Consider the following 57,010-nt stretch of genomic DNA (forward strand, 5'->3'; position numbering starts at 1 on the left):
TTCAGGCCTCCTCCCCAGCTTCCATCTCCATTCCTCCCCCGTCTTACGGGGGAGGTGCCCCCGGAGGGGGCGGAGGGGGAAGGCCTCAAACGAGATCCATGAGCTTTCGACGTCGGAAGTCAGAATCATCTCGAGTGGGGCTTTCCCCCTCCGCCCCGTATGACGGGGCACCTCCCCCGATTGCGGGGGAAGGATTCGAGATGTGTCCGTTTTGACCTGCCGTCTCGCATCCGCCAAAGTCGGGCCATGCTCGATTCATCGCTCACGACCAAGATCATGACCGAGGTCGATCGTCGCTTCGACGATCAGACCAAGGTGCTCGCCGACCTCGTCAAGATTCCGTCGACGCGTTTTCGCGAAGCGCCGGCGCAGGACATGATGGCGCGCCTGTTCAAGGAGGACGGGCTGGGAGTTGACCGCTGGCAGATCAAGATCGACGATCTCAAGCATTTGCCGGGCTACTCGCCGCATTCACAGGACTACGACGATGCGTGGAACGTGGTCGGTGCCTGGCGGCCGTCAAGCCCCAAGGGACGGTCGCTGATCCTGAATGGCCACATCGACGTCGTGCCCGAAGGTCCGCACGAGATGTGGACGCGCCCGCCCTTCGATCCGGTCGTGCGCGACGGCTGGCTGTACGGCCGTGGCTCGGGCGACATGAAGGCCGGCCTCATCCTCAACGTCTTTGCCCTGCGGGCCTTGCGTGCGCTCGGCTACCAGCCGGCCGCCGATGTCTATCAGCAGTCGGTGGTCGAGGAGGAATGCACCGGCAACGGCGCGCTGGCCTGCCTGCAGCGCGGCTACCGCGCCGACGCCGCGCTGATCCCCGAGCCGTCCTCCACGGTGCTGACGATCGCCCAGGTCGGTGTGATGTGGTTCCAGGTCAAGGTCACCGGCCATCCGGTGCACGTCTACAAGGCCGACGCCGGGTCGAACGCCATCGAATCGGCGTTCCGCCTGATCCAGGCGCTGCGCGAGCTGGAGAAGAAGTGGAACGAGAAGAAGGCGCACGACCCGCACTTCCACAGCCATCATCACCCGGTGAACTTCAATGTCGGCAAGATCGCCGGCGGCGACTGGGCGAGCTCGGTGCCGGCCTGGTGCACCTTCGACATGCGCGTCGGCGTGCTGCCGACGCAGACCCTCAAGGAAGCGCGCCAGGAGATCGAGGATCTGATCCGCAAGGCGGCCGCCAACGACCCCTTCCTCGGCAACAACCCGCCGACCGTGACCTGGGAAGGTTTCCAGGCGGAGCCGTTCGTGCTGAAGAACCACGAGCAGGTGCGCGGCGTGCTTGCCGAGGCGCACAAGACGGTGTTCGGCTATGATCTCCTGGACAAGACCTCGACCGGCACGGCCGACAACCGCTTCTTCGGCCTCTATGCCGGCATCCCGGCCCTGGTCTATGGCCCGCAATCCGACGACATCCACGGCTTCGACGAGAAGGTGAACCTCGAATCGGTCCGCAAGATCACCCAGGCGACGGCGCTATTCATCGCCGAGTGGTGCGGACTTCAGCAGGTGTAGCGTATTCGCCAAGGCTACAGCGAGATTGCCTTAAATGTACTCCTCAGGGTGAGGTCACTCTTTGGTGCTTCAGCCAGAGACGATCACGCTCTAGTGCTTTGGCGGCGCACGGGCTGCGGCGCCGAGTGACTGGACCCCTTCGGCCTGTCCAGCGTTCGGATGCGATCGAGCGCTTTTCCGAGATCACGCTTCGCGATCCGGATGTCGTAGTCGTTCTGCAGATTGAGCCAAAGCTGCGTCGTGGTGCCGAGTGCCTTGGCGAGGCGAAGCGCAGTGTCTGCGGTGACGCCAGTCTGTTCGCTGGCGATCCGCTCGAGTCGGGTGCGAGGCAAGCCGCAGATCTTGGCAAGGGCGCCAGCCGACATTTTCAGTGGGAGCAGGAACTCCTCCCGAAGAACCTCACCGGGATTCATGGGATCGAATTTCTTCACCATTGCTGTGCCTCATCTAAGGGTAGTCCACGATCTGCCGATCAACGCCTGGGTTGCATTTCAGGCCTGGGAGCTACCGCATCCGCCGCACCGAGGCGAAAAGGCCAAGAGCCACGCCGCCTAGCACGACCACGATGCCGGCCAGACGCAGCCCCTCGACCGGCTCGCCGACCAGCCAGGCAGCGAAGCCGAGCGCCACGCAGGGCACCAGCAGGGAGATCGGGCCGACCTTGGCGGCGGGATAGGTCCTGAGCAGCGTGCCCCAGATCAGGTAGCCCAGCCACATCACCGGCGCGACGGTGTAGAAGAGCACGAACCAGCCCTTCCAGGTCGGCGCCAGGATCGGGGTGAGCAACGTCGTTGGGCCGTCGATGATCAAGGCGACGGCGGCGAGCGGCAGGGTCGGCAGCAGGCTCGCCCAGGCGGTGACGGCGAACATCGACACGCCGCGGGCGGCGCGGAAGAACAGGTTGCCGGTCGCCCAGGTGAGCGCCGACATCAGCGCCAGCAGGATGGCGAGCAGGCTGGCGTCTCCTTCGACCGACCGGCCAATCAGCACGACGCCGACGGTGGCGATGGCCAAGCCCAGCCATTGGCCGGAGGTCGCATGCTCGCGCAGGAAGAGGGCGGCCAGCACGACGGTGAGCGGGCCCTGCAGCTGGACCAGCACCGACGTAAGACCCGGCGGCAGGCCGACCTGCATGGCGAAGAACAGGAAGACGAACTGACCGCCGAACAGGAAGGTGCCGATACCGGCCAGCATCGGCCACGACACCGCGGGCCTGGGGATGACCAGCACCGGCAGCGCCGCCAACACGAAGCGCCAGGTGGCGAAGGTGAAGGGCGTGAACTCGTCGAGGCCGAAGCGGATGACCGTGAAGTTGAGCCCCCACATCGCCACGATGAGGGCGGCGGCGAGCGCGTGGGCCGGTTTCAAGCGATCATAGCCATACCCAGGGCCGCGCCGTCTTGTCGGCGCCCTGCCAGGTTGCGATCGCGTCCTTGTGGGTCATCGTCTGGGCGATGTCGTCCAGCCCGTTCAGCAGCGCATGCTGGCGCCGTCCATCGACCTCGAAGGGAATCGTGCGGCCGGTCGGCGAGATGACCTGGCAGTTCTCGAGATCGACGGTGACCCGAGCATTGCCCGGCGAGGCGCGCGTCTCGTCGGCCAGGCGCTCGACTTCCTCGATCGGCAGCTTCACCGGCAGGATGCCGTTCTGGAAGCAGTTGTTGAAGAAGATGTCGCCGTAGGAGGGCGCGATCACGGCCTTCACGCCCATGCCGGCGAGCGCCCACACCGCCCCTTCGCGACTCGATCCGCAGCCGAAATTGTCGGCCGACAGGATGATCGGTGCGCCGCGATAGGGTGCCTGGTTGAAGACGCAGTCGGGATCCTCGCTGCCGTCGGCCTTGAAGCGGATCTGCTCGAAGCAGTAGGGACCCAGCCCTTCGCGGCCGGTGTTGCTGACGAGGCGTTCGATGCGGATGACCAGATCGGTATCGACGTTCTGGCGCATCAGCGGGGCGGCAACGCCGGTGACCTTGGTGAATTTGTCCATCTACTTACCTCCCGACCTCACCCCGAGGGTTGTGAATTGCCGCGATCGTCATTCTCCTCCCCAGCTTCGCTGGGGAGGTGTCGCCGTCTTACGGCGACGGAGGGGTCATGAATCACGTGAGAGGGGCCTATGACCCCTCCGTCCGCGATGACTCGGACACCTCCCCAGCGAAGCTGGGGAGGAGATGAGAAGACGCTCGCTTCGCTCGCTCCGCAGCATGAGGTTTCCGTCAAAGCTTGCGGACGTCGGTGATGGCGCCCTTGATCGCCGCGGCGGCGGCCATCGCCGGGCTGGCGAGATGGGTGCGCGCGCCGGGGCCCTGGCGGCCGACGAAGTTGCGGTTCGAGGTCGAGACGCTGCGCTGGCCCGGCGGCACGCGCTCGCCGTTCGAGGCGATGCACATCGAGCAGCCGGGCTCGCGCCATTCGAAGCCGGCCTCGGTGAAGATGCGGTCGAGGCCTTCGGCTTCGGCCTCGCGCTTGACCCGCTCCGAGCCGGGCACGATCCAGGCGTGGACGTGCGCCGCCGTGCGCCGGCCCTTGGCGATCGCTGCGGCGGCGCGCAGGTCCGAAATGCGGCTGTTGGTGCACGAGCCGATGAACACCCAGTCGACCTTGGTGCCCTCGATCGGCTTGCCGGGCTCGAGGCCCTGGTAGTGCAGTGCCGCCGTCCAGGCGGCGCGCTTGTCTTCCGGGCCGGAGGCGGGATCGGGGATCGGCCGGTCGACGGCGATCACGTGCTCGGGGCTGGTGCCCCAGGTGATCTGCGGCGCCACCCGGCTCATGTCGATCGTGTGGTCGCGGTCGAACTCGGCATCGGCGTCGGAGGGCAGGGTGCGCCAATGCGCCAGGGCGCGGTCCCACAGCGCGTCCTTGGGCGCGTAGTCGCGGCCGTGCAGGTAGGCGAAGGTGGTGTCGTCGGGCGCCACCATGCCGGTGCGCGCGCCCATCTCGATCGAGAGATTGCAGATCGTCAGTCGTCCCTCGACCGGCAGGCCGCGGATCGCCGAGCCGGCGTACTCGACCGCGTGACCGGTGCCGGCGGCGGTGCCGACCTCGCCGATCAGGTGCAGGATCATGTCCTTGGCCGTGACGCCCTCCGGGATCACGCCCTCGAAGCTCACGCGGAAACGCCTGGGCTTGCGCTGCACCATGGTCTGCGTGGCGAGCGCATGGACCAGCTCGGACGAGCCGACGCCGAAGGCCAGCGCGCCCATGCCGCCGTGGGTGCAGGTGTGGCTGTCGCCGCAGATCAGCGTCGTGCCGGGCAGCGTGAGCCCGAGCTCCGGCCCGATGACATGGACGATGCCGTTGCCGTCCTGGCCGATGTCGAACAGCCGGATGCCGTGTTGCTTGGTGCTGGTGCGCATGCCGCGGATCAGCGGCTCGCCGGGCGGAAAGGTCTTCTCGGTGCGGCCCGGCGCCGTCGAGATGGCATGGTCGGGCGTGCCGTAGATCAGCCACGGCTGGGCGGGCGCATAGCCCTTCTCGGTCGCCTCCTGCAGCGCGCGGGCGCCCGACAGGTCGTGCAGCAGCAGCCGGTCGATGTGCAGCAGGACAAAGCCGTTGCCGAGATCGGCGATGACGTGGCTGTCCCAGATCTTGTCGAACAGGGTCTTGGCCATGATGCTCCTCCGCGTGCGGCGGATATCAGCATCTCGCCAGCCGCGCCGCCAGCGCTTCGCTGTCCTTCTCGTCGATCACTTCCAGGGTGCGATACCAGGGCGAGGCGCCGTCGTGCGGGCCCAAAAGCCAGTCGGGCTGCTTGCCGCGCAGGAGCACCGTGGGAATGCCGAGACGGGCGGCGAGGTGGATCGGCGGCGAATCCTCGCCGACGACCAGGCGGCAGCGCGCGATCGCTGCCGCGTCGCGCTCGATCTCGAGCCCTTCGGGAGGGTCGCTGCGCGTGAACCAGCCAATGCGTGACGACGGCTCGGCGCTCACCTCGAGGGGGCCGGGCGAGGGCAGGTCTTCGAGCGTCCAGCCGAGCAGGTAGGGCAGGCTGCGCAGCGGCGCGGCTGCGACGAAGCCATCAAGCGACTCGCCACGCCGCGCCGTCGGTGCGGCGAGCCACGGCTCGAGGCTCGCCGGACACTGAACGACTGCATCGACGCCGCGCGCCAGCATCAGGACGTCGCGCCGCGCGGTGTCGCTGTCGATGTCGGCCTGTTCGGGATAGAGCAGAAGGCGGCCGGCGAGCGGCTCGCCCTGCCAGCGCGGCAGGGCGGGCGCGTAGCGGTCACCGGCGATCTCGAGGCGCGCCTCGTGGTCGCCGAGTCCGCGCAGCCAGTCGCCCTGGCGCAGCAGCAGCTCGCCGCGTCGCAGCCGCAACTGCGGGTCGTTGGGTCGGCTCACCAAGGCAGTCTCGAGGTCCGACAGGGCGCCGATCCAGTCGCCGCGCGCGGCCAGCAGCCGGGCACGGGCCGACAGCGAGGGCAGCAGGCGGTGATCAACCGCCAGGGCGTCGCTGTAGGCCTGTTCGGCTTCCGCCGCGCGCCCGAGCGCTTCGAGTGCGCGCCCCTTGTTGTAGGCGACGGCGGCATCGTCGGGCTTGAGCCGGCTGGCGCGGTCGAGCGCGGTCAGGGCTTGCGCGTGCTCGCCCAGGACCATGAGGCAGCCGGCGAGATTGACGTGGGCGGCGGCTTCCCGGGGCAGGAACTTGGCTGCCCGTTCGAGCGGCTCGCGCGCCTCGGCGAAGCGGCCAAGCTTGAGGCGCGCCTGTCCGAGGATGTGCAAGGCCTGCCCCGAGTTGGGTCGCGCCTCGGCAACCTGCGCCAGGAGCGGCTCCGCGCCGGCGAAGTCGCCGGCGGCAGCGCGCTGCACGGCATCGCGCGTCAGCGTCTGGATCTGGAGGTCGGTGAGCGCCACGAGCGGCCTCTAGCAGAGGCGGCGGCAAAGCAAAAGCGACGGGTCATGCTTGGATGCGGGAGAGCCAGCGACCTCTTCGACGCCTGTGCCGTCGACTACGGGGTGAAAAGAGGAAAGGTCCCTCGCGGCGCTCGGGATGACAGTATTGTTATCCGCGACAACAACAGTGTCATCCTGAGCGCGGCGAGGGACCTTTCTTTCACGGACGCCGCAGGGTCGCCGTGCCTGCCGATGAAGCCGCACTTTCCGAGCATGAAGGTCTTCGCCCCCGACACCAGCGGTCCATTCATTTGCGCCAGAACGGCTTTTCCGCCTCGAAGCGCAATTGGCTGCGGGCGAGCCCGAGATCACGGATCGTGCAACCCTGCAGGGCCGCGATCTCGGCGCGACTGCGGGCGCGGCAGCGCCATTCGGCGAGTAGAGCGCGCAGGACGGACGCGGAAAGACAGAAGCGCCGGACCATGGCGCCATCTCAGTCAAGTGACGCCGACTGCTCTATCCGCGGGCCGACACCAGTTGGCCCATTGGGCTTGGTTGACGGCAGGCAGAGAAAAAGGCCGGCGGTCGACAGGGAGGCTGAGGGTCGACCGCCGGCCAGGATCCGGAGGGGGATAGGCCCGGCAGGGTAGGAAACGGGCCTGCTCCGGAAGCGGGAACTAGCTGCGCCAGAATGGCTTGCTGGCCTCGAACTGGATTTCTCCGGTGCTCAACCCCAGATCGCGGATCGTGCGGGCATCGAGGTAGGCCAACTCGCGGCGCTCGTGGGCGCGCCGGCGCCAGGTGGCCAGGATCCGGCCGAGGACCTCGAAAGTGCCGGCCAGGGGCGCCTGAGAGCGATAGTGGAGTGACACGTCGGCCATGGAACTCTCCTTGAAAACGGTACGTGTTCGCTGGCCTGTAAGTGTGCGCCGGCAGGGTTCTTTACAAATGACCCTTTGTCCTGTTTTGATAAATTTCCCTCATGCGTCTGGAGAGCCATGAAGCGTACCCTGCCACCGCTCAACGGCCTGCGTGCCTTCGAGGCGGCCGCCCGTCATATGAGCTTCACAGATGCTGCCGACGAGCTCAGCGTCACGCAGGCAGCGATCAGCCACCAGGTGCGCGGGCTCGAGCAACGGCTCGGATTAAAATTGTTCGTGCGGCGCAATCGCTCCCTGCTGCTCTCCGAGGCGGGCCAAGCCTACCTGCCTTCGGTGCGCGCCGCCTTCGACCAGCTCAACGAGGCGACCGAGAAGCTGCTGCAGAAGGATCGCGGCGGCCACCTCACGGTGACCACCACGGCGTCGTTCGCCATGAAATGGCTGGTGCCGCGTCTCGGCGGATTTCAACGCTCCAACCCGGAGATCGACGTCCGGGTCAGCACCTCGACCGATCTGGTCGATTTCGCGCGCGAGGATGTCGATATCGGCATCCGCTACGGCAGGGGCCACTGGCCGTCGCTCGGCGCCGAGCGGCTGCTCACCGAGGATGTCATGCCGGTCTGTGCGCCGTCGCTGCTCAAGGGAGCGAACGGCCTGAAGAAGCCGGCCGACCTCAAGAACTTCACGCTGCTGCACATCGGCAACTTCCCGGACGACTGGCAGATCTGGCTGACCGCGGCCGGCGTCAAGGGCATCGACGCCTCGCGCGGCGTGTCGTTCGATTTCTCCCTGGCCGCCTACCAGGCGGCGATGGACGGGCTCGGCGTGGCGCTGGGCCGGCACAAGCTGGTCGCGCCCGACCTCGAGGCGGGCCGCCTGGTCGTGCCGTTCGACTTCAAGATGTCGACCGAGCTTGCCTACTATGTCGTCTACCCGCCCGAGGCGATCCGCCGGCGCAAGATCAAGGCGTTCCGCGACTGGGTCATGTCGCTCGCCGAAGTCGCGCCCCGGCAGGCGTAGGGCGGCAACTCATGGCTGGGAGCGCGCCACTTAAGGCGGAGTAATCTCCGCCGACGTGGCGCTCTTTTCATTCTCCTCCCCAGCTTCGCTGGGGGAGGTGCCCCCGTAATCGGGGGGCGGAGGGGTCATGGGCCCCAGTCCCGCTGCTCATGACCCCTCCGTCGCCGAGACGGCGACACCTCCCCAGCGAAGCTGGGGAGGAGAATGAGAGAGGCGACGACGGCCGTTCATTTACCTGTATTTGCAAATAACTCATTTGCGTTTGCAAATAATGGGAGCATGATGAGCGTCAACCGGAGGAGGCGCTCATGAAATTCGGTTACTTCACGCTGAGCGACAATCGCTATCCGAACAATCCGCGTACCGCCGAGGCGTTCCTGCAGGACATCTATGCCGAGGCGTTGTGGGCCGAGAAGGTCGGCCTGAACTCGGCCTGGATCGGCGAGCATCATTTCAATCTTCTGGGCGTGAACGCCTCGCCGCTTGCCATGCTGGCGCAGCTCGCCGGTGCCACAACGACGCTGCGCCTGGCGCCGGCGGTGACGCTCCTGCCGGTCCATCATCCGCTGCACGTCGCCGAGGAATGGGCGACGCTCGATTTGCTGTCCGGCGGGCGGGTCGATTTCGCCGCCGGGCGCGGCTACGACCGCAAGGAGTACGAGCCGTTCGGCGCGCCGTTCGCGGAGTCGGCCGAGCTGTTCGCCGAGGGGCTGGAAATCCTGTGGCGCGCCTGGACCGAGACCGGCAAGTGGTCGCACAAGGGCCGCTTCTACCAGTTCGAGGACGTGGAGATCCGGCCCAAGCCGGCGCAGAAGCCGTTGCGGCCCTACGTCGCCTGCTTCTCGCGGCCGTCGATGGAGCTTGCGGCGAAGAACGACTGGAACGTGATCTACGCGCCGTTCGCCGCCGCCATGGTCTACGGCTCGCTGGCCGACGCGGTGCGCGTCTATCGCGAGACCTGCGAGACGGGCTTCAAGCGGCCGATGCGGCGCGCCATGTGCTCGTACTTCGTGCACATCGCCGCGACGCCGGCCGAGGAGCAGTACGGCAAGGAAGCGCTGGTGCGCTACTTCCAGGATGCGCTGATCGCGGCCTTTCCCTCGTCGTCGGGCGAGAAGGTGCCGCCGACCTACAAGTACTTCGTCGACATCGTGAACATCCTGCGCGACATGCGGCCGGAGAAGCTCACCGACAAGTCGATCCTGTGCGGCAGCGTCCAGCACATCGTCGACACGCTGAAGCAGGTCGAGAAAGCCGGCATCGCCGAGGTCATCCTCTATTTCAACTACGGCCAGATCCCGCATGCCATGGTGAAGGAGCAGATGGAGCTCTTCATGCGCGAGGTCGCGCCGCACTTCGCCTCCTGACGATCGGGCGATCCGACGATGGGGCGGCTCGACTCCTATCTGCCCTACCTGCTGAACCGCGCCGGCAACCGCATCGCCACGGCGTTCGGCGAGGAGGTCCGGCCGCTCGGCGCCACCCTGCAGATGTGGCGCGTGCTCGCCGCGCTGCGCGAGCGCGACGGGCGGCGCATGGGCGACCTCTCGGCGACGACCTCGATCGAGGTCTCCACCCTGACGCGGCTGGTCGACACGATGGAGACCAAGGGCCTGGTTGCCCGGCGGCGCGCCGCGGACGACGCGCGGGCGATCGTGCTGCAGGTCACGCCGGCCGGGCGGCGGCTGACCCAGCGGATCGTGCCGATCGCCGAGCGCTACGAGCAGGTAGCTTTGGCGGGCTTCAGTCCCGCCGAAGCCGAGCGGCTGAAGGCGGCGCTGCGCCGGCTCTACAGCAACATGGATAAGTTGCAGGGAGATTGAATCGGCCGGCGCGGCGGGCGATGGTGGGGACCGAACCCGTTGCCAACGAAGGAACCACGCCCATGGCCCGCCTCGCCTCGCTGGACGACCTGCGCCGCGTCCTGCCCGAGCCGCGTCCGACGACCCGCGCCAAGATCCTCGATGCGCTCGACGAGCAGTCGATCGAGTTCCTCGGGCGCTGCCCGTTCGCGCTGGTCGGCACGACGGCGCCCGACGGCACCATCGAGGTCTCGCCCAAGGGCGACGATCCCGGCTTCATCCGCGTCGAGGATCCGCGCACGCTCCTGATCCCCGAGCGCGCCGGCAACAACCTGGCGTTCGGCCTCAGCAACATCCTGGCGACCGGCAAGATTGGCATCATCGCCCTGGTGCCGGCCACCGGCGAGACCCTGCGCGTGTCGGGCACCGCCGAGATCTTCGACGATCCCGACTTGGTGAAGTCGCTGAGCGCCCTCGGCAAGCCGGCGCTGCTGGCGACGCGGGTCCACATCAAGCACTGCTACTTCCACTGCGCCCGCTCGATCGTGCGCGCCAAGCTGTGGGATCCCAAGGCGTGGCCGGCGCCCGGCCGAGTCTCGTTCGGCAAGATCATCGCGCCCCGCATCGGCGCTGGCGACGAGCTGGCCGCCCAGATCGATGCCGGCGTGCAGGGCGCTTACACGACCCGCCTGTGGTCCAACAGCTAGGCGTGCCCATGGCCAGCCCCGAGGCCAAACCGCCGTTTCGCGCCGAGATCGTCGGCAGCCTGCTGCGCCCGCGCATCCTGAAGGAGACAGCGGCCGAGATCGCGCTGGGCAAGATCGATGCCTCTGCTCATCAGAAGGTGTTGGAGCAGGAGATCGCCCGCGTCGTCAGTCAACAGGAAGCGCTGGGCTTCAAGGTGGCGAGCGACGGCGAGTTCGCCCGCACGTCGTGGTTCGGCTTCTTCTTCGAAGGCCTCGACGGCTTCCGGCTTGGACCATCGCTGTTCCGCTTCCGCAACCCGGCGGGAGCAGACTTCGAATGGCCGACCTGTGTGGCGTCGGGCACCATTCGCCGCCGCAGCCCGATCGCGCTGGCCGAGTATGTCCGGCTTGCCAAGGCGACCCGTACGGCGCTGCCCAAGGCCACCTTGCCGACCCCGAGCGCCTTCCACTTCTTCCGCTTCACGCAGGCCTTCGAGCCCTCGGTCTACACGCAGGAGCGCTACTTCGACGATCTCGTCGCCGTGTACAAGAGCGAGATCGCCGAGCTGGCGGAAGCGGGTTGCCGCTACCTGCAGCTCGACGAGGTGCCGCTCGCCATGCTGTGCGATCCGCTGGTGCGCGAGCAGGCTGAGGCCCATGGCGGTGATCCCGACGCGCTGCTCGACCTCTATATCGCGGTGATGCGCCGTATCCTCGAGAATCGGCCGGCCGGGCTTACCGTCGGCCTGCATCTCTGCCGCGGCAATTTCCGTGGCCGCTGGATGGCGGCGGGCGGCTACGAGCCGGTGGCGGCGCGCTTGTTCAACGATATTCCGGTCGACGCGTTCTTCCTCGAGTACGACAGCGAGCGGGCCGGCGATTTCGCGCCGCTGCGCCACGTGCCGAAGGAGCGGCGCGTCGTGCTCGGACTGGTGTCGACCAAGACGCCCGCCCTGGAAAGCCGGGATACGCTCAGCCGGCGTATCGACGAGGCGGCTCGTTTCGTCGATCCAGACCGTCTGGCGCTGTCGACCCAATGCGGCTTCGCCAGCGTCGCCGGCGGCAACCTGATCGACGAGAAGGCGCAATGGGCGAAGCTCGAGCGCGTCGCCGAGACGGCCCGCGCGGTATGGGGCACGACGTAGCTTCGCGATGAAGCGCAAGGTCGGGCTGTTCCTGCTGGCGGTGATGGTGGCTGTCAGCCTGGGCGCCACGATCGTGGCCTCGCTCGCCATGTACCGGCTGATGTCGCAGGACCAGGCGGCCGATTTTCACAGCATCGAGGCCAGTCTAAGCGAGCGCTTTGCCCTGTTCGAGACCATGCTGCGCACCGAGCACCAGCGGATCGTGGCGCACATGGACAAGGTGTTGCCCGAGATTGCCGCGGAGCTCGATGCGAGCGGTCGCACGCCGGCCGAACTGTCGACCGCCGAGCTCGACGCGCTGGCGCGGAAGTACGGTGTCCAGCACCTCTACTTCATCGGGCGCGATTACAAGGTGTTCCAGACCAATCTCGCGCACGACAAGGGCCTCGAGTTTCCCCGCGGCAGCTTCAGGGGATTCCTCGATTCGGTATTCGGCGCCGGCAAGGTGATGAACGACGACATCGACCTGTCGCAGGTCAGCGGAACGCTCAGGACCTACAGCTATTTCGGCCCCGAGGGCCGGGACTACATCGTCGAAGCCTCGACCGACATCCGCACCAACCTGGCGCAAGGCCCCTATGGCTGGCTCAGCAAGTACTTCTTCGAGGATCTGTTCGACGACGCCGTGGATTCCAATCCCTACGTCAAGTCCGTCGACATCTACCTGCAGAACGACACCGCGACCTGGTCGCTGATCAATCCCGGCAAGCAGCTCGATCCGGCGCTGGCCGAGCGCGTGATCCGCGACGGTCGGGAGACCATTCCAGCCAACAATGCCCGCCTCGTGACGATCTACAGCAGCGAGAAGAGACAGGCTTCGACCAGCCACCTGATGTCGTCGAAATACGTCATTCGCCAGATCACCTACGACACCGGGCTGGCGCGCCAGGCCGTCACCCACGTCTTCCTGAGCTCGATGCTGGTGCTCGCCCTGATGCTGCCGGTCGTCTACTGGATCGCCTCGCGCCTGCTGCAGCGGCAGCTCCTCGATCCGCTGTTCACGCTGCGCGGCGAGGCCGGCGCCATCGCCCGGGGCAATCTCGATCAGGCGATCGCCAACACCGGCCGGCGCGACGAGATCGGCCAGCTGGCGACCAGCTTCGCCTCGATGCGCGACTCCGTGCGGCGCACCATCGTCGATCTGCGCCGGACGAATCTCGCGATCGAACGGTTCGTGCCGCAGGCGTTCCTGTCGATCCTCGGCAAGCCGTCGATCGTCGAGGTCGCGTTGGGCGACAACAAGCACCAGAACATGACGGTCCTGTTCTCGGACATGCGCGACTTCACGACCCTGTCGGAAGCCATGACGCCGGGCCAGAACTTCACCTTCATCAATGCCTATCTCGAGCGGATGGGCCCGGTCATCCGCAAGCACCGGGGCTTCATCGACAAGTATATCGGCGATGCGATCATGGGCCTGTTCTTCACCGCCGATGACGCGCTCAGCGCCGGCCTCGACATGCTCGCGGTGCTCGAGACATTCAACGGCGAGCGGCGGGCTGCCGGCCTCGAGCCGATCGCCATCGGCATCGGCCTCAACAGCGGCTCGCTGATGATCGGCACGATCGGCGAGAAGAACCGCATGGACGGCACCGTGATCTCTGATACGGTCAATCTGGCCTCCCGCGTCGAAAGCCTGACCAAGGACTACGGCGTCGGCCTGCTGATCTCGCAATTCACCCGCGACGAGCTCGCCGATCCCACGGCCTACGACATCCGCCCGATCGGCAGCGTGCCGGTCAAGGGCCGGATCCAGCCGGTGACGCTCTTCGAGGTGGTGCGGGGAACCAAAGAGATGAGTCGATCGCTTCGCTCGAACGACACGACCACACCCTGACAAGAGCCGCACGGCGCTTTTTCTGTCATCCTGAGCGTAGCGAAGGATCTCATCGCCGTTTGCCATAGGTGTGCTCGGCACTTCTGGCGATGAGATCCTTCGCTGCGCTCAGGATGACAAGATGTCTACACCGCTGCCGATGTCCGGTAGATCGCGTTGACGTGGATGTCGGCGCAATCGACCAGCGGGAAGCCGGGGTCGATTCCCTCGAACGCCAGGAACAGGTCGGTGCCGCCCAGCATGATGGCCTCGGCGCCGCGCTCGCGGCAGAGCCTGCGGCCCTGCTCGAGGAAGATCTGGCGCTGCCCGTCATTGACCCGGCCGGCGGTCGCCATGGTGACGTAGGCGGTGTGGACCTGATCGAGCGCGTCGCCTTCGGGCAGCACGACCTCGATCGACGCGAGGCTGCCGTAGAGCCCGCTCTCCATCACGGTGCGCGTGCCCATGATGCCGATCCGCTTTAGCCCGCGTCGCTTGATCTCGGCGCCGACCTCGGGAATGGCGTTCAAAACGGGAAGCGGCGAGATCGGAATCAGCTCGTTGACGCAGAAATGGCCGCCCATCGAGGTGATGGCCGCGGCGCCGGCGCCGGCCGCCTTCATGCGCCCGACCAGGCGGGCGAAGATCTCGGCCTGCCTGGCTGGCGTGCGGTCGTTGAGGTTGCGCGACATCTCGCGCACGTCGGCATGGCAGATGGTGACCTCGAGCGGAATGCCGGAGGCGACGTGGCGGTCGATCAGGCCGCGATAGTAGAAGTCGGTGGCGGCGGGTCCGATGCCACCGATCAGTCCTATGTGCATGACGCCGACTGTGGCGCGTCAGCGCCACGAGTGCAATCTGCGGCGCGTCAGCGCCACGACGGCAATCGTCGTCGGCTTGTCCGTCAGCCTGCCGCCCGGGCCTCGCGGAACGAGATGAGGCGGCCTTGCCTTTCGTCCCACAGTGCGAGGCGCACGCAGCGAAAGCTCTCGAGCAGGGTCAATCGGCCGACATTGCGCAGCTCAGGATGCTCGCGCAGCACACGCGACAGCCGGTAGAACGGGATACGGCTGCACAGATGGTGGACATGGTGCACGCCGATATCGGCGGTGAACCAGCGCAGGAAGGCCGGCAGGTCGTAGTGCGAGCTGCCGTACAAGGCCGCGTCCTGCACGCTCCAGGACTCGTCGTTTGCCCAGGTCGTGTGCTCGAACTGATGCTGGACGTAGAACATCCAGACCCCGACCGAGGCCGCGAGCAGGACGATCGGCAGATGGACGAGCAGGAACGGCTTGATGCCGACGAGCCAGATCAGCAGGGCGGCGGCCGCCACGATCGCCAGATTGGTCGCCATGGTGCTGGCCCATGGCCGCCAGCCTCGCCGCATCGATCCGACCGGCAGGCGATGCTGCAGGATGAACAGGTAGGCCGGGCCGAGCCCGAACATCACCAGCGGATGGCGGTACAGCCGGTAGCGCAGGCGGCCCCAGATCGAGCGCGCGCGATATTCGTTCACCGTGAGCGTGTCGACGTCGCCGCGGCCGCGCCGGTCGAGGTTGCCGGCGGTGGCATGATGCATCGCATGCAACTGGCGCCACACGCCGTAGGGCGTAAAGGTCAGCACGCCAGCGATCCGGCCGATCCAGTCGTTTGCGAGCCGATGCCGGAAGAAGGAGCCGTGGCCGCAATCATGCTGAATGGCGAACAACCGGACCAGGAAGGCGCCGGCCGCCAGGGCGAGCGGCAGGGCCAGCCAGTACCCGACATCGAGGGTCGCCCATGCCAGCACCCAGAGGGCGGTCAGCGGAATGATCGTGAGGGCGATCTCGAGGATGCCCCGGGCAGTGCTGGGCTGCCGGTAACGCGCGAGGATCTGGGTCCAGGCAGTGGCCTCCATCGGGGCCGCCGTCTGGATCGCGCGGTCTTCATTGCCTCTCAATCGGGAACCTTCCTGCCCACAGCCCACGACGTGGGCTGCGTCGGGTGATTGGTCTTAGGCGGTGGCGGCGATGGCGGCAACGAGACGAATCGTCCGGGCGCCGGGCGCAATGAGGCAGCCGGTGGCTGTCTCAAGGCGGGCTTGGACGACGCGGGATCGGCCTGGTCCTGGAGGCGGCGACCGGCTTGACCCGGATTCGCATGGCCCGGTCCTTCGGCTGATCGATCTCGAAGGCACCGGTCTTGCGGACGAGGTCGCTCAGCTTGCGAAAACCGTAGGTGCGCGGATCGAAATCGGAGGCGATGTTTGAAAGCCGCTGCCCGACCACGCCGAGGCCGACCCAGCCGTCCTCGGCATCCATCTCCGCAATCGCCTTGGTCAGGAGGGGAATGGCGGCGCTCACCGGCTGGCGCGCCCTGACCGAGCCGCCTTCCTCGGGCGTCGCCGGGATTACTTCCGGCAACAGGTTCTCGGTGTAGATGAAGCGTCGGCAGGCTTGGCGGAAGCTCTCGGGCGTCTTCTGGGTGCCGAAGCCATAGACGTCGGCACCCTCCTCGCGGAGCCGGGACGCCAGGCGGGTGAAGTCGCTGTCGGAGGAGACCAGGCAGAAGCCGTCGAACCGGCGGCTGTGCAGCAGGTCCATGGCGTCGATCACCAGCGCGATGTCGGAGGCATTCTTGCCCGTCGTGTAGGCGAACTGCTGGTAGGGATCGATGGCGTAGCGCTGCAGGATGTCGGCCCACGACTTCATGCGCGGGCTGGAAAAATCGCCGTAGATGCGCCTGACGCTGGCTTCGCCGAACTTGGCGATCTCCTCGAACAGACCGCCGGCGATGCGGGGTGACGTGTTGTCGGCATCGACCAGGACGGCAAAGCGGCGCGGGCGAAGGTCATCGGCCATGGCGATAGACTAGGCTGAAGTGCCCTCTTTCGAGAGACCAAATTTTCTCGGCCTGCAATGCTTCGCGAGGCTTGGGCGGTCGGTCAGCGCAAGGCCTCCGCTGCAGCCTGATCTTCCAGCCGCAATCGACGCCTTGTCGGGCAACGTCGGCGGCGCTTCCTCCATCGGCGCCGCCGCCAGCAGCAGGCGATAGCGTGTCTCGATGACCCGCGGATGGCGCGGATCGTCGCCCAGCGCGCGCCGCAGCTCCTGCACGCACGAGGTGAGCGCATCGTCGCCCACCGCCTTGCCGTCCCACAGGCGGTCGATCAGCTCCTGCTTGGTCACCACCTCGGCCGAGCGCTCCGCCAGGGCAGCCAGCAGCGCCGACGCGCGCGGGGTGGGCCTGATCTCCTCGTCGCCTCGCCAGAGTTGCCGCGCGCCGCCGTCGAACCGGTACTCGCCAAAGGCCACGCGGAGCGCCGCCGCAACTTCCGCGGAAGTTCGCCGGTGTTCCGCCATGACTTGCTTCTCCCTGGTGCCGAAACTGTCGCACCGCTCCTGCCCGGTTTCAACCCGACCCCGGAGCGGATCGGAGGATCGCATGACGCGCAGAAGCATGATCGGCGAACCTGCTGGAGCTCTAGCCTTTCGTTCTCCTCCCCAGCTTCGCTGGGGAGGTGTCCGCGTCTTCGCGGACGGAGGGGTCATGGGCAACAGGTCTGGGGCTCATGACCCCTCTGTCGCCGTAAGACGGCGACACCTCCCCAGCGAAGCTGGGGAGGAATGGGACGCTCACGCCCGGCTTCTGCGCTGCAGGATCAGGTTGGCGGCCAGCGTCAGGGCAAGCGTTACGGCCATCAGGACGAAGGCGATGGCGCCGCCGAACGGCCAGTTGGTCTGCTGGGTGAACTGGTTGTAGACCAGCGGCGCCATCATCTTGAACAGCGGGCCGCCCAGCAGGAACGGGGTGGCGTAGGCGTTCATCGCCAGGATGAAGGTCAGGATGGTGCCGGCCAGGATGCCGGGCATGGCGAGCGGCCACAGCACGCGGCGGAACATGATGGCGGGCGGGGCGCCCAGGCTGAACGCCGCCTCCTCGACGGCGCGGTCGATGCCTTCGATCACGCTCTGCAGCGACAGCACCATGAAGGGCAGGTTGACGGCGATGATGCCGATGATCACCGCGTTCTCGGTGAACATGATCTCGAGCGGCTTGTCGATCAGGCCAATGCCCATCAGGGTCGCGTTGACGAAGCCCTTGTTGCCGAACACGACCATCCAGCCGGCCGCACGCACCGAGTTGCCGACGAACAGCGGCAGGACGATCAGGATGATCAGCAGGTGCTTCCAGCGGCTCTGGGTGCGCGCCACGACATAGGCGAGCGGAAAGCCCAGCACCAGGCAGACCAGGGTGACCAGGACGGCGATCTTGACCGTCGTCAGCAGGATCGACGTGTAATAGGGGTCGGTGAAGAACTTGACGTAGTTGGCGATGGTCAGCGCCTCGACCATCAGCTTCTTGGCCGGGACGAACTCGTTCAGGCTGTAGCGGAACAGGATGGCGAGCGGCGCGAACAGGCTGATGGCGACGAAGATCGTCGCCGGCGTCAAGAGCGCCGTCGCAGTCCAGCCGTAGCCCCGTCGCCGGACGGCGACGGGCGGACCATGGGCAATCGCGGTGTCGGTCATCCCTTGAACGACTTGTCCCACCATTCCTTGAAGGCGGAGTCGTTCTTGGCCATGTAGCCGTAGTCGAGATCGACCAGGCGCTTCTGCTCCTCCTCGGTGAAGCCGATGCGCTCGCGCAGGTCGGGTGCCACCTTGGCGTTGGTGACCGTCGGGTTGTAGCCCATGTCGATGGCGAAGCCTTCCTGGGCCGACGGCGCCATCATGGCATCGAGGTAGGCATAGGCGCCCGCCTTGTTGGGCGCGTTCTTCGGCATGACGAAGCCGGAGATGTACATCGGCACGCCTTCCTTGGGCGCCACCGTCGAGACGTTGATGCCGGCGTTCTGCCATTGCACGGCGCGCGCCTTCCACATGATTCCGCAGGCGATCTCCTCGGTCTTGAGTGCCTGGGCGAATGCCTCGTTGGACGGATAGATGCGTGCGCCCGCCTTCTTGCAGGCGACCAGCAACTCCTTGCCGGGCTCGAAATTGCTCACCGAGCCACCCGCCGCCATGCCGGCGGCGAGCATGGTGTATTGATATTGGATGTCGATGATGCCGAGCTTGGCGCCGTTCTTGGGATTGAGCGTGTCGGCGAAGCTGGCCGGCGCCTGCATGAGCTTGGGATTGTAGAGGATCACCTTGCCCGAATAGATATGGCCGATGCCATACGGATACTTCATCGCCGGGATGAGGTTCGCGGCGTTGGGCATCTTGGAGTAGTCGAGCTGCTCGAGCGTGCCCTGCTCGTTCATCTCGTACATGTTGGCGGCCGACACGCCCTGCAGGTCCGAGGTCCCGCGGCGCAGCGACTTCTCGGCCAGCACCTTGGCGCGACGCGGCGGATCGTTGGCTTCGTCCTTGACCACGTCCCAGCCCTTGGGTGCGAGCAGGGGAGTTTCGATGTTCTTGGCCAGCAGGCGCGAATAGTCGCCGCCCCAGGTGCCGATGACGATGCGCTTGTTGTCCTGCGCCAGCGCGGGGAATGCCGCGCCGGCGGCCAGGGCTGCGCCGCCGCCCAACAGGCTGCGACGATGGATGGTGTAACGGTTGGACATAAAGGCCTCCTGCATTCTTTCTTGCTCGTCTACTCGTTGAAGACTTGGCCGGCCGAAGCGGGCCACCCCACATGAACAGGCCGGCCGACGTCCGGCGCGAACCCGCCCTCCCGATTGGCGATCTGCACGATCAGCCGGTCGCTGGGCGACAGGCGGACATGGATGTCGATCTGCGCGCCGAGATACGACACGAATTCCACCGTACCCGGCAGGCTGTTGTCGAGCCCGCTGTTGGCCGCCGCGACGATCTCGACCCGCTCCGGCCGGATGGCGAGCACGCCGCGGCCGGCCGTCCCGCCGGTGCAGGCCAGCGACAGGCCGCCGTCGCTGCGGAAGCGGCCGGGCGCCTCGACCGTCCCTTCGAGGAAGGTGCTGCGACCGACGAAACCCGCGACGAAGCGATCGGCGGGTCGCTCGTAGAGGTCGCGCTGACTGCCGACCTGGCACACCGAGCCCTCGTTCATCACCACCAGCCGGTCGGCCATGGTGAGCGCCTCTTCCTGGTCGTGGGTCACCATCACGGTGGTGAGGCCGAGCTTGCGTTGCAGCTCGCGGATCTCGACCCGCACCTCCTGGCGCAGCTTGGCGTCGAGGTTGCTGAGCGGCTCGTCGAGCAGCAGCACATCCGGCCGAATGGCGAGCGCGCGGGCGAGCGCGACGCGCTGCTGCTGGCCGCCCGAGAGCTGGCGCGGCAGGCGGCCGCCGAAGCCGCCCAGCCGGACGAGGGCCAGCGTCTCCTCGACCCGCCGCTCGATGTCGGCGCGCGGCAGCTTGCGCATCTCCAGGCCGAAGGCGACGTTCTGCGCCACGGTGAGGTGCGGGAACAGGGCATAGCTCTGGAACACCATGCCGGCATTGCGCTTCCAAGGTGGCAACAGCGTGACGTCCTGGCCGGCCAGGCGGACGCGGCCCGACGTCGGCTCGATGAAGCCCGCCACCATGCGCAAGGTCGTGGTCTTGCCGCAGCCCGACGGGCCCAGCAGGACCAAGAACTCACCGTCGGCGACGGCGAGCGAGACGTCGCGGACGGCGTGGAAATCGCCGTAGCGTTTGACCAGCTGGTCGATGTCGAGGCGGGCCATCTCACACCACCCGGGCGAGCTTGACGTAGCGGTCGGTGATCAGCATCACCGCGGCGATCAGCACGATCTGTACCACCGACACCGCGGCGATGGTCGGATCGATTTTCCATTCGAGATATTGGAGAATCACGATCGGCAGCGTGGTGCGGCCCGGACCGACCAGGAACAGGCTCATCTCGAGATTGCCGAACGAGGTCACGAAGCCGAATAGCGCGCCGGCGACGATGCCAGGGCGGATCGCCGGCAGGGTGATGCGCCAGAACGTCACCCAGGCGTTGGCGCCGAGGTTCTGCGCCGCTTCCTCGGTGCTGCGATCGACCCCGGCCAGGCTCGCCGTGACCAGCCGCACCACCCAGGGGATGACGATCACGGTGTGGCCGGCAACCAGGGCGTAGAAGGTGCCGAGCACGTCGACGTCGAGCCCGTTCTCGAGCACGACATGGAAGACGTACATGGCGGTGCCCAGCACCACGCCGGGCACGATCAGCGGCATCAGCAGCAGGCTGGCGAGCGGGACGCGGAAGGCGAACTGGAAGCGCACCACGCAGAGCGCCGCCGGAACGCCCAGCGCCAGCCCGATCAGGGTCGCCAGCACGCCGACCTCGAAGGACAGGCGAAAGCCGTCGACGAACTTGCGCTGGTCGAGGATGGCGGCGAACCATTTCAGGCTGTAGCCCTCCGGCGGGAAGGACGGGATCTCCTGCCGGAAGAAGGCCAGCCAGACGACGAAGATCATCGGCACGAGGATGTAGAGCAGAGCCAGCGACGCCGCGCCATTCAACGCCCAGCGCAGCGCCCGCCGGCGGATGATCGCGAGGGTGTCAGCCATTGACGAAACCTCTTGTCATCCTGAGCGCAGTGAAGGATCTCATCGCCAGGAGTTCCGACGCACACTTGTGGCGGACGGCGATGAGATCCTTCGCTGCGCTCAGGATGACAGAACAGGACATCACAGCACGTTCTTGTAGAAGCGGCCGCCCTTCATGATGGCGGAGAGGTGTGGGCCGCCATCCTTGAACAGGCCGAGATCCTTCAGCGGGTCGCCGTCGACCACCAGCAGGTCGGCGAAGGCGTCGGGTGCGATGACACCGAGCTTGCCTTCCTGGCACACCACCTCGGCGCCGATCAGGGTGGCCGAGCGGATCACCTCGATCGCCGGCATGACGCGCCCGCGAATCTGGAACTCGACAGTCTGCTCGTCCTCGAGCGCGCCCAGCAGGTCCGAGCCATAGGCCATGCGCACGCCGGCCTTGCGGCAGAGCTCGAGCTCCCTGAAGCCGAACTTCAGCACCTCGTCGTTCTTGTCCAGCATCTCCTGCGGCATGCCGAGTTCCTTGGCGCGCCGCTTCATGGCGTCGTAGGCGATCAGGTTGGGCACCATGTAGACGCCCTTCTGCGCCATCAGCCTGGCAGTCGGCGCGTCGACCAGGTTGCCGTGCTCGATGGTGCGCACGCCGCAGCGCACGGCGCGGGTGATCGCTTCCGGCGTATAGGCGTGGGTCAGCACGTAGCGGCCGAAAGCGTGTGCCTCCTCGACTGCTGCGGTGATCTCCTCCACGGTGAACTGCAGCGATTCCAGCGGATCGTACGGCGAGGCGACGCCGCCCGAGACCATCAGCTTCACCTGGTCGGCTCCCTGGCGCATCTGCTCGCGCGCGGCCTTGCGCACGGCATCAGGGCCGTCGGCGATGCAGCGGATGAACACCATGCCGTTGCAGCACAGGCAGGTCGGCCCGACATCGGTGCGCCGGTTGCGATCGTTGTGTCCGCCGGTCGGGCCGATCGAGCGGCACGAGATGAACAGGCGCGGCCCCGGGATCAGGCCCGATTCGACAGCCGCCTTGGTGCCCCAGTCGGCGCCGCCGGCGTCGCGCACCGTGGTGAAGCCGCGATCGAGCATGCGCTTCAGCCGGCCGGCCGAGCGCGCCATCATCAGGGTGAGCGGCACCGCTTCCAGGCGGTTGACGTAGACCTCGCTGTGATGCGTGTGCACGTGACAGTCGATCAGACCGGGCATCAGCGTGCGTCCGCCGCAATCGATGACGCTGGCGCGGGCCGCCTTGATCGGCCTGGACGACACTTCCTTGATGACGTCGCCTTCGACCAGCACCTCGTAGCCGCCACGCGCTTCCTTCCAGCGTGGATCGAGCAGGCGAAGATTCTTGAACCGGAAGGACATTCAGGGGGCTCCGATCTCACGTTCCTCCCCAGCTTCGCTGGGGAGGTGCCCCGTCATACGGGGCGGAGGGGTCATGAGCCCCAGTCCCGCTGCTCATGACCCCTCCGTCGGCATCGGCTTTTGGCCGCAAAGCGGCCAAACGCCTTTAGACGCCGACACCTCCCCAGCGGAGCTGGGGAGGAGGTCTTGAAACGTGCTCACCACGCCCTCACGTCAGCGCATTCTTGTGGAACTTGCCGGCCTTCATGATCGCCGGCAGGTGGGCGCCCTGGTCGAGGAAGAGCTCGAGTTTCTTCAGCGGATTGCCGTCGACCACGATCAGGTCCGCATAGGCGCCGGGCGCGACGATGCCGAGCTTGCCTTCCTGGCGCAGGATCTCGGCGCCGACGATGGTGGCCTGGCGGATGATCTCGATCGGTTTCAGGACCTTGGCGCGATGGATGAACTCGAGGCTCTGGTCGACCTGCAACGCGCCCAGGAGGTCGCTGCCGTAGCCCACCTTCACCCCGGCGGCCTTGCAGATCTCGAGCGAGCGCAGCGCACCTTCGATCACGATGTCGTTCTTGTCGAGCATGTCCCGGGTCATGCCGAACTGAGCGGCCCGCTCCTTCATTGAGAAGTAGGCCACCAGGTTGGCGATCATGTAGCCGCCCTTGGCCTTCAGGAGCTTGGCCGACCGGGCATCGATCAGGTTGCCGTGCTCGATGGTGCGCACCCCGTTGTTGACGGCGCGGGTGATCGCTTCCGGCGTGTAGGCATGCGCCAGCACGTAGCGGCCGAAATTCTTCGCCTCGTCGGTTGCCGCCGCGATCTCGGCCTCGGAGAATTGTAGCGAATCAAGCGGGTCGTAGGGCGACGCGACGCCGCCCGAGCACATGATCTTCACCTGGTCGGCGCCCTGGCGCATCTGCTCGCGCACCAGCTTGCGCACCTCGTCGGCGCCATCGGCGATCGCCATGCAATAGACCATGGCGTTGCAGCAGCCGCACGGCGCGCCCTGGTCGGTGCGACGGCGCGAATCGCTGTGGCCGCCGGTCGGTCCGATGGCGCGGCCGGAGATGAACAGGCGCGGTCCCGGGATCAAGCCCGACTCGACGGCGGTCTTGATGCCCCAGTCGGCGCCGCCGGTGTCTCGCACCGTGGTGAAGCCGCGGTCGATCATGCCCTTCATCAGGTCGGCGGCGCGCGCCGTCAGCAGGGTGAGCGGCACGTTCTCGAGGTTGCGGATGTTGACCTCGACCAGGAAGACGTGGACGTGGCAGTCGATCAGGCCAGGCATCAGGGTGCGCTTGCCGCAATCGATGACCTGCGCCTGGGGCGCCTTGATCGGCTTGGCCGACACTTCCTTGATGAGATCGCCCTCGACCAGCACCTCGTAGCCGCCGCGCGCCTCGCTCCAGCGCGGGTCCAGAAGGTTCAAGTTCCTGAAAAGAAACTGCGGCATCAAGGCTCCCCCAACACGGTGCCGGCACCCTACGACGCCCGGCGCTTTGACGCTACAGTCGGTGGATGGTCGGAGCACCCATGGCGCGAGTGCCCAGCGTTGGAACGCCCGGAGTCGGATCGCCCAGCGTCGAATCGCCTCGTGTCGGCGCGGAAGCGGACGACGCGCACGCAGCGGCCGCAACGCAGAGCCGGTCGCACATGCGACGAGTCGTCGTCATCGGCACCACCGGCTCGGGCAAGAGCACGCTGGCGGAGCGCCTGGCGGCGCAGACCGGGCTGCGCGTCATCGAGCTCGACGCCCTCTACTGGGGGCGCGACTGGCAGGGCGTTCCGGTCGATCTGTTCCGTCACCGGGTCGAGCGCGAGACCCGCGACGGCGGCTGGATCGTGGTCGGCAATTACGGCCAGGTGCGCGACCTGGTCTGGCCGGCGGCCGATACGCTGCTATGGCTCGACTTGCCGCTGTCCCTTGTGATGTGGCGGCTGGTGCACCGAACCTTCCGCCGCGCCACGACCAGGGAGGAGCTCTGGGGCACCGGCAACCGGGAATCCTTCGTGAACGCCTTCTTCAGCCGTCAATCGATCCTGCTGTGGGCACTCAAGACCCATCGTCGCAACCGCGAGAGGTACAGCAAGGAGTGTGCCGCCTTGGCGGAGACGATGCAGGTCGTGCGGCTGTCATCGCCCAGCGAGGTTGAGCGCTTCCTCGCCGCGCGTTAAGCAGGCCCCATGTCGGTCCACGCCTTTTCCTGCTTCGACGGCCATACCTGCGGCAATCCGGTGCGGCTGGTGAGCGGCGGCGCGCCGCTGCTCAAGGGCGCCAGCATGAGCGACCGCCGCCTCGATTTCCTCGCCAACCATGACTGGATCCGAAAGGCGCTGATGTTCGAGCCGCGTGGCCACGACGTGATGTCGGGCTCGATCCTCTATCCGCCGACCCGCGCCGATTGCGACGTCGCCATCCTGTTCATCGAGGTGAGCGGCTGCCTGCCGATGTGCGGGCACGGCACGATCGGCACCGTCACCATGGCGGTCGAGAACGGGCTGGTGTCGCCGGCCACGCCGGGCGAGCTGGCAATCGACGCGCCGGCCGGCCGCGTCGTTGCGCGCTACGTGCAGGATGGCCGCTTCGTCGACAGCGTGCGCATCACCAACGTTGCCTCCTACCTGGCGGCGAGCGAGGTCGCGATCGACCTGCCGGGCGTCGGCGAGCTGGTGCTCGACATCGCCTATGGCGGCAATTTCTACGGCATCCTCGAGCCGCAAAAGAATTTTGCCGGGCTCGAGGCGATGTCGGCCGGCGACGTGCTACGCCTGTCGCCGATCGTGCGCCGGCTGCTCAACGAGAAGATCCAGCCGGTGCATCCGGAGAACCCGACCATCCGCGGCGTCAGCCACGTCATGTGGACCGGCAAGCCGCGCGACAAGCGCGCCCACGCGCGCAACGCCGTGTTCTACGGCGACAAGGCGATCGACCGGTCTCCCTGCGGCACAGGCACCTCGGCGCGCATGGCCCAGCTTGCGGCGCACGGCAAGCTCGCCGTCGACGAGGAGTTCGTGCACGAAAGCATCATCGGCTCATTGTTCGACGGCCGCGTCGAAGGCAAGGCCCGCGTCGGCAACCACGACGCCATCGTTCCCTCGATCGCCGGCTGGGCCCGCCAGCATGGCATCAACACGATCTTCGTCGACGACCGCGACCCCTTCGCGCACGGGTTCCAGGTGGCGTAGCTCAATCCTTCCCAACGAAGTTGGGGAGGAGAGAGTCTACTCCGCCGCTTTCGCCATCACCGCCGGTGCGCGCACGCCGCCGCGGGAGAAGATCGCGTCGATCTCGGCGGCGCCGTAGCCCAGCTCGCGCAGGATGTCGGGGCCGTGCTCGCCGATGTGCGGGGCGTGCTGCTGCGGCGGGTGGGTCGAGGCCGGCGGCAGGCCGGGGATGTTGGCGACCGGCATGCGGCCGAAGCCGTCCTGCTCGATCCAGTCGAGCGAGCCCGACTCCGTGACGTGGGGATGGTCGAGATAGTCCTGGTAGTTGTTGACGCGCTCGCAGAACACGTCGTTGGGCTGCAAGAGCGCGATCCATTCCTCGGTGGTCTTGCCCGGCATGGTCTCGTTCAGCGCCTTGATGATCTTGGGCGCGTTCTTGATGCGGCTCTCATGGGTCTGCAGATCAGGGTCGTCGGCAATGTCCTGGCGGCCGATCAGCTCGAACAGGGTGCGGAAATGGTGCGGCCGCATGGCGCTCACCATCATGTAGCCGTTGGCCGTCTTGTAGCTGCCGGCCGGCATGTAGAGCGGCGGCGGCGTGCCCTTGGAGAACACGTACTCCATCAGCTTGGCGCCCTGGTAGGCGGCGGCCGCGCGCATCAGGCTCGAATCGATGTAGCTGCCTTCGCCGAAGCGCAGCTGGCGCATCAGCGCCGGCGCGATCGCCTGGAAGGTGTAGAGGCCGGTGGTGACGTCAACCGCGATCATGCCCTGGCGCCACGGCGTGCCGTCGGGCAGGCGGTTCATCACCATCATGCCGCTGAACGCCTGGATCAGCCCGTCGACGGTCGGCCGCTTGCTGTAGGGACCGGTCTGGCCGAAGCCCGAGACCGAGCAGTAGATGACCTTGGGATTGACCTTCCTGATGTCGTCGTAGCCGAAGCCCAGGCGGGAGATCACGCCGGGCCGGAAGCTTTCCATCACCACATGGGCCTTGGCGGCGATCTTCTTCACCACGGCGATGCCATCGGGCGACTTGAGGTCGAGCGCGATCGAGCGCTTGCCGCGATTGAACGCAACCGAATGGGCGCAGTGGTCGCCCTTCAGCTCGCCCAGCAGGCGGCCCCAGTCGCCTTCCGGCGGCTCGATCTTGATGACGTCGGCGCCGTGCAGAGCCAGCAGCATCGAGGCGTGCGGCCCGGCAACGCCTTGCGTGAAGTCGAGAACGGTGATTCCGTCGTACGCGCCCCTGGTCATCATCTCCCCTGCTGCTCCAGCGTGCTGAACGTACGTTTAGCGCCCGGACGGGCGCAAGACCGGCCCTGCAGGGAAGCCATGCGCGCATGAAGAAAAGTTACGTAAACGTGCAGACTTCTTCGTTTGGCGGCGGTCGGCGGTAGCCTCACATGAGTGCACCGTCGTCGCTGATGCGCCAGTTGCACCGCTTCGCGTCGGCGGCCGGCCTGTCGAAGCGCAAGGCCGCGTCCATCGCCGCGATCGAAGCCCATGCCGGCCGGCCTCCGATTTCGACATCCGCCGCGTCGCCGGCAAGGTCCCTTGCTGGGCTCGGGATGACATCACTTTTGCCGCAACACACTCGCTGTCATCCCGAGCCCAGCGAGGGACCTTTGTCTTTTGATCTATGCCACCACCGGCAGCGCCTCGATCCTATAGCTGTGCGAGATCTTCTTGCCGAGCACCGGGTCCTCGAGCTCCATCGTGAAGCGCGGGGCGGCGCGGATGGCGCCGATCGCCGGCAGGGTGCCGCAGAACATCGCGACACCGGGCGGCAGGCGCTTGTCGCCGTTGCGCCAGCCAGCGATCAGCTCGCGCGGCGTGCGGATCCTGGCCAGCGTGCCTTCCTGGTAGAGGACCGGCTTGCCGCCCTCCTCGACGAAGCTGCGCAGGATCAGCCGGTCCCAATGCGGCTCGACGTCCTCGAAGCGCCACACCGCGCGGCCGATGACCTTGGGGCAAAGCTGCTTGGAGACGGCGACGCCGTAGCTTTCGACCTTGCGGTCGGTGTGGTCGGCGCCGACCGTCACCCAGAGCCGGTCGGGTGTGCCGACCAGCACCGGTTCGGCCTCGCCCGACGTGTCGTCGCCCAGCACCTGGATTCTGTCGGCCTGAGTCAGGAGATTGGCCGCGACCCGGTAGTAGAGCGGCACCCTGGACGGCGGCTGCACGCCGATCGACTTCAGCTCCTCGATGTGATCCTCGAGAGCTGCGACGTCGCGCCCTGTCCAGCCGGCGATCACCAGGTTGCCGACCTCGACGGGCACCCCGTCAAACGCGAGATGCGTCACGGCTACAGGATAGCGAGCTGCGAATTCAACAGGTCGGTCACCAGCATGTAGCCGGGTGCGTGGGTGATGCAGAACTCGGGCTTCACCGTGGCGACCACCGATTGCGGAGTGACGCCGCAGGCCCAGAACACCGGCAGCTCGTCGTCGCGTACTGGAACGCCGTCGCCGTAGTCGGGCTTGGCGATGTCCTTGATGCCGATCATCTCGGGCTTGCCGAGATGCACCGGCGCACCGTGCACCGAGGGGAAGCGCGTCGTGACCTGCACCGCGCGGATCGCATCGGCCGGCTTGAAGGGACGCATCGACACCACCATCGGTCCATGGAACGGACCGGCCGGCTTGCACTGGATATTGGTCCGGTACATCGGCACGTTGACGTTGCAGCTCTGGTGGCGGATCTCCAGCCCGTTCTCGATCAGCGCTTCCTCGAACGAGAACGAGCAGCCCAGCACGAACGACACCAGATCGTCGCGCCACACCTTCTTGAGGTCGTCGACCTCCTCGATCAGCTCGCCCTTCTTCCATACGCGATAGCGTGGAATGTCGGTACGGATGTCGAGATCCTCGCCCAGGTTGGGCAGGCGCCAGTTGCCGGGCTCGGACTGGCCGAGCAGCGGGCAGGGCTTGGGGTTGAGCTGGCAGAAGCGCGCGAAGTCGGCGGCGAGCTCCTTGGGCAGGATGGCGAGGTTTCCCTGGACGTAACCGGGCGCCATGCCCGAGGTCGGCTGCCGGAAGGCCCCGGCGCGGATGCGCCGCCGCGCGTCGCGACCGGTCTCGCCCTTGATGCTGGTGATGGTGTCCATGGGTTCCTCTCCTTGTTACGCCTCCCCCGTAGTCGGAGGAGGTGCGCCGTCATACGAGGCGGAGGGGGAAGGCCTCAGTCGAGATAGTTCGAGTTCCGGCGTCGGACTCATGAAGTGTCTCGACTGAGGCTTTCCCCTCCGGCCCTTCGGGCCACCTCCCCCGTATGACGGGGGAGGCAAATGAAGCCTCCCCAGAAAAGCTGGGGAGGAAACTGAAGTCAAACGTGCTGTCCGCCGTTGATCTGGATCTCGGCGCCGCTGACGTAGCTCGCGCCTTTCTCGCACAGGAAATGGATGACGTCGGCCACCTCGTCAGGCGTGCCCAGGCGGCGCATCGGGATCTGCTCCTCGACGATCTTCTCGGTGCCGGGCGACAGGATCGAGGTGTCGATTTCGCCCGGCGCGATCGCATTAACGCGAATGCCGCGCGGGCCGAAATCGTGCGCCATCTCGCGCGTCAGCGCGGCCAGCGCCGCCTTGGAGGTGGCGTAGGCCGAGCCGGCGAAGGGATGGACGCGGCTGCCGGCGATCGAGGTCACGTTGACCACGGCGCCCTGCGCCGCCGACAGCTCCTCGATCAGGCCGCGGGCCAGCGCCACTGGCGCGAAGAAATTCACGTTGAAGACGTCGCGCCACAGGTCGAACGGCGTGTCGATGGCGCCCAGCCGCTCGCCATTCTTGTTCTTGGGCGAGATCGCCGCGTTGTTGACCAGCGCGTCGAGCCGTCCGCCGGCCACCCGCGCACGGATCTGCTCGATGCCGCGGCCGAGATCGACCGGGTCGGCGAGGTCCATCTGGACGTGGTTCTCGCCGCCGCTCGGCCACGGGCAGAGCGCGCTGAAGGGTTGGCGCGACACGGTGATCACCCGCCAGCCGCCGGCGCTGAACTTCTTGACCGTCGCATGACCGATGCCGCGGCTGGCGCCAGTCAGGACCAGGGTCCGTACGTTGTCGTGCAGGGTTGCCGGTTTCATCGCTGGCTTCCACGTTACGCTTGGGAAGGTGATCTTACCCCGCCGCGAGGACGATGGCGCGACAGATATTGGGTTCGGATATGGGAATCTGGGCGAGAAAGTCGAATTTCCGCCAAACCATTGTGCCAAGCTCTTGCGATGGAAACATTTTCCTTGTGCGTCCACCGTCGGGCGCGTCACTAGGGGCTCGTATCGAAGCAAATCCTCCGGAAGCGCTGTCGTCCCGAGCGCAGCGAGGACCTTTCAGGCGGCAGGAAAGGTCCCCTCGCTGCGCTCGGACAGAAGTGTCGTCACAACCGGAATGCTTGGTTCGTTGCAGTCTCCAGGAAGGTCAGGTAGCGCGCGCTCATGTCGTCCGACAATGTCCAGGCCCTGCCTCCCGGAACGCAACTCGGCGATTACCGCTTCGATGCCGTGATCGGGCAGGGCGGCTTCGGCATCACCTACCGCGCCTTCGACACCCAGCTCGCCAAGTTCGTCGCCATCAAGGAGTACCTGCCGGTCGAGTTCGCGATTCGCCGCGAGGACGGCCAGGTGGCGCCGCGCGGCGCGCGCTTCGCCGAGGATTTCACCTGGGGACGCGATCGCTTCCTCGACGAGGCGCGCGCGCTCGCGCGCTTTCGCCATCCGCACATCGTGCCGGTGCTGCGCTACTTCGAGGCCAACGGCACGGCGTACACGGTGATGGAATTCGAGGACGGCAAGAACCTCGCCGAGCTGCTGCGCGATCCCGCCCGCCCGCTGTCGCCTGATAATGTACAGCGGCTTGCCGAGGCGCTGCTGAGCGGCCTGCGCGCCGTCCATGCGGAGAATTTCCTCCATCGCGATGTCAAGCCGTCGAACATCATCGTGCGGCGCGACGGCGTGCCAGTGCTGATCGATTTCGGCGCAGCGCGCCAGGCGATCGGCGGCCGCACGCGCACGCTCACCAGCGTGCTGACGCCGCAATACGCGCCGATCGAGCAGTACGCGCTCGACGCCAAGCAGGGACCGTGGAGCGACATCTATTCTGCCGCCGCCGTGCTCCATCACGCCATCACCGGCCGGCCGCCGGCCGATGCGGCCGCGCGGGTCGGCGCCGATCCGTACCGGCCGCTCGCGTCGACCGAGGAAGCGCGTTTCGATCCGGTCTTCCTCGCGGCGATCGATCGCGCGCTGGCGTTTGCCCCGGCCGATCGTCCGCAGAACGTCGCGGCATGGCGGGCGCTGTTCGCCCCGGCAAAGGTGCCGGCCGAGAGCGTTCCGAGCGCGCCGCTCGAGGACATCCCCACCGAACGTGTCGCCAATGTCGTCCCGGTGATGACGCCGCGTCTCGGCGGCGCCGTTCGCGAGACCGGCGACGGCGTGCCCGAACCGCGCAGGAAGTCGCGCGCGGCCGCGATGCTGGCCGGGGTGAGCGTCATCGCGATCGCCGTGGCGGCCTGGCGCTTCCAGACGGACATTCGTCAGCTCTTTGCCGGCCAACCGACGACGGCGGCCACGACCGCGATGGCCTCATCGCCTCCCCAGGCGGCGACACCGGCGACACCGGCCGCAACGCCGTCGCCTGCGGCCAAGCCGCCTGCCGTGCCGGCGACGCCGGTGACTGCGCAGCCGGCATCGCGATCGACACCGCAGCCTGATCTCTCGGCTGCCCAGAAAGCCCTGATCGACCAGGCGCACCGTGCCGCCCTCGGCGCTGCGCTGGCGCTCGAGCGTGCGGAGGAGGCGGCGCGCGCGGCGCGTTCGCTGGCGGGCGAGGCGCGGATCGTGGCGGCGCGGGCGGCGCGGCCGGATCTCGAGAAGTCCGAGCGTCTCTCCTATGACGGCGGCACGAGCTACATTGGCCAGACAGAGTCGGGCAGGCGCCAGGGACTGGGCGTCGCCGAGCTCGCCAACGGCGAGCGCCAGGCCGGCGAATGGGCGGCCGATCGCCTGAACGGGCTGGGCACGGTGAAATTCGCCGACGACGTGCGCTATGCCGGACAATGGCGCGACGGCAAGTCGACCGGGCTCGGCCTGCGCGAGAAGCCGGGGAGCGAGCGCAGCGAGGGCAATTTCGTCGATGGCCGTCTCGAAGGATTGGCCATTCGCCGCACTCTGACCGCGCCGAACAAGGTCCAGTCCGGCGAGTTCCGCGCCGGCCTGCTGGAGGGGCCGGGCGTCGAGCAGGTCAGCGATGGCGAGCGCTACGAGGGCATGTTCCGAAATGGGCAACGCAACGGCTACGGCGAGGCCATCAGCGCCGACGGCAAGATGATCGCCGGACGCTGGAGCGAGGGAAAGCTCGTCGAGTCAACGCCGTAACAGGGCTGGCATGGAAGTTGCGGCCCGCGGCTCGCACCCGAACGCCGCCGCCGTGACCAAGCCCCTTTCCGTCCTCCTGATCGACGACAATCCGACCCGTGCCGAAATCGTCGAGGCGGGATTGGCGGCGGCCGGCTATCGGCTGCTTGCCCGGCTCGAGGGGACGCAGGATCTGATCGGCCGCGTCCGCGAGCTGGCGCCCGACGTCGTCGTCGTCAGCATCGACAGCCCGAGCCGCGACACGATCGAGGACATGCGCCGCACCACCGACCTCATGCCGCGGCCGATCGCGCTGTTCGTCGACCAGTCCGACCCAGCGACCATCGCCGCCGCCATGGAAGCCGGCGTGTCGGCCTATGTGGTCAAAGGGCTGGCGCAGGATCGCGTGCGGCCGGTGGTCGACGTCGCCGTGGCGCACTTCAACCGCTACCATGCGATGCGCGAGGAACTCGATCGTGCCCGCCTGTCCCTGGTCGAGCGCAAGACCGTCGATCGCGCCAAGGGGCTGCTCATGGAGCAGCAGGGCCTGGGCGAGGACGCCGCCTACAAGCTGCTGCGCAAGCTGGCGATGGACCAGAACAAGCGGATCGGCGAGGTCGCCCGAGAAATCGTCACTTACGCCAAAGTGCTGAAAAAATAGCTGCCACTACCGCATCCAGACTGCTCATGAGACGAACACGGCGTGTCTGATGGTCGATAAATAATCAGAATGGGGCATTGCCAATAAATCCTTTGGAATCAGCATGTTACGGCGCTGTTGTGCACCTGCGAAGGGCTGGCACGCTTTCTGCTCCCTCCATAGCGCGAACCCAACGACGGGTTCTCTCGTGAATTGAACACGGACCAACGGCGGTCCGTGGCTTGGACAACGGCGTCCCGTGCGGTCGGCAACCCTGTCGGCTGCGCTGGGCGCTGTTTTCGTGTGTGGAGTGCGTACGGCGATGGCCGATCTGGAGCGAACGAAGATCAAGGTCGGGTTCATCCCGATCATCGACTGTGCGGCGATCGTGCTCGCCGAGGAGCTTGGCGCCTATGAGCGGCAGGGCCTCGAGGTCGAAATCCGCCGCGAAGTGTCGTGGGCCAACGTGCGCGACAAGCTGGCGCTGGGCGTGCTCGACGCCTCGCACATCCTGGCGCCGCTGCCGCTCGCCCTCACGCTCGGCATCGACAGCGTCAGCGTACCGGTGATCAACGCCATGACGCTCCAGGTGAACGGCAACGGCCTCACCCTGTCGGCCAAGCTGTGGCACGAGACGGAGGAGGCCGCGCCGGATCTGGTCGGCAAGGGCACGCCACTCGACGCCCGCGCCATCGCCGCCGTCGTCGCGCGGCGCAAGGCGATCGGCGCGCCACCGATCGTGCTGGCCTCGGTATCCCCCTTCTCGGTGCAGAACTACATGCTGCGGTTGTGGCTGTCGTCGGGCGGCGTCGACCCCGACCGCGACGTCTGCCTCACCGTCGTGCCGCCGCCGCACACCGTGGCCTACATGTCGGGCGGCGTGATCGACGGCTATTGCGTCGGCGAGCCATGGAACCAGCAGGCCCAGGCGCTCGGTATCGGCCGCATCGCGCTGACCGGTCCCGACATCTGGCGGGGCATGCCGGAGAAGGTGCTGGGCACCACCGAGGCGTGGGCCAATCGCCATCCCAACACGCTGCTGGCGCTGGTCAAGGCGCTGATCGAGGCCTGCCAGTGGCTCGACGAGCCGTCGAATCGCGCCGAGGCCGCGCGCATCCTGTCGAGCCCGCGCTATCTCAATACGCCGGCCGAGGTGATGTCGCGCACGCTCGAGCTGCCGGGCTTCCACGTCTTCCAGCGCGACGCCGCGAACTTTCCCTGGCGCAGCCATGCCGACTGGTTCCTGGGCCAGATGGTGCGCTGGAAGCAGGCGTCGCCCGACATCGACATCAAGGGCACCGCCGACCGCGTCTACCGCACCGACATCTATCGCGCCGCCGCGCGCGAGATGGGCGTGGCCTGTCCCGATGTCGATCGCCTGCCGCCCGGCGGCCACGGCGAACCCGTCGTTCCGCATCATGGCGATCGGTCACCAGGCAAGGCCGACGCCGCGTGCGGTTCCAATTGAAGAGCTTCGAGGCATTCACGTTCGGGAGATCATGATGAAGACCACCAAGTTCGGACGCCGCTCCCTCCTCACCGGCGCCACCGCAACCGCGGCGCTGACGGGCGCCGTGCGCGCGTCGTTCCCGTCGGGCGCCTTCGCGCAGGCCGCCGGGCCGGAGACCAACAAGGTGACCTTGGGCTTCATCGCCCTCACCGACTCCTCGCCGCTGATCATTGCCAAGGAGAAGAAGCTCTTCGACAAATACGGTATCACCGATGCCAACATCGCCAAGCAGGCCTCCTGGGGCACCACGCGTGACAACATCGTGCTGGGCTCGGGGGCAGGCGGCATCGACGGCGCGCACATCCTGACGCCCAAGCCGTACCAGATCTCGATGGGCATCACGACGCCGGAGAACAAGCCGGTGCCGATGTATATCCTGTGCCGCCTCAACTATGACTGCCAGGCGATCTCGGTCGCCAAGGAATTCAAGGGGCTGGGCATCACGGTCGATGCCAGGGCCTTCAAGGAACCTCTCGCCAAGAAGAAGGCCGCCGGCAAGGAGGTCAAGGCCGCCATGACCTTCCCGGGCGGCACCCACGACATGTGGATCCGCTACTGGCTGGCCGCCGGCGGCATCGATCCCGACAGGGACATCTCGACCATCGTCGTGCCGCCGCCGCAGATGGTGGCCAACATGAAAGTCGGCAACATGGACGCCTTCTGCGTCGGCGAGCCGTGGGGCGACCAGCTGGTGCACCAGGACATCGGCTTCACCGCCTGCATGACCGGCGAGATCTGGAAGGACCATCCCGAGAAGTCGCTCGGCATGCGCGCCGACTGGGTCGACAAGAATCCCAAGGCGGCGATGGCCATGCTGATGGCCATCATGGAAGCCCAGCAATGGTGCGACAAGATGGGCAACAAGGACGAGCTCGCCCAGATCATCGGCAAGCGTCAGTGGTTCAACACGCCGCCGACCGACATCGCCGACCGTATCAAGGGCGACATCGATTACGGCGACGGCCGCAAGGTGAAGGGCTCCGACCAGCTCATGACCTTCTGGGCGCGTGGCGCGTCCTATCCCTTCCAGAGCCATGAGCTGTGGTTCCTCACCGAGAACCAGCGCTGGGGCAAGCTGCCGATGGACCTCGACACCAAGGCGATCATCGGCAAGGTCAACCGCGAGGACCTGTGGCGCCAGGCTGCCAGGAACATCAGCGCCGCCGAGGCCGACATCCCCAAGAGCACGTCGCGCGGCAAGGAGAGCTTCTTCGACGGCAAGGTGTTCGATCCCGCCGATCCCAAAGCCTATCTCGCCTCGCTGCAGATCAAGAAGGTGGCGTGATGCAGGCGCTCAAGAAAGCAGCGGCGGGCTCGGCCGCCGCCGCCGCGGCGATTTCAGTCGCCGGCCCCGCGCCTGGCGCCAGCGCCGAAATCGTCACCTTCCGTCCGCCCATGCGCCCTGCCGTGGAACGGGTGGCGGAGATGGCGCGGCACACGCTGCAGGTCGTCCTGCCGCCGTTGATCGTGCTCGCGGTGACTCTGTTCGTGTGGCAGCTGCTGTGTTCCGAGCCCGGCGCCCGCTTGCCGCCGCCCACCAAGGTCGTGGCCGACGCGTGGGATTTCATCGTCGATCCGTTCTACGACAATGGCGGCGTCGACAAGGGCGCGTTCTGGCAGATCTCCAAGAGCCTGGGCCGCGTCGCCATCGGCTTCAGCTTCGCCGCCGTGGTCGGCATCGCGCTGGGCGTGCTGATCGGCCAGAGCACCTGGGCGATGCGCGGTCTCGATCCGATCTTCCAGGTGCTGCGCACCGTGCCGCCGCTCGCCTGGCTGCCGCTGTCGCTCGCCGGCTTCCGCGATTCGCACCCGTCGGCGCTGTTCGTGATCTTCATCACATCGATCTGGCCGATCATCATCAATACCTCGGTGGGCGTGCGGAACATCCCGCAGGACTACCGCAACGTCGCCTCGGTGATCCGGCTGTCGTGGTGGGAAGTGTTCTACAAGATCACCCTGCCGGCCACCGTGCCCTACATCTTCACCGGCCTGCGCATCGGCGTGGGCCTGAGCTGGCTCGCCATCGTGGCGGCCGAGATGCTGATCGGCGGCGTCGGCATCGGCTTCTTCATCTGGGATGCGTGGAACAGCTCGCGCATCAGCGACATCATCGTCGCCCTGGTCTACATCGGCATCGTCGGCTTCCTGCTCGACAAGCTGATCGCCACCATCGGGGACTTCGTCTCGCACGGCGTCGCGGCGCAGTAGGAGGACCGGCCATGGCCAAGCACAGCTATCTCGACTTCGAGCAGGTCGGCATGACCTTCCGGCGCGGACAGATGACGACGGAGGTGCTGCGCGACATCAACCTCACCATCGAGCGCGGCGAGTTCGTGTCGCTGATCGGCCATTCCGGCTGCGGCAAGTCGACCCTGCTCAACATCCTGGGCGGCCTGCTGCAATCGACCACCGGCGAGGTCTTCCTCGAAGGCAAGGTGGTCGACGAGCCCGGGCCCGATCGCGCCATCGTGTTCCAGAACCATTCGCTGCTGCCGTGGCTCACCGTCTACGGCAACGTCGCGATCGCCGTCGACAAGGTGTTCGCCCATTCAAGGGCAGAAGGGGCCAAGAGCAGGACCGAGCGCCACGACTGGGTGATGCACAATCTTGAGCTGGTGCAGATGGCGCAGGCCAAGGACAAGCGCCCGTACGAGATCTCCGGCGGCATGAAGCAGCGTGTCGGCATCGCCCGCGCCCTCGCCATGCAGCCCAAGGTGCTGCTGATGGACGAGCCGTTCGGCGCCCTCGATGCGCTGACCCGCGCCCATCTGCAGGACAGCGTGATGGAGATCCATGCTCGGCTCGGCAACACGGTGATGATGATCACCCACGACGTCGACGAGGCGGTGCTGCTGTCCGATCGCGTGGTGATGATGACCAACGGGCCGTCGGCGACGATCGGCGAGATCCTCGATGTCCGCCTGCCACGGCCGCGCCGGCGCCTCGAGCTGGCGACTGATTCGCAGTATGCGCGCTGCCGCGCCGCCGTGCTCGAGTTCCTCTATGCCCGGCACCGCGTGCCGACGCGTGCCGCCGCCTAGGCGACGCCATGAGCGGGTTCGACGAGACCCAGAAGCAATGGCTGCAGGGCTTCGTCAGCGGCCTTGAGGCACGCAAGGCGGCGGAGCGGGTGAACGGCCGCGCTGCGGGGGCAGTGCCGGCTGCGCAACCGATCGGGCCCGATGCGCTGCAATACACGGCACAGGATCGCGCCACCGCGGCCGGCGGCAAGCTGGTTGCCGAGGAGACCGCCAAACGCCAGCGTCATCCGCTCGATCGCTGGGACGAGATCGTCTTGCGCGCCGAAGCTGGACAGTTCCCCAAGGGCATGGACGTCTTCCTGACCAAGTACCAGGGCCTGTTCTATGTCGCGCCGGCGCAGAACTCTTTCATGTGCCGCCTGCGCATTCCCAACGGCATCCTCAATGCCTGGCAGATGCGCGGCCTTGCCGATGCCGCCGACTCCTGTGGCGGCGGCTACGCCGACGTCACGACGCGGGCCAACCTGCAGATCCGCGAGATCGGCGCGGCGCAGGCCGTCGACCTGCTGCTCGCCGTGCAGGCACTCGGGCTGACGTCGCGCGGTTCGGGCGCCGACAACATCCGCAACATCACCGGCAGCCCGACCGCCGGCATCGATCCGCAGGAGATCATCGACACGCGGCCGCTGTGCGCGGCGATGCATCACTACATCCTCAATCACCGCGAGATGTACGGCCTGCCGCGCAAGTTCAACATCGCCTTCGACGGCGGCGGCCGCGTGCCGGTGCTCGAGGACACCAACGACATCGGTTTCGTCGCCTGCCAGGTCACCGGCGGTGCCGGCTTCGCGGCCGGCGTCTACTTCCGCCTGCAGCTGGGCGGCATCACCGGCCATCTTGATTTCGCCTTCGAGACCGGCATCCTCCTGAAGCCGGAAGAGTGCGTGAAAGCAGCCGGTGCCGTCGTGCGTGCCTTCGCCGCGCACGGCGATCGCACCAACCGCCAGAGGGCGCGGCTGAAATACGTGATCGATCGCATGGGCCGCGACGCCTTCGTGAAGGAGGTCGAGCGCGAATACGGCGCCCCGTTGCGTCGCGCGCCCGGCGCCGAGGTGGCACCACGCCCACTGGCCGACAAAGGCGGCCACATCGGCGTGCACGCCCAGAAGCAGCCGGGCCGTAACTACATCGGCTTGGTGCTGCCGGTCGGTCGCATGACCACCGGCCAGATGCGCGGCCTGGCCGAGGTCGCGGAGCGCTTCGGCAGCGGCACGCTGCGTCTCACCGTGTGGCAGAACCTGCTGATCTCCGACGTTGCCGATCGCGACGTCGGGGTTTGCATCTCCGCCATCCAGGCGCTCGGCCTCGCGGTCGAGGCGAGCCCGATCCGCCGCGGCTTGGTTGCGTGCACCGGCAATGCCGGCTGCAAGTTCGCGGCCGCCAACACCAAGGGCCACGCACTGCACCTCGCCGACTATCTCGAGGCGCGCCTGGCCGTCGACCTGCCGATCAACATCCACCTCACCGGCTGTCACCACTCTTGTGCCCAGCACTATATCGGCGACATCGGCCTGATCGCTGCCAAGGTCGAGCGCGGCGGGAATAGCGTCGAGGGCTATCACGTCTTCATCGGCGGCGGTGCGGCGGCGACCAACGAGCAGGCGATGGCGCGGGAGTATGCGCAGTCGGTCGCCTTCGACGACCTGCCGCCGCTGATCGAACGACTGATCGCGGCTTGGCTTGGCCATCGCCAGGCGCCGGGTGAATCGTTCTTCGAGTTTTGCCGCCGCCACGAGGTCGACCAACTGCGCGGGCTCGCCGAGCGCGCGCCCCTTCAGGCCATCGCCGCATGAACGCCATCACGCCCATCCCCTCGCTGATCCCCGACAACGCGCCGTTCAGCAGCGAGCAGCGCGCCTGGCTGAACGGCTTCTTCGCCGCCTATCTCGGCATCGACGGGGCGACAACCAGCACCGCCGAGTCGGCGTCAACCGAGCCTGACGAAGATTTCCCCTGGCATGACGCCGCGCTGACGCTCGCCGAACGCCTTGAGCTTGCCCAGGACAGAAAGCCCGAACGCCGGCTCATGGCGGCGATGGCGCAGCTCGATTGCGGCCAGTGCGGCTACCTCTGCCAGACCTACGCCGAGGCAGTGTGGTCAGGCGGCGAAGCGGACCTTGGTCGCTGCGTGCCCGGTGGCAAGGAGACCCAGCGCAAGCTGAAGGAGCTGCTGGCCGGTCTCGTCGAAGAACGTGGTGCTCGAGCCGGCGCGCCGGCGGTGAAAGCATCCGGCACGCTCGGTTTTTCGCGCGACCGGCCGGCGCTGGCGACCCTGGTCGATTCGTATCCGCTCAATCGTCCCGGGTCCGAGAAGGACGTGCGCCATGTCGTGCTCGACCTGTCGACGACCGATGTCACCTACGAGGCTGGCGACAGTCTCGGCGTCTTTGCCCGCAAGAACCCGCTGCTCGTCCAGTCGGTGCTCGACCGGCTGGGCGCGAGCGGTGAGGAGATGGTGGCCTGCGACGGCGAAGCCCTGCCGCTCCGCCAGGTGCTGCTGAGCAAGGTCGACATCGCCCGGCCGAGCGACGAGAGCATGCTGTTCCTGGCCGAGCGCGCCTTCGATGGCGAGGAAGCCTTGCAGCTGCAGGCCCTGGCGCGCGGCGAGGGCCGGCCGGAGCTGGCCGACGCCGACCTGCTCGATCTCTTGATGGCCTTCCCGTCGGTCATGCCGTCGCTGCCCGGCTTGCTGAAGTCGCTCGATCGCCTGCAGCCGAGACTCTATTCGATCGCGTCGTCGCCCAAGGCGCATCCGCGCGAGGTCCATCTCACCGTCTCGGCGGTGCGCTGGGACAGCAACGAGCGGCAGCGCACCGGCATCGGCTCGTGCTACCTCGCCGACTTCGCCAGGCCGGGCGACGTCGTGCCGGTGTTCGTTCAGAAGAGTCATGGCTTTGCGCCGCCGGCCGACGATTCCCTTCCGGCCATCATGGTGGGGCCGGGCACCGGCATCGCCCCCTTCCGCGCCTTCCTCGAGGAGCGCGAGGCGCGTGGCGCGAAAGGCCCTAACTGGCTGTTCTTCGGCGATCAGAAGTGCGCCAACGATTTCCTCTACGAGGACCAGATCCTCGACTGGCAGCGCCGCGGCGTGCTCACCCGCCTCGACCTCGCCTTCTCGCGCGACCAGGCCGAGAAGATCTATGTCCAGCAGCGCATGCACGAGAATGCCGCCGAGCTCTGGCAATGGCTCGAGGCGGGCGCGCACTTCTATGTCTGCGGCGATGCCAAGCGCATGGCCAAGGACGTCGAGGACACGCTGCTCGCCATCGCTGCCGAGCACGGCGGCAAGGGCGACAGCGCCAGGGCTTGGCTCGACAGCCTCGCCAAGGCCGGCCGGTACCAGCGCGATGTGTATTGAACCAAATTCTCCTCCCCAGCTTCGCTGGGGAGGTGTCGCCGTCTTCGGCGACGGAGGGGTCATGAGCCACAGTCGCGATGCTCATGACCCCTCCGTCGGCGATTACGCCGACAGCTTCCCAGCTTCGCTGGGGAGGAAGAAGAACACGCCATGACCTCCACCCACACCATCTGCCCCTATTGCGGTGTCGGCTGCGGTATCGTCGCGATACCCGACGGCCGCGGCGGCACGGCGATCGCCGGCGACCATGCGCATCCGGCCAATCACGGGCGCCTCTGCTCCAAGGGCGCCGCGCTGGGCGAGACGCTGTCGCTCGAGGACCGGCTGCTGCATCCCGAGATCGACGGCCGGCGCGTGACGTGGGAGCGGGCGCTCGATGCGGTGGCGCGGGGGATCGGCGACATCGTGGCGCGTCACGGACCCGACGCCGTCGCCTTCTACGTCTCGGGCCAGCTGCTGACCGAGGACTATTACGTCGCCAACAAGCTGATCAAAGGCTTCATCGGCACGGCCAACATCGACACCAACTCGCGGCTCTGCATGGCCTCGTCGGTGGCCGGCCACAAGCGCGCCTTCGGCAGCGACACGGTGCCCGGCCTCTACCACGATTTCGAGGCCGCCGATCTCGTCGTGCTGGTCGGCAGCAACCTCGCCTGGTGCCATCCCGTCCTGTTCCAGCGCCTCGAGGCGGCCAGGCATGCGCGGCCGCAGCTCAAGGTCGTGGTGATCGATCCACGGCGCACCGAGACCTGTGACATCGCCGATCTTCATCTCGCGCTGAAGCCGGGCAGCGACGTTGCCCTGTTCAATGCGCTGCTGGCCGAGCTCGACCGGCGTGGCCTGCGTGCGGACTCGTTCGTGTCGCAGCACACGCACGGCCTCGACGAGGCGCTCGCCGCCGCCCGGGCGAACGATGTCGGCCAGTGCGGCCTGCCGGCCGCCGACCTCGCCACCTTCTTCGACTGGTTCGCCACCACCGAGAAGACCGTCACGCTCTATTCGCAGGGCGTCAACCAGTCGAGTGCCGGCGTCGACAAGGTGAACGCGCTGATCAACTGCCATCTCCTGACCGGCCGCATCGGCCGGCCCGGCACGGGGCCGTTCTCGATCACCGGCCAGCCCAACGCCATGGGCGGGCGCGAAGTGGGCGCCTTGGCCAACACGCTCGCCGCGCACATGGAGTTCGCGCCGGCCGACATCGCGCGAGTCGGTCGCTTCTGGCGGGCGGCGCGCATGGCGACGCGGCCCGGCCTGAAGGCGGTCGACTTGTTCGACGCGGTTGGCCGCGGCGAGATCAAGGCCATATGGATCATGGCGACCAACCCGGTCGTCAGCCTGCCCGACGCCGACCGGGTGCGCGACGCGCTCAGCCGCTGCGAGCTTTCGATCGTGTCGGAGGCCGTGCGCGCCAGCGACACGGTCGATGCCTGCCGCATTCGCCTGCCGGCGCTCGCGTGGGGCGAGAAGGACGGCACTGTCACCAACTCCGAGCGCTGCACCTCGCGCCAGCGCCCCTTTCTGCCGGCGCCCGGCGAGGCGCGCCAGGATTGGTGGATCCTCTCCGAGGTCGCCCGCCGCCTCGGCCATGGCGAGGCCTTCGCCTGGCAGGGTGTCGCCGACATCTTCCGCGAGCACGCCGCCCTTTCGGCCTTCGAGAACGATGGCAAGCGCGCCTTCGATATCGGGGCCAAAGCCGATATCGACGATGCCGCCTACGAGGGGCTGGCGCCGTTTGTGTGGCCGGCCCCGGCTGGCCGTTGCGCGGGCGGGCGCTTTTTCGCCGAGGGCGGGTTCTTCCATGCCGACCGTCGCGCCCGTTTCGTCGCCGTCACCCCGCGCGCGCCCGAGCACGCGCCCGACGAGGCCTGGCCGATCCGCCTCAACACCGGGCGTGTGCGCGACCAGTGGCACACCATGACCCGCACTGGGCGTTCGGTGCGTCTGGCCGGGCATCGGCCGGAGCCGACACTCGAGCTGCATCCGAACGACGCGCGGGCCAGTGGCGTGGCCGATGGCGATATCGCAGACGTGTCGAGCGCCTGGGGGCGGGCCGCGCTGCGCGTTCATGTGACTGACACGGTGTGCGCAGGCGAAGCCTTCGTGCCGATGCATTGGACGGCGCAACTCTCCCGAGCGGGTCGCATCAACGCTGCAGTCAATCCGGCGGTCGACCCGATTTCCGGCCAGCCCGAGCTCAAGCACACGCCGATCGCGATTCGTCACCTGATTGTCGCATGGCATGGCACGATTCTCGCTCGACGGCCGATCATGTTGCCCGACTTGCCATATTGGGTACGGATCAAAGGCGCCGGCCATCACGCCTGGCTGCTGGCGGGCGATCAGCCACTCTCGGCAGCGCGCCGGGCGCTCTCCGCCGCCGTGCGGGCCACCAATCCCGGCCCTTGGATCGAGGGGCAGGGCGGCACCGCGGCCGTGATCGCCGACGGCCGGTTGGAGGCCGTGGTGTCGCTCGGTCCGGCCTATGATGGATCAGTCCGTGATCGCCTGGCGCCGTTCATGACGCTCGATCGGCTCGACGATGGCCAGCATGCCTCGCTGCTGCAGGGCGGCGAGGCCGCCGATCGCGGGGGCGAGATCTGTGCCTGCTTCGGCGTCTCGCACGCCGCGGTCGAGGCGGCGATCGCCGGCGGCGCGACGAGCTTCGCCGAGATCGGCGCCCGCATGCACGCCGGCACCAGCTGCGGCTCCTGCCGCCCCGAGATCCGGGCTCTCCTGCGCGCGGCGCGGCCGCGGAAGGTGGCGTGAGATGCGGCGCTTTCCCCTGTTCCTCTCCCTGCAGGACCGGCACGCCCTGGTTGTCGGCGGCACCGAGGCGGCGGCGCGCAAGACCGAGCTTCTGCTCTCGGCCGGTGCGCGCGTCACTCTGATCGCCGACAAGGTGGTGGGCGAGATCGCGCAGTTCATCGCCGACGGCGCGGTGACCTGGATCGGCCGCGACTTCGACGACGGTGCACTGGACGGCATGTCGCTGGTCATCGTCGCCACCGACGACGAAGCGGTGCAGGCGCGCGTCTCGCATGTTGCGCGCCAGCGTTGCGTGCCGGTGAACGTCGTCGACCGGGCGGGCCTGTCGAGCTTCATCATGCCGGCGATCGTCGATCGCGCGCCGATCACGATTGCGATCTCGACCGATGCTGCCGCACCGGCGCTGGCGCGCCGTCTGCGCGCCGAGATCGAGCGCGCCCTGCCGGCGACCATCGGCCGGCTGGCGCGCTTTGCCGAGATCTTCCGCGAGCAGGTCCGCCGCACGCTCGACGAACCGCGGGTACGGCGTCGTTTCTGGGATCGCGTGTTCGAGGGCCGCATCGCCGACATGGCCTTGGCCGGCGACGAGTTCGGCGCGCGGCGCGAGCTGATCCGCCAGCTCGACGCGGCGCGCAACCAGGATCAGTCTGCCGCCCGCCGTGAGCCGGGCATGGTCCATCTCGTGGGCGCCGGTCCCGGCGATCCCGACCTGCTGACGATCAAGGCGCATCGCCTGCTGCAGGGAGCCGACATCGTGGTCTATGACCGCCTGGTATCGGCCGAGATCCTCGCCATGGCGCGGCGCGACGCCGAGTGCCTCTATGTCGGCAAGCGGCGTGGCCACCATTGCCTGCCGCAGGCCGAGATCAACGATCTGCTGGTTGCCGAGGCGCGTGCCGGCAAGAGCGTCGTGCGCCTGAAAGGCGGTGATCCCTTCGTCTTCGGGCGCGGCGGCGAGGAGATGCAGGCGTTGTTGGCGGCCGGCATCGCGGTCGAGATCGTGCCTGGCGTGACTGCAGCCTTGGGTTGTGCTGCGGGAACGGGCATTCCGCTCACCCATCGCGACCATGCCCAGGCCTGCGTGCTCGTCACCGGCCACCTCAAGGACGGCACGGTCGATCTCGACTGGCCAATGCTGGCGCGGCCGCGCCAAACTGTCGTGATCTACATGGGCGCCGGCACCCTTCAGGTGATCGCCGCGCGCATGATCGAGCACGGTCTCGAGGCGAGCACGCCCGTCGTGGTGATCGCCAACGGCACGACCAGCCGCGAGCGCCGCGTCGTGGGCACGCTGGCGACGATCGACCGGCTGGTGAGCCGCGCCAAGCTCGATGGACCCTCTCTCTGCATGATCGGCGAGGTCGTTTCGCTCGCGTCGGTGCGCGACCGTCATTTAGGCTTTGTGTCGGGAATGGGTCTCTGATATGAAGTGTGTGGCATAAATGCAACAATTGAGGCCGTAATGCGGAGCTTCGTGTTGGGCCTGGCAGTTGCTGTGGCTTTCACCGGTACGAGCGTAGCCCAGACGACTTCCAGGAACACCGGCACCATCAAGCCGACGACAACGACACAAACAAAGAAACCAGTTGCGCAGAAGGCAGCCCCCGGCCGATCTGCCCAACGCCCCCCTCAGCAAGCGACCACCCAGAAAGCCGTTCGGGCAGCGGGCCGCTATGGCGGCTTCAATTTGGCGGCTCCACCACCCCCGCCCCCGGTGCTCGATACCGCAAGCCCGCGCAGCCTGAGCCTGGTGAATGCCAACACCGGTGAGGCCCTGTCGGTGACCTACTGGTCGAACGGCAGCTACCAGCGCGCGGCGCTGGACAAGCTGAACCACTTCCTGCGCGATTGGCGCGAGAACGAGCAGACCGAGATGGACCCGCTGCTGTTCGACGTGCTGTGGCACACCATGAACACGGTAGGCTTCAGCGGCACCGTCGAGGTGCTGTCGGCCTTCCGCTCTCCCAACACCAACGCCTGGCTGGCGAGTGTCAGCCGCGGCGTCGCCTCCGACAGCCAGCACATCAACGGCAATGCCATGGACGTCGTTTTCCCCGGCGTCTCGGCCTATCAGATCCGGCAGGCCGCCCGCTCGCTCAACATGGGCGGCGTCGGCTTCTATCCGCGCTCCGGGTTCGTCCATCTGGACACCGGCCCGGTTCGTTACTGGTAGCCAGCCGCCGCTGGCCGCCGACCGGATACCGTCATGGCCCGCATCGAGATCGTCGAGGCCGACATCACCCGCCTCGACGTCGATGCGATCGTCAATGCAGCGAATGAGAGCCTGTTGGGCGGCGGTGGCGTCGATGGCGCGATCCATCGCGCCGCGGGATCCGATCTGCTGGCCGAATGCCGGACCCTGCGTGGCTGCCCGACCGGCGAAGCCAAAATCACCGGCGGCTACCGGCTGAAGGCGCGTCACGTCATCCATACGGTCGGCCCGGTGTGGCGCGGCGGCACGGCCGGCGAGCCGGGCCTGCTGGCGCGCTGCTATCGCAACAGCCTCGCGCTTGCGGGGGAGCATGGGCTTGCGAGCATCGCCTTTCCGGCGATCTCGACCGGTGTCTATGGCTATCCCAAGGAGCCCGCGACCGAGATCGCGGTGCGCGAGGTCGCGACCCACGCCGGCCCGTTTGAACAGGTCATCTTCTGCTGCTTCGGGTCAGACATGGCGGCACTCTATCGCGCGGTCATTGGCCGTAGCGGTTCGCCGTCTTGAGGTAGTCGAGCTCTTCCTCGGTCGAGATGCGGCCCAGCACCTCGTTGCGATGCGGGAAGCGGCCGAAGCGGGCGACGACGGCGTGATGCTCGATGGCGTGCTTCAGTGACTCTTCATCGCGGAAGGCGGCGTAGAGCGCGCAGGCCAATTCCTGGTCGGCCAACACCTCGCTGTGCCCGAACGGCAAATAGAAGAAGCCGCGCATGAAGGCGTCGAATGCCGCTGGATAGGCGCGCGCCAGCGCGAAGCGGGCGGTCTCCCGCGCCTTGACGTCGCCGCAGAAGGCGCGCGCCGTGCGGCGATGGATGTGGCGCGGGAACTGGTCGCACAGGATGATCAGCGCCAGCGCGCCGTCGGGTGAGCGGCGCCAGTGATCGAACGCCCCTATGACCGCCCGCTCGAGCGCGGCGCCGAAGCGGCGGCCGATCTCGGCATCGACCTCCGGCGGCGCCTTCCACCACATTCCCTCGCGCAGCTTGCCGTGGTCCGGGTGGTCGAGCGGCAGGAACCAGAAATCGAGGATGTCGCGGATCGAGGGGGCGTCGGTTGCCATGTTCGGGGCCTGAAGCGATGTGTCGAGCATTTCCTGCCATCTCCGCGAACTATCTGGCCAGCGAGGGACCTTTCCCGCAGCGCCGCAAAGGTCCCTCGGCCGTTGGCCTCGGGATGACAACGCTCTTGCGTCGGCTATCTTGTCCTGGCCCGAGAGTGGCCGGCGGCAGGGTGGGCGTCGAGAAAGGAATTTCTGTGGCCAAGCCAAAAAATGTTCTGTTCATCATGTGCGACCAGCTGCGCGCAGATCATTTGTCCTGTTCAGGTCATCCGCACCTGCAGACGCCGGCGATCGACAGCCTTGCAAAACGGGGCGTGCTGTTCCCGCGCGCCTATGTGCAATCGGGCGTCTGCGGGCCGTCGCGCATGTCCTACTACACCGGCCGCTACATGATGAGCCACGGCGCCACCTGGAACCGTGTGCCGCTCAGCCTGCACGAGCGGACGATCGGCGATTTCCTGCGCCCCGCCGGTTGGCGTGTCGCGCTGGCCGGCAAGACCCACGTCATTCCCGACGCCGAGGGGCTCGAGCGCTACGGCATCGAGGGCGGCTCGGCGCTCGATGCCCTGCTGCGTGCCGGCGGCTTCGAGGAACTCGACCGCTACGACGGCCATTCGCCGCCCGGCAAGGAGAGCGGCTACGCCGACTACCTGCGCGCGCACGGCTATGTGTCGGCTGATCCATGGAACGACTTCGTGATCTCGGCCGACGGTCCGGACGGCAAGCCGGTGTCGGGCTGGCACATGCGCAACGTCCATTTGCCGTCGCGTGTCGCCGAGGAGCATTCCGAGACCGCCTACATGACGCGCGTGGCCATGCGCTTCATCGAGGATATGGGCGAAAGGCCGTGGTTCCTCCATCTGAGCTACGTCAAGCCGCACTGGCCTTATGTCGCGCCGGCGCCCTACCACGCGCTCTACGGCGCCAAGGATTGCCTGCCGCTCAATCGCGACGCGCGGGAGCTCGTGGGTCAGCATCCCGTGCTCGAGGCGTACCGCCGTCATGACGAATCTGTATCGTTCCAGCGCCCGGAGGCGCCGGGCATCGTGCGGCCGGCCTACCTGGGCCTGATCCGCCAGATCGACGATTGGCTCGGCTGCCTGTTCGATCGCCTGCGCGCCCTGGGGCGGATGGACGACACGCTGATCTTCTTCACGGCAGACCACGGCGACTTCCTGGGGGACCACTGGCTGGGCGAGAAGGAGATGTTCTACGAGGAGGCGCAGCGCGTGCCCTTCATCGTCTACGATCCTGACGCCGCCGCGGATGCAACGCGCGGGACGGTCGACAACCGCTTCGTCGAGGCGATCGACGTCGTGCCGACCATGCTTGCCGCTCTCGGCCTGCCGGCGCAGGAGCACCTCGTCGAGGGCCGATCGCTGTTGCCCTTGCTGCATGGCCAGAAACCCGAAACCTGGCGTGACGCGGTGTTCTCCGAGCTCGACTATTCCTTCCGCGATGCCCGCCGCTTCCTCGGCCGCGCGCCGCGCGACTGCCGCGCCATCATGGTGCGCACCGACCAGTGGAAATACGTCTGGTGGCAGGGCTACCGGCCGATGCTGTTCGACCTCGCCAGCGATCCGCACGAGTTCACCGACCTTGGGGCCAGTGATGGCCACGAGGCGGTGCGGCGCGAGATGGAGGAGCGCATGGCCGCCTGGCTGAAGGCACGCAAGACCCGCGAGACGGTCGACGACGCCACCGTCGAGGCCCGTACCGCCGCCCATCGCAAGCACGGCATCCTGTTCGGCATGTGGTGACCCTCCATTCGCCTCCCCGGCTTCGCCGGGGAGGTGTCGCCGTCTTACGGCGACGGAGGGGTCAGGGCTGGGGGCGCGCCACTCCAGTGGCGCGCCACTGAGGCTCGCGGCAGGTCGGTCGATTGAGCCGGCGACAAGACGGGGAAGATGATTCTGGGAGGAATCGAGCCATGAGCAGACATCCCACGCGCCGTGACACCCTGGTTGGCCTCGCCGCGGGCGCCGGCCTGCTGGCTGCCGGCGAGGCCCTGGCGCAGGGCGGAGCCTACAAGGAGGCGCCGTCGCTCGCCGAGCAGGTCAAGGCCGGCAAGCTGCCGCCAGTGGCGCAGCGCCTGCCGGAGAAGCCGCTGGTCGTGCCGGTCGCCGACAAGGTCGGCGAGTACGGCGGCACGTGGCGCCGCGCGTTCCTCGGCCCGGCCGATTCCAACAACTATGTCCGCGTCGTCTACGACGGGCTGTTCCGCTTCTCGCCCGACGGCGCCAAGATCGAGCCCAAGATCGCGCTCGGCGCTGAGCCGTCGGCCGACTACAAAGTGTGGACGCTCAACCTGCGCAAGGGCGCCAAGTGGTCGGATGGCGCCCCCTTCACGGCCGACGACATCCTCTTCTGGTACAACGACGTCCTGCTGAACAAGGAGCTGACGCCGACCCTGCCCGGCTGGATCCGCAATGCCGACGGCTCGCCGGCCAAAGTCGAGAAGGTCGACGACCACGCCGTGCGCTTCACTTATGCCGCGCCGGCCACCCTGTTCCTGACCGCGGTCGCCAACCAGGATGGCGCCGATCGCACCTTCGCGATGTTCCTGCCGGCGCACTACCTCAAGAAATTCCACCCCACGCATACGCCCAAGGCCGACGTCGACAAGGCGGCGCAGGCGGCGGGCTTCAAGGCGTGGACCGAGCTGTTCGCCAATCGCAATGCGCCGCCGGAGAACCCCGAGCGGCCGACCATGGCCGCCTGGGCACCGGCCAGCCGTGCCTCCGATCCGGTCTTCACGCTGCGGCGCAATCCCTACTATATCGGCGTCGACTCGGCCGGTAACCAGCTGCCCTATCTCGACGAGGTGCGCTTCACGTTCTTTGCCGACGCGCAGGCGCTCAACCTCGCCGCCATCGCCGGCCAGTTCGACATGCAGGAACGCCATGTCAACATGACCAACTATCCGGTGCTGAAGGACCAGGAGAAGACCGGGAAATATCGCATCGTTACCTGGCCGACCTTCGGCGGCGCCGACGCGGTGATCGCGCTGAACCAGACCTACAAGGCCGATCCCGAGATGGGCAAGCTGATGGCCAACGTGGTGTTCCGCCGCGCGCTGTCGCTCGCCATCAACCGCGACCAGATCAAGGAGAGCGTGTTCCTGGGGCTCGGCGAGGCGCGCCAGGGCGTGCCGGCGCCGTGGCACCCGTATTTCCCGGGCGCCGAATGGGCGCAGAAATTCACCGAGTTCAAGCGCGACGAGGCCAACAAGATGCTCGACGGAATCGGCCTCGACAAGAAGGACGCCCAGGGCCTGCGCCTGCTGCCCAACGGCAAGCCGGCGACCATCGAGATCAGCGTCGTGCCGGCGTTCGGCGCCTGGCCCGACGTGGCGCTGCTCGTCTCCAAGGATTGGGAGGCGGTGGGCGTCAAGACCATCGTGCAGATCCGCGAGCGCGCCCTGCACTTCAAGATGAACGAGAACAACGAGCTGATGGCCGAGATCTGGAACGAGGACACCAGCGCATTCCCCTATACTGGCAATGCCAAGGTCGATCCGCGCAACGCGCCGATCCTGACCATGGGGCCGCTGTGGCGGCGCTGGTACGCATCAGATGGCAAGGAGGGCGCCGAGCCGCCGCCGGAGATGAAGCGCATCGTCGAGATCGTCGACAAGGCGCGCACGGTCGGCCCCGAGGAGCAGGTCAAGCTCTCGCAGGAGCTCTATCGCATATGGGCCGATCAGCTGTTCGAGATCGGCACGGTGGGGCTGACGCCGATGGTGCAGGGCGTGGTGGTTGCCAACACGAAGTTCCGCAACGTGCCCACGACGCTCGGCAACGACTGGCCGCTGCGCAGTCCCGGCAACGCGCGCACGGAGCAGTTCTACTTTGCGAAGTGAGTCTTCGAGTCCTCCCCAGCGAAGCCGGGGAGGTGTCAGCGTCTTACGCTGACGGAGGGGTCATGAGCCACAGTTACGCTGCCTATGACCCCTCCGTCGCCGAAGACGGCGACACCTCCCCAGCGCAGCTGGGGAGGCGGGCTGAGGCATGACCCGCTACATTCTCCAGCGGCTGGCGCTGCTGCCGCTGCTGATGGTGATCTACTCCTTCGTCATCTTCGTCATCATCCAGGCGCCGCCGGGCGATTTCCTGACCGCCTATGTCGCGACCCTGTCGTCGTCGGGCTCGTCGATCTCGGCCGAGCAGATCGCCGCGCTGCGCGCCCAGTACGGGCTCGATCAGCCGATGATCGTGCAGTACTGGCTGTGGGTGCAGCATCTGGTGCACGGCGATTTCGGCCTGTCGCTCGAGTACCAGCGGCCCAATGCCGAGCTGATTGGCGAGCAGATCGGTCTCACCCTCGCGCTGGCGCTGTTCTCCTTCGTGCTCACCTGGGCGATCGCCGTGCCGGCCGGCATCTACTCGGCGACCCATCCGCGCTCGCTCGCCGACCATGTGCTGACGGTGATCAACTATGTCGGCGTGGCGACCCCCAACTTCATGCTGGCGCTGATCCTGATGTGGGTCGCCTTCGCCTATTTCGACATCAGCGTCACTGGCTTGTTCTCGCCCGAATACGTCGACGCGCCGTGGAGTCTCGCCCGCGTCTGGGACCTTCTGGGCCATATCTGGCTGCCGGCGCTGGTGCTGGGCATCGCCGGCACGGCGCGCTTGAGCCGCATCATGCGCGCCAACCTGCTCGACGAGCTCAACAAGCCCTACGTCGTGACGGCGCGCGCCAAGGGCATGAAGGAATGGCGCCTGGTGCTGCGCTACCCGGTGCGGCTCGCTTTCAACCCGCTGGTCAGCACAGTCGGCTGGTACCTGCCGATGCTGTTCTCCGGCAGCCTGATCGTTGCCACGGTGATGAACCTGCCCAACATCGGCCCGCTGCTGCTGCGCGCCCTGGTCAACCAGGACATGTACCTCGCAGGCGGCATCCTGCTGATCTACTCGTTCCTCACCATCGTCGGCACGCTGCTGTCCGACATCCTGCTGGCCCTGATCGACCCGCGGGTGCGGGTGGAGCGGTAGGGATGGCGGCATCGATGGGATCGCGACTCATTCTCCTCCCCAGCTGTGCTGGGGAGGTGTCGCGTCTTACGCGACGGAGGGGTCATGAGCCTCGGACCGAGGGTGTCCCGCCCGCTCATGATCATGAGGCGGGTGAGACGTCCGCGGTTCGACTCATGACCCCTCCGTCGCCGTACGACGGCGACACCTCCCCAGCACAGCTGGGGAGGAGATTGACTCCTGGTCCGGATGACCACGAGGCCCTGCCATGACCGTCGACGTCGCCGGCAGCGCGGCCGAGGACAGGGTCGCCGTCGCTTCCAACTGGAAGCTGGTGTGGTGGCGTTTCCGCCGCCATCACCTGGCGATGGTGAGCGGCGTCCTGCTGATCTTCATGTATCTGATCGTCATCGCGCCGGACTTCTTCTCGACCCAGGATCCCGAGCGCACCGACGCACGCCAGGCCTTCATCCCGGTGCAGACCATCCATCTGTTCGACGACGGTGCGCTCGCCCCCTGGGTGCCGGCGATCGTCGGCAAGCGCAACCCGGTGACCTTGCGCATGGAATGGACGACCGATCCCAAGAAGAAGATTCCCATCCGCTTCTTCACGCCGGGCTTCTCCTGGAAGCTGTTCGGCCTGATCCCGACCAACCTCCATCTCGTCGCCCCGGTCGATCCATCGCAGCGCATCTTCCTGCTCGGTTCCGATCGCCTGGGCCGCGATCAGTGGTCGCGCATCATGCACGGCACCCAGACCTCGATGACGGTCGGCCTGGTGGCGGTGGCGCTGAGCGTCATCCTGGGCGTCGTGCTGGGCGGCATCTCGGGCTATGTCGGCGGCAAGACCGACCAGGTGATCCAGAGGATCATCGAGCTGCTGCAATCGGTGCCGACCATCCCGATCTGGCTCGCTCTGTCGGCCGCGCTGCCGCGCGACTGGACGCCGACCGAGGTGTTCTTCGCCATCACCGTGATCCTGTCGCTGGTCGGCTGGACGACGCTCGGCCGCGAGGTCCGCGGAAGGTTCCTGGCACTGCGCGAAGAAGATTTCGTGCTGGCGGCCCGGCTGGCCGGCTGCTCTCGCATGCGCATCATCCTGCGCCACATGGTGCCGACCTTCCTGAGTCACATCATCGCCACCAGCTCGCTCGCCATTCCGGTGATGATCATCAACGAGACCTCGCTCTCCTTCCTTGGCCTTGGCATCCGCCCGCCAGCGATCAGCTGGGGCGTGCTGCTGCAGGAGGCGCAGAACATCCAGACCCTGGCGCTGGCGCCGTGGCTGCTGATCCCCGGCCTGGTCGTGATCGTGGCCGTGCTGGCCTTCAACCTGGTGGGCGACGGCCTGCGCGATGCCGCCGACCCGTACAGCCACTGATCGCCCGATGGCGCTTGACCGGCCGATGGCCATGGCCAAGACCGCCCAGCCGCTGCTCTCGGTGCGCAACCTGCGCGTCTCGTTCGCGCTCGACGAGGGGCTGGTACGCGCCGTCGACGGCACCAGCTTCGACGTCATGCCGGGCCAGGTGCTAGGCGTCGTGGGTGAAAGCGGCTGCGGCAAGAGCGTCACCATGCGCGCGATCCTGCAGCTGGTCGAGCGGCCGGGCCGCATCACTGCGGGCGAGATCCATTTCCGCCGCCGGCCTGTCAATGGCGGCGGCGAGGACAGCGCCGAGGTGGTCGACATCGCCCGGCTGCCGCCGCGCGGTCCGGTGATGCGCGACATCAGGGGCGGCGAGATCGCCCTGATCCCGCAGGAGCCGATGGCGGCCTTCAGCCCGGTGCACACCGTGGGCGACCAGATCGTCGAGGCGATCCTGCTGCACGGCCATCGCTGGCAGGAGGGCGGCCGCAAGCTCAAGCGGCGCGAGGCGCGCGACATCACGGTCGGCCTGTTCCGCGATGTCGGCATCTCGATGCCGGAGCAACGGATCGATGCCTTCTCGTGGCAGCTCTCCGGCGGCCTGCGCCAGCGCGCCATGATCGCCATGGCGCTGTCGTGCAAGCCGCGCCTGCTGATCGCCGACGAGCCGACCACGGCAATCGACGTCACCACCCAGGCGCAGGTGCTGGCGCTCTTGCGCGACCTGCAGGCGCGCTACGGCACGGCCATCATCTTCATCACCCATGATCTCGGCGTGATCGCCCAGATGGCGAGCTACGTCGTCGTCATGTATCTCGGCCGCGTCATGGAGGAGGGTCCGGTCGACGACATCTTCCATGCCCCCAAGCATCCCTACACGCGCGCCCTGCTGCGCTCGATCCCGAGCCTGTACGGCGAGACCCGCGTCGCGCTGCCGGTGATCAGTGGCGCCCTGCCGCATCCCTTCAATCGCCCGCCCGGCTGCCCGTTCCATCCGCGCTGCCCTGACGTGATGGCGAAGTGCTCGGGCGCCGTGCCCGGCCTGCAGCCGGTCGGCACCAGCCAGCTCGCGAGCTGCTTCCTGCATCACGACGTGGTGGAGCCCGAATGAGCGAGACGGTCGCCGCGCCGCCGCCGCTCCTCGAGGTGCGCGGCCTGCAGAAGTTCTTCCCGATCACGCGCGGCTTCCTGCAGCGCGTCGTCGGCCACGTCCGCGCGGTCGACGGCGTCGATTTCACGCTGGCGGAGGGCGAGACGCTGGGTCTGGTGGGCGAGAGCGGCTGCGGCAAGACCACGGCCTCGCGCTGCATCCTGCGCGCCATCGATCCGACCGGCGGCAGCATCCTCTACCGCACGCGCGACGGCAGGACCGTCGATCTCGCGACCCTGCCGCCCCGCGAGCTGCTGCCGCTGCGGGCCGAGATCCAGATGATCTTCCAGGACCCGTTCGGATCGCTCAACCCGCGCATGACCCTGCTCGACAATGTCGGCGAGCCGCTGCTGGTGAACGGCATGGGCAATCGCCGCGAGCGCGCCGACCGCGTGGCCGAGCTTCTGCGCCTGGTCGGCCTGCGACCCGAGTTCATGCACCGCTTCCCGCATGCTTTCAGCGGCGGCCAGCGCCAGAGGATCGGCATTGCGCGCGCGCTGGCCACGAACCCGCGGCTGGTCGTGGCCGACGAGCCGGTGTCGGCGCTCGACGTCTCGATTCAGGCTCAGGTGCTGAACCTGCTGCTCGAGCTGCAGGCGCGGCTCAGGCTCACCTTCCTGTTCGTCGCCCACGATCTTTCGGTGGTGCGCCACATCTCCGACCGCATCGCCGTGATGTATGTCGGCCAGCTGGTCGAGCTCGCGCGCACCGACGATCTGTTCCGCCGGCCGCAACATCCCTACACGGCGGCCCTGATGCGCGCCGTGCCGGCCGCCGACCCGCGCGTCCGCTCCGGCGACGGCATCCTGGGCGGCGAGGTGCCGAGCCCCGCCGCGCCGCCGCAGGGCTGCTACTTCAACCCGCGCTGCCGCCACGCCCAGGCGTGCTGCCGCGTCGAGGCCCCGGCGCTGCGCGAGATCGCGCCGGGCCATTTCAGCCGCTGCCACTTCGCGGGCGAGAGGGAGTTCTGAGGCGAGGGATATCCCCTTGTCATCATGAAACGGAGCTACTGTGCCGGCGGACCAGAGCCGGTCACTTGCGCGAAGGCGTCCGCGACCAGCCGGTACTGCATCCGCATCATCGACAGCCTGCGATAGAAGTTCAGCAGGTCGCGGGCCGGGCCGGTCATGCGCTCGTACCCCGACATGAAGGCGACGATGATACCGATCTCCGTACGGCCCTGAATGGCGAGCCATCCGCCGACCAGGAGAATCCCCAACAGCCCGAGCCCGGTGATCAGCTGGTTGAACGATTTCGTTGCAATCTTGAGCTTTGCGAAGCGAAGACGCAGATCGTAGATGCGTCCGATGAGCGCATCAGGGTCCGCCCCCGATGTGGGATCGTGTCGGCCGTCGCGCAGGACAGCGTCGCTCAGTGCGCGCACGATGGTGATCTTGGATCGGGACAGCCGGTTGAGGATGGGCTGCGCGAGGCCGACGACGACGACCGATGGCACCAGGAAGACGATCGCGACCATCGCGATCAACGGCTCGATGGCCAGCATGTAGGCGGCGATGCTGACGACGGTGCCCGCTTGCAGCACGGGCAGCGATATGCTCTCGGCCACGAAGCCCCCGACCTTCTCCGACTCGGCCGAGATGATCGCCTGCTTCGTGCCCTTGTCGATGCCGGAGTCGAGTTGCCCCTGCTGGACGAACTTGCCGCGAAGCAGGCGCGTGACGCCTTCTGCGATCTCGTACATGTAGACGTCGCGCAGGAACTTCAGGCCACCCTGCAGCAACAGGACGGCGAGGTACAGCGCGCCGTAGGCAAGCAGCAGCTCGACGGCGGAATGGGCGACGGCATAGTTGACGATGCGTCGCTGCAGCTCGAGCGGCGCCAACGACAGGGGAAAGACCGCCAGAGTAAGCAGGCCGAGGCGGATCTGCTGTCGGCTGCTCACCTCGAGAACGTAGCGGTAAAGCGACGGCGACATCGGCCCACCGCGCCACTCGCCTACGGGCAAAAGCGCCCACTTTCGAAGCCGCAGCAGGGGTGAGGCCACGATCTTGCCCTCGATAGCCTAGTGCGCCGCCGCGGCCTGGCCGCCGGCAGAGGCGAGGCTCGGGCTTTCCATGTCGGCGGAACCGTAGGGGCGATTGCTCATCCAGTTTCCGATCTCGGCAGATTGGAGCAATTGTACGACACCGCTCAGGGTCAACACACTGCCCAGGACTCTGCTGGCCGACCGGACGTAAGGGACCGGCTCATGGCACGCGTCGCCTCTGAACACGGCGGTGGCCTGCATTGTAGCCAGCGCGGGCATGGGCACATCGACATAAAATCCCGCGACTATCCCGTGAGTCCCAATGTCGACACGCGGTGAGGCGTACGGTTGTGTGCTGGCGGGCGCTTCGGCCTGATCCCGATTGCAGGAGCAATCGGCTCGCAAGGCGATGCTGCACGCCCCGTGCGCAAGCAAGGTCTGCTTGCGCCATGCCGAGGCACTCGATGACGACCGAAAGGCTGACGTTGCAAACCTTTCGCGGCCATGCCGCTCGGCTCTCCCGACTCCCGTCTGGGTCATGACCATCTGCTTCGCGATCCAGACCGTCGAAGGATCCGTCATCGCACCGTGATCCAGAAGGGGGCGGTGAACTCTGGAGACAAGTCAGCGCTGGCGGACTGGCTCCGCGATGGCCTGCTCAATTCTGGCGATCTGATAGGGAAAGAACGGGTTGGACGAGACCCGCAGCAGCGTATCGAGGTTGACGATCAGGACGCCGCGCTCGCCGCGCGGCGCGATCGCCCCGAGATGAATTCCGAAATCCTCGCGCTCGTCGGGCTTCAGGCCGTAGAGCGAATCGGATATCGGGAACGGTAGCGCGACGTGCGACAGCGAGAAAATTCCGGGTGGAAAGGCGAGATCGAGAGGGCGGACTTCCTCGGTGGTGGCGCCGGCCTC

Annotated in this window: 51 protein-coding genes (1 of these 51 cut by a window edge); 27 read left to right on the forward strand and 24 right to left on the reverse strand. The window is 67.2% G+C overall.

The window, feature by feature from the left end; genetic code table 11:
- Positions 1-246: 246 nt before the first annotated feature.
- Positions 247-1,527, forward strand: coding sequence for an ArgE/DapE family deacylase (locus ACILR9_RS30670; protein WP_395713781.1), 1,281 nt, complete (start codon positions 247-249; stop codon positions 1,525-1,527).
- 83 nt (positions 1,528-1,610) lie between these two features.
- On the opposite strand, the gene ACILR9_RS30675 is transcribed toward ACILR9_RS30670, so the two are convergent.
- The 7 genes from ACILR9_RS30675 to ACILR9_RS30705 form a co-directional block, all read right to left on the reverse strand.
- The gene (locus tag ACILR9_RS30675) at positions 1,611-1,961 is read right to left on the reverse strand and encodes a HigA family addiction module antitoxin (protein ID WP_395713782.1); all 351 of its coding nucleotides are present in this window, start codon (positions 1,959-1,961) and stop codon (positions 1,611-1,613) included.
- Positions 1,962-2,031: 70 nt separating this feature from the next.
- The gene (locus ACILR9_RS30680) at positions 2,032-2,895 is read right to left on the reverse strand and encodes an EamA family transporter (RefSeq protein ID WP_395713783.1); all 864 of its coding nucleotides are present in this window, start codon (positions 2,893-2,895) and stop codon (positions 2,032-2,034) included.
- Positions 2,896-2,899: 4 nt separating this feature from the next.
- Positions 2,900-3,517: a 3-isopropylmalate dehydratase small subunit gene (leuD, locus tag ACILR9_RS30685; protein WP_395713784.1), complete on the reverse strand. Its 618-nt coding sequence runs from the start codon at positions 3,515-3,517 to the stop codon at positions 2,900-2,902.
- Between the two features lie 229 nt (positions 3,518-3,746).
- On the reverse strand, positions 3,747-5,141 hold the full coding sequence (leuC, locus tag ACILR9_RS30690; protein ID WP_395713785.1) for a 3-isopropylmalate dehydratase large subunit: 1,395 nt from the start codon (positions 5,139-5,141) through the stop codon (positions 3,747-3,749).
- A gap of 25 nt (positions 5,142-5,166) precedes the next feature.
- On the reverse strand, positions 5,167-6,384 hold the full coding sequence (locus ACILR9_RS30695; RefSeq protein ID WP_395713786.1) for a tetratricopeptide repeat protein: 1,218 nt from the start codon (positions 6,382-6,384) through the stop codon (positions 5,167-5,169).
- Positions 6,385-6,670: 286 nt separating this feature from the next.
- Positions 6,671-6,847 carry a DUF1127 domain-containing protein gene (locus tag ACILR9_RS30700; protein ID WP_395713787.1) on the reverse strand — a complete coding sequence of 59 codons (177 nt, stop codon included), beginning with the start codon at positions 6,845-6,847 and terminating at the stop codon, positions 6,671-6,673.
- Positions 6,848-7,040: 193 nt separating this feature from the next.
- Entirely contained in the window at positions 7,041-7,244 is a 204-nt protein-coding gene (locus ACILR9_RS30705; RefSeq protein WP_395713788.1) for a DUF1127 domain-containing protein, read from the reverse strand.
- A 117-nt stretch (positions 7,245-7,361) separates the two neighbouring features.
- Here ACILR9_RS30705 and ACILR9_RS30710 point away from each other — a divergent pair, with 117 nt between their 5' ends.
- The 6 genes from ACILR9_RS30710 to ACILR9_RS30735 all read left to right on the forward strand — a co-directional run bounded on the left by ACILR9_RS30710 (position 7,362) and on the right by ACILR9_RS30735 (position 13,734).
- Positions 7,362-8,264, forward strand: coding sequence for a transcriptional regulator GcvA (locus ACILR9_RS30710; RefSeq protein ID WP_395713789.1), 903 nt, complete (start codon positions 7,362-7,364; stop codon positions 8,262-8,264).
- Positions 8,265-8,572: 308 nt separating this feature from the next.
- Positions 8,573-9,631, forward strand: coding sequence for an LLM class flavin-dependent oxidoreductase (locus tag ACILR9_RS30715; RefSeq protein ID WP_395713790.1), 1,059 nt, complete (start codon positions 8,573-8,575; stop codon positions 9,629-9,631).
- Between the two features lie 18 nt (positions 9,632-9,649).
- Positions 9,650-10,087: a MarR family winged helix-turn-helix transcriptional regulator gene (locus tag ACILR9_RS30720; RefSeq protein WP_395713791.1), complete on the forward strand. Its 438-nt coding sequence runs from the start codon at positions 9,650-9,652 to the stop codon at positions 10,085-10,087.
- Between the two features lie 62 nt (positions 10,088-10,149).
- The gene (locus tag ACILR9_RS30725) at positions 10,150-10,773 is read left to right on the forward strand and encodes an MSMEG_1061 family FMN-dependent PPOX-type flavoprotein (protein ID WP_395713792.1); all 624 of its coding nucleotides are present in this window, start codon (positions 10,150-10,152) and stop codon (positions 10,771-10,773) included.
- An 8-nt stretch (positions 10,774-10,781) separates the two neighbouring features.
- Positions 10,782-11,897 (forward strand): 5-methyltetrahydropteroyltriglutamate--homocysteine S-methyltransferase, encoded by a 1,116-nt coding sequence (locus ACILR9_RS30730; protein WP_395713793.1) that lies wholly within the window; start codon positions 10,782-10,784, stop codon positions 11,895-11,897.
- A gap of 7 nt (positions 11,898-11,904) precedes the next feature.
- The gene (locus tag ACILR9_RS30735) at positions 11,905-13,734 is read left to right on the forward strand and encodes an adenylate/guanylate cyclase domain-containing protein (RefSeq protein WP_395713794.1); all 1,830 of its coding nucleotides are present in this window, start codon (positions 11,905-11,907) and stop codon (positions 13,732-13,734) included.
- Between the two features lie 125 nt (positions 13,735-13,859).
- Here ACILR9_RS30735 and ACILR9_RS30740 read toward each other — a convergent pair whose 3' ends face one another.
- The 10 genes from ACILR9_RS30740 to ACILR9_RS30785 form a co-directional block, all read right to left on the reverse strand.
- Entirely contained in the window at positions 13,860-14,534 is a 675-nt protein-coding gene (locus ACILR9_RS30740) for an aspartate/glutamate racemase family protein (RefSeq protein WP_395713795.1), read from the reverse strand.
- Between the two features lie 83 nt (positions 14,535-14,617).
- Positions 14,618-15,610 carry a fatty acid desaturase gene (locus ACILR9_RS30745; protein WP_395713835.1) on the reverse strand — a complete coding sequence of 331 codons (993 nt, stop codon included), beginning with the start codon at positions 15,608-15,610 and terminating at the stop codon, positions 14,618-14,620.
- Positions 15,611-15,782: 172 nt separating this feature from the next.
- On the reverse strand, positions 15,783-16,553 hold the full coding sequence (locus ACILR9_RS30750; RefSeq protein ID WP_395713796.1) for an NYN domain-containing protein: 771 nt from the start codon (positions 16,551-16,553) through the stop codon (positions 15,783-15,785).
- 9 nt (positions 16,554-16,562) lie between these two features.
- Positions 16,563-17,153 carry a transcriptional regulator gene (locus tag ACILR9_RS30755; RefSeq protein ID WP_395713797.1) on the reverse strand — a complete coding sequence of 197 codons (591 nt, stop codon included), beginning with the start codon at positions 17,151-17,153 and terminating at the stop codon, positions 16,563-16,565.
- A gap of 174 nt (positions 17,154-17,327) precedes the next feature.
- Complete coding sequence (locus ACILR9_RS30760; protein WP_395713798.1) at positions 17,328-18,224, reverse strand: ABC transporter permease; 897 nt, start codon at positions 18,222-18,224, stop codon at positions 17,328-17,330.
- The gene (locus tag ACILR9_RS30765; RefSeq protein WP_395713799.1) at positions 18,221-19,261 is read right to left on the reverse strand and encodes an extracellular solute-binding protein; all 1,041 of its coding nucleotides are present in this window, start codon (positions 19,259-19,261) and stop codon (positions 18,221-18,223) included. Before ACILR9_RS30765 ends, ACILR9_RS30760 begins: the two co-directional genes overlap by 4 nt.
- A 29-nt stretch (positions 19,262-19,290) precedes the next feature.
- Complete coding sequence (locus ACILR9_RS30770; RefSeq protein WP_395713800.1) at positions 19,291-20,343, reverse strand: ABC transporter ATP-binding protein; 1,053 nt, start codon at positions 20,341-20,343, stop codon at positions 19,291-19,293.
- A gap of 1 nt (position 20,344) precedes the next feature.
- The gene (locus ACILR9_RS30775; RefSeq protein ID WP_395713801.1) at positions 20,345-21,172 is read right to left on the reverse strand and encodes an ABC transporter permease; all 828 of its coding nucleotides are present in this window, start codon (positions 21,170-21,172) and stop codon (positions 20,345-20,347) included.
- Positions 21,173-21,292: 120 nt separating this feature from the next.
- Positions 21,293-22,522, reverse strand: a complete 1,230-nt coding sequence (locus tag ACILR9_RS30780; RefSeq protein ID WP_395713802.1) for an amidohydrolase family protein — start codon at positions 22,520-22,522, stop codon at positions 21,293-21,295.
- Positions 22,523-22,730: 208 nt separating this feature from the next.
- Positions 22,731-23,966 carry an amidohydrolase family protein gene (locus tag ACILR9_RS30785; protein WP_395713803.1) on the reverse strand — a complete coding sequence of 412 codons (1,236 nt, stop codon included), beginning with the start codon at positions 23,964-23,966 and terminating at the stop codon, positions 22,731-22,733.
- Between the two features lie 200 nt (positions 23,967-24,166).
- On the opposite strand from ACILR9_RS30785, the gene ACILR9_RS30790 reads away from it, so the two are divergent.
- Both ACILR9_RS30790 and ACILR9_RS30795 read left to right on the forward strand, forming a co-directional pair.
- On the forward strand, positions 24,167-24,688 hold the full coding sequence (locus tag ACILR9_RS30790; RefSeq protein WP_395713804.1) for a hypothetical protein: 522 nt from the start codon (positions 24,167-24,169) through the stop codon (positions 24,686-24,688).
- Between the two features lie 9 nt (positions 24,689-24,697).
- A complete protein-coding gene (locus ACILR9_RS30795; RefSeq protein WP_395713805.1) occupies positions 24,698-25,699 on the forward strand; it encodes a 4-hydroxyproline epimerase in 1,002 nt (333 codons plus the stop codon).
- A 36-nt stretch (positions 25,700-25,735) separates the two neighbouring features.
- Here the strand turns inward: ACILR9_RS30795 and ACILR9_RS30800 are convergent, their stop codons facing one another.
- The 4 genes from ACILR9_RS30800 to ACILR9_RS30815 all read right to left on the reverse strand — a co-directional run bounded on the left by ACILR9_RS30800 (position 25,736) and on the right by ACILR9_RS30815 (position 29,761).
- Positions 25,736-26,935 carry a CaiB/BaiF CoA transferase family protein gene (locus ACILR9_RS30800; RefSeq protein WP_395713806.1) on the reverse strand — a complete coding sequence of 400 codons (1,200 nt, stop codon included), beginning with the start codon at positions 26,933-26,935 and terminating at the stop codon, positions 25,736-25,738.
- 383 nt (positions 26,936-27,318) lie between these two features.
- Entirely contained in the window at positions 27,319-27,960 is a 642-nt protein-coding gene (locus ACILR9_RS30805; protein WP_395713807.1) for a DUF2848 domain-containing protein, read from the reverse strand.
- A 26-nt stretch (positions 27,961-27,986) separates the two neighbouring features.
- Positions 27,987-28,787, reverse strand: coding sequence for a putative hydro-lyase (locus tag ACILR9_RS30810; protein ID WP_395713808.1), 801 nt, complete (start codon positions 28,785-28,787; stop codon positions 27,987-27,989).
- Positions 28,788-29,005: 218 nt separating this feature from the next.
- A complete protein-coding gene (locus ACILR9_RS30815) occupies positions 29,006-29,761 on the reverse strand; it encodes an SDR family NAD(P)-dependent oxidoreductase (protein ID WP_395713809.1) in 756 nt (251 codons plus the stop codon).
- 348 nt (positions 29,762-30,109) lie between these two features.
- On the opposite strand from ACILR9_RS30815, the gene ACILR9_RS30820 reads away from it, so the two are divergent.
- The 12 genes from ACILR9_RS30820 (at position 30,110) to ACILR9_RS30875 (ending at position 46,060) form a co-directional block, all read left to right on the forward strand.
- The gene (locus ACILR9_RS30820; RefSeq protein ID WP_395713810.1) at positions 30,110-32,047 is read left to right on the forward strand and encodes a protein kinase domain-containing protein; all 1,938 of its coding nucleotides are present in this window, start codon (positions 30,110-30,112) and stop codon (positions 32,045-32,047) included.
- 10 nt (positions 32,048-32,057) lie between these two features.
- Positions 32,058-32,687 carry an ANTAR domain-containing response regulator gene (locus ACILR9_RS30825; RefSeq protein WP_395713811.1) on the forward strand — a complete coding sequence of 210 codons (630 nt, stop codon included), beginning with the start codon at positions 32,058-32,060 and terminating at the stop codon, positions 32,685-32,687.
- Positions 32,688-32,988: 301 nt separating this feature from the next.
- On the forward strand, positions 32,989-34,134 hold the full coding sequence (locus ACILR9_RS30830; RefSeq protein ID WP_395713812.1) for a CmpA/NrtA family ABC transporter substrate-binding protein: 1,146 nt from the start codon (positions 32,989-32,991) through the stop codon (positions 34,132-34,134).
- Between the two features lie 31 nt (positions 34,135-34,165).
- Positions 34,166-35,461 carry a CmpA/NrtA family ABC transporter substrate-binding protein gene (locus ACILR9_RS30835; protein WP_395713813.1) on the forward strand — a complete coding sequence of 432 codons (1,296 nt, stop codon included), beginning with the start codon at positions 34,166-34,168 and terminating at the stop codon, positions 35,459-35,461.
- A gap of 110 nt (positions 35,462-35,571) precedes the next feature.
- The gene (gene ntrB, locus ACILR9_RS30840) at positions 35,572-36,384 is read left to right on the forward strand and encodes a nitrate ABC transporter permease (RefSeq protein WP_395713836.1); all 813 of its coding nucleotides are present in this window, start codon (positions 35,572-35,574) and stop codon (positions 36,382-36,384) included.
- Positions 36,385-36,395: 11 nt separating this feature from the next.
- A complete protein-coding gene (locus ACILR9_RS30845) occupies positions 36,396-37,217 on the forward strand; it encodes an ABC transporter ATP-binding protein (protein WP_395713814.1) in 822 nt (273 codons plus the stop codon).
- 8 nt (positions 37,218-37,225) lie between these two features.
- Entirely contained in the window at positions 37,226-39,010 is a 1,785-nt protein-coding gene (locus ACILR9_RS30850) for a NirA family protein (RefSeq protein WP_395713815.1), read from the forward strand.
- Positions 39,007-40,575, forward strand: a complete 1,569-nt coding sequence (locus ACILR9_RS30855) for a sulfite reductase subunit alpha (RefSeq protein WP_395713816.1) — start codon at positions 39,007-39,009, stop codon at positions 40,573-40,575. The genes ACILR9_RS30850 and ACILR9_RS30855 overlap by 4 nt, the downstream gene beginning before the upstream one ends.
- Positions 40,576-40,725: 150 nt before the next feature.
- The gene (locus ACILR9_RS30860) at positions 40,726-43,341 is read left to right on the forward strand and encodes a molybdopterin-dependent oxidoreductase (RefSeq protein WP_395713817.1); all 2,616 of its coding nucleotides are present in this window, start codon (positions 40,726-40,728) and stop codon (positions 43,339-43,341) included.
- A 1-nt stretch (position 43,342) separates the two neighbouring features.
- Complete coding sequence (gene cysG / locus ACILR9_RS30865; RefSeq protein WP_395713818.1) at positions 43,343-44,764, forward strand: siroheme synthase CysG; 1,422 nt, start codon at positions 43,343-43,345, stop codon at positions 44,762-44,764.
- 291 nt (positions 44,765-45,055) lie between these two features.
- Positions 45,056-45,514, forward strand: coding sequence for a DUF882 domain-containing protein (locus ACILR9_RS30870; protein ID WP_395713819.1), 459 nt, complete (start codon positions 45,056-45,058; stop codon positions 45,512-45,514).
- Positions 45,515-45,547: 33 nt separating this feature from the next.
- The gene (locus tag ACILR9_RS30875; RefSeq protein WP_395713820.1) at positions 45,548-46,060 is read left to right on the forward strand and encodes an O-acetyl-ADP-ribose deacetylase; all 513 of its coding nucleotides are present in this window, start codon (positions 45,548-45,550) and stop codon (positions 46,058-46,060) included.
- On the opposite strand, the gene ACILR9_RS30880 is transcribed toward ACILR9_RS30875, so the two are convergent.
- Positions 46,032-46,613 (reverse strand): DUF924 family protein, encoded by a 582-nt coding sequence (locus ACILR9_RS30880; RefSeq protein WP_395713821.1) that lies wholly within the window; start codon positions 46,611-46,613, stop codon positions 46,032-46,034. The two genes, ACILR9_RS30875 and ACILR9_RS30880, sit on opposite strands and share 29 nt — an antisense overlap.
- Before the next feature lie 194 nt (positions 46,614-46,807).
- On the opposite strand from ACILR9_RS30880, the gene ACILR9_RS30885 reads away from it, so the two are divergent.
- From ACILR9_RS30885 to ACILR9_RS30910, 6 genes are all read left to right on the forward strand, one after another.
- Positions 46,808-48,373 (forward strand): sulfatase-like hydrolase/transferase, encoded by a 1,566-nt coding sequence (locus ACILR9_RS30885; RefSeq protein ID WP_395713822.1) that lies wholly within the window; start codon positions 46,808-46,810, stop codon positions 48,371-48,373.
- A 170-nt stretch (positions 48,374-48,543) separates the two neighbouring features.
- Positions 48,544-50,475 (forward strand): ABC transporter substrate-binding protein, encoded by a 1,932-nt coding sequence (locus ACILR9_RS30890; RefSeq protein WP_395713823.1) that lies wholly within the window; start codon positions 48,544-48,546, stop codon positions 50,473-50,475.
- A 148-nt stretch (positions 50,476-50,623) separates the two neighbouring features.
- The gene (locus tag ACILR9_RS30895) at positions 50,624-51,610 is read left to right on the forward strand and encodes an ABC transporter permease (protein ID WP_395713824.1); all 987 of its coding nucleotides are present in this window, start codon (positions 50,624-50,626) and stop codon (positions 51,608-51,610) included.
- 247 nt (positions 51,611-51,857) lie between these two features.
- A complete protein-coding gene (locus ACILR9_RS30900; protein WP_395713825.1) occupies positions 51,858-52,970 on the forward strand; it encodes an ABC transporter permease in 1,113 nt (370 codons plus the stop codon).
- A gap of 7 nt (positions 52,971-52,977) precedes the next feature.
- A complete protein-coding gene (locus tag ACILR9_RS30905; protein ID WP_395713826.1) occupies positions 52,978-54,066 on the forward strand; it encodes an ABC transporter ATP-binding protein in 1,089 nt (362 codons plus the stop codon).
- A complete protein-coding gene (locus tag ACILR9_RS30910) occupies positions 54,063-55,076 on the forward strand; it encodes an ABC transporter ATP-binding protein (RefSeq protein ID WP_395713827.1) in 1,014 nt (337 codons plus the stop codon). The genes ACILR9_RS30905 and ACILR9_RS30910 overlap by 4 nt, the downstream gene beginning before the upstream one ends.
- Before the next feature lie 35 nt (positions 55,077-55,111).
- On the opposite strand, the gene ACILR9_RS30915 is transcribed toward ACILR9_RS30910, so the two are convergent.
- Positions 55,112-56,041, reverse strand: a complete 930-nt coding sequence (locus tag ACILR9_RS30915; RefSeq protein ID WP_395713828.1) for a hypothetical protein — start codon at positions 56,039-56,041, stop codon at positions 55,112-55,114.
- Positions 56,042-56,716: 675 nt separating this feature from the next.
- Positions 56,717-57,010, reverse strand: partial view of an alpha/beta hydrolase gene (locus ACILR9_RS30920; protein WP_395713829.1) — the end only. 1,128 nt of this gene lie beyond the right edge of the window; only the last 294 of its 1,422 coding nucleotides appear in the window; its start codon lies beyond the right edge, outside the window; the stop codon is at positions 56,717-56,719.

Source organism: Reyranella sp., from assembly GCF_044224635.1.
Taxonomy (GTDB): Bacteria; Pseudomonadota; Alphaproteobacteria; order Reyranellales; family Reyranellaceae; genus Reyranella.

Coding starts and splice junctions, on each gene's coding strand:
- ACILR9_RS30900 (WP_395713825.1), top strand. CDS start 51,858: ATGACCGTCGACGTCGCCGGCAGCGCGGCCGAGGACAGGGTCGCCGTC.
- ACILR9_RS30765 (WP_395713799.1), bottom strand. CDS start 19,261: ATGTCCAACCGTTACACCATCCATCGTCGCAGCCTGTTGGGCGGCGGC.
- ACILR9_RS30730 (WP_395713793.1), top strand. CDS start 10,782: ATGGCCAGCCCCGAGGCCAAACCGCCGTTTCGCGCCGAGATCGTCGGC.
- ACILR9_RS30795 (WP_395713805.1), top strand. CDS start 24,698: ATGTCGGTCCACGCCTTTTCCTGCTTCGACGGCCATACCTGCGGCAAT.
- ACILR9_RS30815 (WP_395713809.1), bottom strand. CDS start 29,761: ATGAAACCGGCAACCCTGCACGACAACGTACGGACCCTGGTCCTGACT.
- ACILR9_RS30710 (WP_395713789.1), top strand. CDS start 7,362: ATGAAGCGTACCCTGCCACCGCTCAACGGCCTGCGTGCCTTCGAGGCG.
- ACILR9_RS30755 (WP_395713797.1), bottom strand. CDS start 17,153: ATGCTTCTGCGCGTCATGCGATCCTCCGATCCGCTCCGGGGTCGGGTT.
- ACILR9_RS30775 (WP_395713801.1), bottom strand. CDS start 21,172: ATGGCTGACACCCTCGCGATCATCCGCCGGCGGGCGCTGCGCTGGGCG.
- ACILR9_RS30760 (WP_395713798.1), bottom strand. CDS start 18,224: ATGACCGACACCGCGATTGCCCATGGTCCGCCCGTCGCCGTCCGGCGA.
- ACILR9_RS30910 (WP_395713827.1), top strand. CDS start 54,063: ATGAGCGAGACGGTCGCCGCGCCGCCGCCGCTCCTCGAGGTGCGCGGC.
- ACILR9_RS30855 (WP_395713816.1), top strand. CDS start 39,007: ATGAACGCCATCACGCCCATCCCCTCGCTGATCCCCGACAACGCGCCG.
- ACILR9_RS30875 (WP_395713820.1), top strand. CDS start 45,548: ATGGCCCGCATCGAGATCGTCGAGGCCGACATCACCCGCCTCGACGTC.
- ACILR9_RS30700 (WP_395713787.1), bottom strand. CDS start 6,847: ATGGTCCGGCGCTTCTGTCTTTCCGCGTCCGTCCTGCGCGCTCTACTC.
- ACILR9_RS30675 (WP_395713782.1), bottom strand. CDS start 1,961: ATGGTGAAGAAATTCGATCCCATGAATCCCGGTGAGGTTCTTCGGGAG.
- ACILR9_RS30745 (WP_395713835.1), bottom strand. CDS start 15,610: ATGGAGGCCACTGCCTGGACCCAGATCCTCGCGCGTTACCGGCAGCCC.
- ACILR9_RS30895 (WP_395713824.1), top strand. CDS start 50,624: ATGACCCGCTACATTCTCCAGCGGCTGGCGCTGCTGCCGCTGCTGATG.
- leuC (WP_395713785.1), bottom strand. CDS start 5,141: ATGGCCAAGACCCTGTTCGACAAGATCTGGGACAGCCACGTCATCGCC.
- ACILR9_RS30905 (WP_395713826.1), top strand. CDS start 52,978: ATGGCGCTTGACCGGCCGATGGCCATGGCCAAGACCGCCCAGCCGCTG.
- ntrB (WP_395713836.1), top strand. CDS start 35,572: ATGCGCCCTGCCGTGGAACGGGTGGCGGAGATGGCGCGGCACACGCTG.
- ACILR9_RS30845 (WP_395713814.1), top strand. CDS start 36,396: ATGGCCAAGCACAGCTATCTCGACTTCGAGCAGGTCGGCATGACCTTC.
- ACILR9_RS30830 (WP_395713812.1), top strand. CDS start 32,989: ATGGCCGATCTGGAGCGAACGAAGATCAAGGTCGGGTTCATCCCGATC.
- ACILR9_RS30800 (WP_395713806.1), bottom strand. CDS start 26,935: ATGACCAGGGGCGCGTACGACGGAATCACCGTTCTCGACTTCACGCAA.
- ACILR9_RS30770 (WP_395713800.1), bottom strand. CDS start 20,343: ATGGCCCGCCTCGACATCGACCAGCTGGTCAAACGCTACGGCGATTTC.
- ACILR9_RS30740 (WP_395713795.1), bottom strand. CDS start 14,534: ATGCACATAGGACTGATCGGTGGCATCGGACCCGCCGCCACCGACTTC.
- ACILR9_RS30715 (WP_395713790.1), top strand. CDS start 8,573: ATGAAATTCGGTTACTTCACGCTGAGCGACAATCGCTATCCGAACAAT.
- ACILR9_RS30720 (WP_395713791.1), top strand. CDS start 9,650: ATGGGGCGGCTCGACTCCTATCTGCCCTACCTGCTGAACCGCGCCGGC.
- ACILR9_RS30670 (WP_395713781.1), top strand. CDS start 247: ATGCTCGATTCATCGCTCACGACCAAGATCATGACCGAGGTCGATCGT.
- ACILR9_RS30725 (WP_395713792.1), top strand. CDS start 10,150: ATGGCCCGCCTCGCCTCGCTGGACGACCTGCGCCGCGTCCTGCCCGAG.
- ACILR9_RS30750 (WP_395713796.1), bottom strand. CDS start 16,553: ATGGCCGATGACCTTCGCCCGCGCCGCTTTGCCGTCCTGGTCGATGCC.
- ACILR9_RS30820 (WP_395713810.1), top strand. CDS start 30,110: ATGTCGTCCGACAATGTCCAGGCCCTGCCTCCCGGAACGCAACTCGGC.
- ACILR9_RS30780 (WP_395713802.1), bottom strand. CDS start 22,522: ATGTCCTTCCGGTTCAAGAATCTTCGCCTGCTCGATCCACGCTGGAAG.
- ACILR9_RS30705 (WP_395713788.1), bottom strand. CDS start 7,244: ATGGCCGACGTGTCACTCCACTATCGCTCTCAGGCGCCCCTGGCCGGC.
- ACILR9_RS30890 (WP_395713823.1), top strand. CDS start 48,544: ATGAGCAGACATCCCACGCGCCGTGACACCCTGGTTGGCCTCGCCGCG.
- ACILR9_RS30880 (WP_395713821.1), bottom strand. CDS start 46,613: ATGGCAACCGACGCCCCCTCGATCCGCGACATCCTCGATTTCTGGTTC.
- ACILR9_RS30790 (WP_395713804.1), top strand. CDS start 24,167: ATGCGACGAGTCGTCGTCATCGGCACCACCGGCTCGGGCAAGAGCACG.
- leuD (WP_395713784.1), bottom strand. CDS start 3,517: ATGGACAAATTCACCAAGGTCACCGGCGTTGCCGCCCCGCTGATGCGC.
- ACILR9_RS30915 (WP_395713828.1), bottom strand. CDS start 56,041: ATGTCGCCGTCGCTTTACCGCTACGTTCTCGAGGTGAGCAGCCGACAG.
- ACILR9_RS30860 (WP_395713817.1), top strand. CDS start 40,726: ATGACCTCCACCCACACCATCTGCCCCTATTGCGGTGTCGGCTGCGGT.
- ACILR9_RS30735 (WP_395713794.1), top strand. CDS start 11,905: ATGAAGCGCAAGGTCGGGCTGTTCCTGCTGGCGGTGATGGTGGCTGTC.
- ACILR9_RS30785 (WP_395713803.1), bottom strand. CDS start 23,966: ATGCCGCAGTTTCTTTTCAGGAACTTGAACCTTCTGGACCCGCGCTGG.
- ACILR9_RS30850 (WP_395713815.1), top strand. CDS start 37,226: ATGAGCGGGTTCGACGAGACCCAGAAGCAATGGCTGCAGGGCTTCGTC.
- ACILR9_RS30835 (WP_395713813.1), top strand. CDS start 34,166: ATGATGAAGACCACCAAGTTCGGACGCCGCTCCCTCCTCACCGGCGCC.
- ACILR9_RS30810 (WP_395713808.1), bottom strand. CDS start 28,787: ATGGACACCATCACCAGCATCAAGGGCGAGACCGGTCGCGACGCGCGG.
- cysG (WP_395713818.1), top strand. CDS start 43,343: ATGCGGCGCTTTCCCCTGTTCCTCTCCCTGCAGGACCGGCACGCCCTG.
- ACILR9_RS30825 (WP_395713811.1), top strand. CDS start 32,058: ATGGAAGTTGCGGCCCGCGGCTCGCACCCGAACGCCGCCGCCGTGACC.